Source organism: Acrocarpospora pleiomorpha (genome assembly GCF_009687885.1).
GTDB classification, from domain to species: Bacteria; Actinomycetota; Actinomycetes; order Streptosporangiales; family Streptosporangiaceae; genus Acrocarpospora; species Acrocarpospora pleiomorpha.
Genome location: NZ_BLAF01000006.1, coordinates 56564 through 113288, shown reverse-complemented (window position 1 = coordinate 113288; position 56725 = coordinate 56564). Strand labels below are relative to the sequence as shown.

At 65.8% G+C, this 56725-nt stretch carries 56 protein-coding genes, 1 tRNA gene and 1 pseudogene (1 of these 58 only partly in view); 23 read left to right on the top strand and 35 right to left on the bottom strand.

The genetic code is table 11. The annotated features are described in order from the left end of the window. From Aple_RS04770 to Aple_RS04760, 3 genes are all read right to left on the bottom strand, one after another. A protein-coding gene (locus tag Aple_RS04770) for a MurT ligase domain-containing protein (protein ID WP_155343227.1) crosses the window boundary here: on the bottom strand, window positions 1-298 show its beginning. 932 nt of this gene lie to the left of the window's left edge; only the first 298 of its 1230 coding nucleotides appear in the window; the start codon lies at window positions 296-298; its stop codon lies off the left edge, out of view. Window positions 299-353: 55 nt separating this feature from the next. Next, the gene (locus tag Aple_RS04765) at window positions 354-3398 is read right to left on the bottom strand and encodes an ATP-binding protein (RefSeq protein ID WP_155343226.1); all 3045 of its coding nucleotides are present in this window, start codon (window positions 3396-3398) and stop codon (window positions 354-356) included. 90 nt (window positions 3399-3488) lie between these two features. Next, window positions 3489-5402, bottom strand: a complete 1914-nt coding sequence (locus Aple_RS04760) for a hypothetical protein (RefSeq protein WP_155343225.1) — start codon at window positions 5400-5402, stop codon at window positions 3489-3491. Between the two features lie 146 nt (window positions 5403-5548). Here Aple_RS04760 and Aple_RS04755 point away from each other — a divergent pair, with 146 nt between their 5' ends. From Aple_RS04755 to Aple_RS04745, 3 genes are read left to right on the top strand one after another with little or no spacing between them, the layout of a single operon-like run. Continuing rightward, on the top strand, window positions 5549-6214 hold the full coding sequence (locus Aple_RS04755) for a hypothetical protein (RefSeq protein WP_155343224.1): 666 nt from the start codon (window positions 5549-5551) through the stop codon (window positions 6212-6214). Next, a complete protein-coding gene (locus Aple_RS04750; protein ID WP_155343223.1) occupies window positions 6214-6855 on the top strand; it encodes a DUF4352 domain-containing protein in 642 nt (213 codons plus the stop codon). Before Aple_RS04755 ends, Aple_RS04750 begins: the two co-directional genes overlap by 1 nt. 11 nt (window positions 6856-6866) lie before the next feature. Then, window positions 6867-7724, top strand: coding sequence for a hypothetical protein (locus tag Aple_RS04745; protein WP_155343222.1), 858 nt, complete (start codon window positions 6867-6869; stop codon window positions 7722-7724). Here the strand turns inward: Aple_RS04745 and Aple_RS04740 are convergent. Next, window positions 7666-8952 (bottom strand): hypothetical protein, encoded by a 1287-nt coding sequence (locus Aple_RS04740; protein ID WP_155343221.1) that lies wholly within the window; start codon window positions 8950-8952, stop codon window positions 7666-7668. The genes Aple_RS04745 and Aple_RS04740 overlap by 59 nt on opposite strands. A 90-nt stretch (window positions 8953-9042) precedes the next feature. Here Aple_RS04740 and Aple_RS04735 point away from each other — a divergent pair, with 90 nt between their 5' ends. After that, complete coding sequence (locus Aple_RS04735) at window positions 9043-9513, top strand: MarR family winged helix-turn-helix transcriptional regulator (protein WP_246264143.1); 471 nt, start codon at window positions 9043-9045, stop codon at window positions 9511-9513. A 30-nt stretch (window positions 9514-9543) separates the two neighbouring features. Here the strand turns inward: Aple_RS04735 and Aple_RS04730 are convergent, their stop codons facing one another. The 9 genes from Aple_RS04730 to Aple_RS04695 form a co-directional block, all read right to left on the bottom strand. Then, window positions 9544-9843 carry a DUF1416 domain-containing protein gene (locus Aple_RS04730; protein ID WP_155343220.1) on the bottom strand — a complete coding sequence of 100 codons (300 nt, stop codon included), beginning with the start codon at window positions 9841-9843 and terminating at the stop codon, window positions 9544-9546. Continuing rightward, window positions 9840-10679, bottom strand: a complete 840-nt coding sequence (locus tag Aple_RS04725) for a sulfurtransferase (RefSeq protein ID WP_155343219.1) — start codon at window positions 10677-10679, stop codon at window positions 9840-9842. The genes Aple_RS04730 and Aple_RS04725 overlap by 4 nt, the downstream gene beginning before the upstream one ends. Continuing rightward, a complete protein-coding gene (locus tag Aple_RS04720) occupies window positions 10676-11086 on the bottom strand; it encodes a DUF4395 domain-containing protein (RefSeq protein ID WP_155343218.1) in 411 nt (136 codons plus the stop codon). The genes Aple_RS04725 and Aple_RS04720 overlap by 4 nt, the downstream gene beginning before the upstream one ends. A 70-nt stretch (window positions 11087-11156) precedes the next feature. After that, the gene (locus Aple_RS56185) at window positions 11157-11234 is read right to left on the bottom strand and encodes a putative leader peptide (RefSeq protein WP_373869571.1); all 78 of its coding nucleotides are present in this window, start codon (window positions 11232-11234) and stop codon (window positions 11157-11159) included. A gap of 32 nt (window positions 11235-11266) precedes the next feature. Further along, window positions 11267-11710, bottom strand: a complete 444-nt coding sequence (locus Aple_RS04715; RefSeq protein ID WP_155343217.1) for a TlpA family protein disulfide reductase — start codon at window positions 11708-11710, stop codon at window positions 11267-11269. Window positions 11711-11782: 72 nt separating this feature from the next. Further along, a complete protein-coding gene (locus tag Aple_RS04710) occupies window positions 11783-12640 on the bottom strand; it encodes an anti-sigma factor family protein (RefSeq protein ID WP_155343216.1) in 858 nt (285 codons plus the stop codon). Further along, window positions 12637-13143, bottom strand: a complete 507-nt coding sequence (locus Aple_RS04705; RefSeq protein ID WP_246264142.1) for a sigma-70 family RNA polymerase sigma factor — start codon at window positions 13141-13143, stop codon at window positions 12637-12639. Before Aple_RS04705 ends, Aple_RS04710 begins: the two co-directional genes overlap by 4 nt. Before the next feature lie 31 nt (window positions 13144-13174). Next, window positions 13175-13858: an LmeA family phospholipid-binding protein gene (locus Aple_RS04700; RefSeq protein WP_170321284.1), complete on the bottom strand. Its 684-nt coding sequence runs from the start codon at window positions 13856-13858 to the stop codon at window positions 13175-13177. Window positions 13859-13891: 33 nt separating this feature from the next. Continuing rightward, window positions 13892-14140, bottom strand: coding sequence for a MoaD/ThiS family protein (locus Aple_RS04695; protein ID WP_155343213.1), 249 nt, complete (start codon window positions 14138-14140; stop codon window positions 13892-13894). Between the two features lie 289 nt (window positions 14141-14429). On the opposite strand from Aple_RS04695, the gene Aple_RS04690 reads away from it, so the two are divergent. Both Aple_RS04690 and Aple_RS04685 read left to right on the top strand, forming a co-directional pair. Continuing rightward, window positions 14430-15143, top strand: a complete 714-nt coding sequence (locus Aple_RS04690; protein ID WP_155343212.1) for a response regulator transcription factor — start codon at window positions 14430-14432, stop codon at window positions 15141-15143. Window positions 15144-15352: 209 nt separating this feature from the next. After that, on the top strand, window positions 15353-16156 hold the full coding sequence (locus Aple_RS04685; protein WP_155343211.1) for an inositol monophosphatase family protein: 804 nt from the start codon (window positions 15353-15355) through the stop codon (window positions 16154-16156). 140 nt (window positions 16157-16296) lie between these two features. On the opposite strand, the gene Aple_RS04680 is transcribed toward Aple_RS04685, so the two are convergent. Further along, entirely contained in the window at window positions 16297-18036 is a 1740-nt protein-coding gene (locus tag Aple_RS04680; RefSeq protein ID WP_155343210.1) for a bifunctional metallophosphatase/5'-nucleotidase, read from the bottom strand. A gap of 110 nt (window positions 18037-18146) precedes the next feature. Here Aple_RS04680 and mshD point away from each other — a divergent pair, with 110 nt between their 5' ends. Next, window positions 18147-19115 carry a mycothiol synthase gene (gene mshD, locus Aple_RS04675; protein WP_155343209.1) on the top strand — a complete coding sequence of 323 codons (969 nt, stop codon included), beginning with the start codon at window positions 18147-18149 and terminating at the stop codon, window positions 19113-19115. A 3-nt stretch (window positions 19116-19118) separates the two neighbouring features. On the opposite strand, the gene Aple_RS04670 is transcribed toward mshD, so the two are convergent. The 3 genes from Aple_RS04670 to dcd all read right to left on the bottom strand — a co-directional run bounded on the left by Aple_RS04670 (window position 19119) and on the right by dcd (window position 21497). Then, entirely contained in the window at window positions 19119-20117 is a 999-nt protein-coding gene (locus Aple_RS04670; RefSeq protein ID WP_155343208.1) for an inorganic phosphate transporter, read from the bottom strand. Beyond that, window positions 20118-20735 (bottom strand): DUF47 domain-containing protein, encoded by a 618-nt coding sequence (locus Aple_RS04665; protein ID WP_155343207.1) that lies wholly within the window; start codon window positions 20733-20735, stop codon window positions 20118-20120. A 186-nt stretch (window positions 20736-20921) separates the two neighbouring features. Further along, window positions 20922-21497, bottom strand: a complete 576-nt coding sequence (gene dcd / locus Aple_RS04660) for a dCTP deaminase (protein WP_155343206.1) — start codon at window positions 21495-21497, stop codon at window positions 20922-20924. 127 nt (window positions 21498-21624) lie between these two features. On the opposite strand from dcd, the gene Aple_RS04655 reads away from it, so the two are divergent. After that, a tRNA-Gly gene (locus Aple_RS04655) sits at window positions 21625-21695 on the top strand. Window positions 21696-21804: 109 nt separating this feature from the next. On the opposite strand, the gene Aple_RS04650 is transcribed toward Aple_RS04655, so the two are convergent. The 9 genes from Aple_RS04650 to Aple_RS04610 form a co-directional block, all read right to left on the bottom strand. Then, window positions 21805-22965 carry a tyrosine-type recombinase/integrase gene (locus tag Aple_RS04650; protein WP_155343205.1) on the bottom strand — a complete coding sequence of 387 codons (1161 nt, stop codon included), beginning with the start codon at window positions 22963-22965 and terminating at the stop codon, window positions 21805-21807. Next, complete coding sequence (locus Aple_RS04645; RefSeq protein ID WP_218038111.1) at window positions 22965-23186, bottom strand: excisionase family DNA-binding protein; 222 nt, start codon at window positions 23184-23186, stop codon at window positions 22965-22967. The genes Aple_RS04650 and Aple_RS04645 overlap by 1 nt, the downstream gene beginning before the upstream one ends. Then, window positions 23183-24661, bottom strand: a complete 1479-nt coding sequence (locus Aple_RS04640) for a replication initiator (protein ID WP_246264141.1) — start codon at window positions 24659-24661, stop codon at window positions 23183-23185. The genes Aple_RS04645 and Aple_RS04640 overlap by 4 nt, the downstream gene beginning before the upstream one ends. A 311-nt stretch (window positions 24662-24972) precedes the next feature. Beyond that, window positions 24973-25146, bottom strand: a complete 174-nt coding sequence (locus Aple_RS04635; protein ID WP_155343204.1) for a hypothetical protein — start codon at window positions 25144-25146, stop codon at window positions 24973-24975. 14 nt (window positions 25147-25160) lie between these two features. Then, window positions 25161-25766: a DUF2637 domain-containing protein gene (locus Aple_RS04630; RefSeq protein WP_155343203.1), complete on the bottom strand. Its 606-nt coding sequence runs from the start codon at window positions 25764-25766 to the stop codon at window positions 25161-25163. A gap of 88 nt (window positions 25767-25854) precedes the next feature. After that, window positions 25855-27237 (bottom strand): FtsK/SpoIIIE domain-containing protein, encoded by a 1383-nt coding sequence (locus Aple_RS04625; RefSeq protein ID WP_155343202.1) that lies wholly within the window; start codon window positions 27235-27237, stop codon window positions 25855-25857. A 95-nt stretch (window positions 27238-27332) separates the two neighbouring features. Beyond that, complete coding sequence (locus tag Aple_RS04620; protein WP_155343201.1) at window positions 27333-27665, bottom strand: SCO3933 family regulatory protein; 333 nt, start codon at window positions 27663-27665, stop codon at window positions 27333-27335. 165 nt (window positions 27666-27830) lie between these two features. Next, a complete protein-coding gene (locus Aple_RS04615; RefSeq protein WP_155343200.1) occupies window positions 27831-29033 on the bottom strand; it encodes a helix-turn-helix domain-containing protein in 1203 nt (400 codons plus the stop codon). After that, complete coding sequence (locus tag Aple_RS04610) at window positions 29030-29338, bottom strand: putative quinol monooxygenase (RefSeq protein ID WP_155343199.1); 309 nt, start codon at window positions 29336-29338, stop codon at window positions 29030-29032. The genes Aple_RS04615 and Aple_RS04610 overlap by 4 nt, the downstream gene beginning before the upstream one ends. 798 nt (window positions 29339-30136) lie before the next feature. On the opposite strand from Aple_RS04610, the gene Aple_RS04605 reads away from it, so the two are divergent. The 5 genes from Aple_RS04605 to Aple_RS04585 all read left to right on the top strand — a co-directional run bounded on the left by Aple_RS04605 (window position 30137) and on the right by Aple_RS04585 (window position 34932). Next, window positions 30137-31465 carry a helix-turn-helix domain-containing protein gene (locus Aple_RS04605; RefSeq protein WP_155343198.1) on the top strand — a complete coding sequence of 443 codons (1329 nt, stop codon included), beginning with the start codon at window positions 30137-30139 and terminating at the stop codon, window positions 31463-31465. Window positions 31466-31760: 295 nt separating this feature from the next. Then, complete coding sequence (locus tag Aple_RS04600) at window positions 31761-32330, top strand: GntR family transcriptional regulator (RefSeq protein WP_170321283.1); 570 nt, start codon at window positions 31761-31763, stop codon at window positions 32328-32330. A gap of 191 nt (window positions 32331-32521) precedes the next feature. Continuing rightward, entirely contained in the window at window positions 32522-33793 is a 1272-nt protein-coding gene (locus Aple_RS04595; RefSeq protein ID WP_155343196.1) for an ATP-binding protein, read from the top strand. A gap of 72 nt (window positions 33794-33865) precedes the next feature. Next, window positions 33866-34132: a DUF5919 domain-containing protein gene (locus Aple_RS04590; protein ID WP_155343195.1), complete on the top strand. Its 267-nt coding sequence runs from the start codon at window positions 33866-33868 to the stop codon at window positions 34130-34132. Beyond that, window positions 34129-34932 carry an inositol monophosphatase family protein gene (locus tag Aple_RS04585; RefSeq protein ID WP_155343194.1) on the top strand — a complete coding sequence of 268 codons (804 nt, stop codon included), beginning with the start codon at window positions 34129-34131 and terminating at the stop codon, window positions 34930-34932. Before Aple_RS04590 ends, Aple_RS04585 begins: the two co-directional genes overlap by 4 nt. 365 nt (window positions 34933-35297) lie before the next feature. On the opposite strand, the gene Aple_RS04580 is transcribed toward Aple_RS04585, so the two are convergent. From Aple_RS04580 to Aple_RS04565, 5 genes are all read right to left on the bottom strand, one after another. Further along, window positions 35298-37514: a hypothetical protein gene (locus Aple_RS04580; protein ID WP_155343193.1), complete on the bottom strand. Its 2217-nt coding sequence runs from the start codon at window positions 37512-37514 to the stop codon at window positions 35298-35300. A 17-nt stretch (window positions 37515-37531) separates the two neighbouring features. Next, window positions 37532-37834: an ABC-three component system middle component 2 gene (locus tag Aple_RS56180; RefSeq protein ID WP_373869570.1), complete on the bottom strand. Its 303-nt coding sequence runs from the start codon at window positions 37832-37834 to the stop codon at window positions 37532-37534. A gap of 255 nt (window positions 37835-38089) precedes the next feature. Beyond that, window positions 38090-39139 carry a serine/threonine protein kinase gene (locus Aple_RS04575; RefSeq protein ID WP_155343192.1) on the bottom strand — a complete coding sequence of 350 codons (1050 nt, stop codon included), beginning with the start codon at window positions 39137-39139 and terminating at the stop codon, window positions 38090-38092. A gap of 984 nt (window positions 39140-40123) precedes the next feature. Continuing rightward, window positions 40124-40714: a DUF6461 domain-containing protein gene (locus Aple_RS04570; protein WP_155343191.1), complete on the bottom strand. Its 591-nt coding sequence runs from the start codon at window positions 40712-40714 to the stop codon at window positions 40124-40126. 575 nt (window positions 40715-41289) lie between these two features. Beyond that, window positions 41290-41643 carry an ester cyclase gene (locus Aple_RS04565; protein WP_170321282.1) on the bottom strand — a complete coding sequence of 118 codons (354 nt, stop codon included), beginning with the start codon at window positions 41641-41643 and terminating at the stop codon, window positions 41290-41292. Between the two features lie 719 nt (window positions 41644-42362). Between Aple_RS04565 and Aple_RS04560 the strand changes: the two genes are divergently transcribed. Continuing rightward, complete coding sequence (locus Aple_RS04560; RefSeq protein ID WP_155343189.1) at window positions 42363-42923, top strand: hypothetical protein; 561 nt, start codon at window positions 42363-42365, stop codon at window positions 42921-42923. A gap of 639 nt (window positions 42924-43562) precedes the next feature. Continuing rightward, on the top strand, window positions 43563-44351 hold the full coding sequence (locus Aple_RS04555; RefSeq protein ID WP_155343188.1) for a site-specific integrase: 789 nt from the start codon (window positions 43563-43565) through the stop codon (window positions 44349-44351). A gap of 240 nt (window positions 44352-44591) precedes the next feature. On the opposite strand, the gene Aple_RS04550 is transcribed toward Aple_RS04555, so the two are convergent. Next, complete coding sequence (locus Aple_RS04550) at window positions 44592-44960, bottom strand: Dabb family protein (protein WP_170321281.1); 369 nt, start codon at window positions 44958-44960, stop codon at window positions 44592-44594. Window positions 44961-45169: 209 nt separating this feature from the next. On the opposite strand from Aple_RS04550, the gene Aple_RS04545 reads away from it, so the two are divergent. The 7 genes from Aple_RS04545 to Aple_RS04515 are packed head-to-tail and all read left to right on the top strand — an operon-like array spanning window position 45170 to window position 52954. After that, entirely contained in the window at window positions 45170-46147 is a 978-nt protein-coding gene (locus Aple_RS04545; protein WP_155343186.1) for an LLM class flavin-dependent oxidoreductase, read from the top strand. Between the two features lie 31 nt (window positions 46148-46178). Beyond that, window positions 46179-46952 carry an enoyl-CoA hydratase-related protein gene (locus Aple_RS04540; RefSeq protein WP_155343185.1) on the top strand — a complete coding sequence of 258 codons (774 nt, stop codon included), beginning with the start codon at window positions 46179-46181 and terminating at the stop codon, window positions 46950-46952. Then, complete coding sequence (locus Aple_RS04535; protein ID WP_218038110.1) at window positions 46949-48106, top strand: acyl-CoA dehydrogenase family protein; 1158 nt, start codon at window positions 46949-46951, stop codon at window positions 48104-48106. The genes Aple_RS04540 and Aple_RS04535 overlap by 4 nt, the downstream gene beginning before the upstream one ends. Then, entirely contained in the window at window positions 48099-49175 is a 1077-nt protein-coding gene (locus Aple_RS04530; protein WP_155343184.1) for an acyl-CoA dehydrogenase family protein, read from the top strand. Before Aple_RS04535 ends, Aple_RS04530 begins: the two co-directional genes overlap by 8 nt. A gap of 9 nt (window positions 49176-49184) precedes the next feature. Beyond that, window positions 49185-50771: an AMP-binding protein gene (locus tag Aple_RS04525; protein ID WP_155343183.1), complete on the top strand. Its 1587-nt coding sequence runs from the start codon at window positions 49185-49187 to the stop codon at window positions 50769-50771. 23 nt (window positions 50772-50794) lie between these two features. Then, the gene (locus Aple_RS04520) at window positions 50795-51667 is read left to right on the top strand and encodes an SMP-30/gluconolactonase/LRE family protein (RefSeq protein ID WP_155343182.1); all 873 of its coding nucleotides are present in this window, start codon (window positions 50795-50797) and stop codon (window positions 51665-51667) included. 60 nt (window positions 51668-51727) lie between these two features. Next, the gene (locus tag Aple_RS04515) at window positions 51728-52954 is read left to right on the top strand and encodes a TetR/AcrR family transcriptional regulator (protein WP_155343181.1); all 1227 of its coding nucleotides are present in this window, start codon (window positions 51728-51730) and stop codon (window positions 52952-52954) included. A gap of 4 nt (window positions 52955-52958) precedes the next feature. On the opposite strand, the gene Aple_RS04510 is transcribed toward Aple_RS04515, so the two are convergent. The 3 genes and pseudogenes from Aple_RS04510 to Aple_RS56175 all read right to left on the bottom strand — a co-directional run. Beyond that, window positions 52959-53102: a hypothetical protein gene (locus Aple_RS04510; protein WP_155343180.1), complete on the bottom strand. Its 144-nt coding sequence runs from the start codon at window positions 53100-53102 to the stop codon at window positions 52959-52961. A 546-nt stretch (window positions 53103-53648) separates the two neighbouring features. After that, window positions 53649-53855 (bottom strand): AbrB family transcriptional regulator, encoded by a 207-nt coding sequence (locus Aple_RS54245; protein ID WP_246264140.1) that lies wholly within the window; start codon window positions 53853-53855, stop codon window positions 53649-53651. An 895-nt stretch (window positions 53856-54750) separates the two neighbouring features. After that, window positions 54751-54957, bottom strand: a pseudogene (locus Aple_RS56175) (transposase); the annotation flags it as partial. Between the two features lie 533 nt (window positions 54958-55490). Here Aple_RS56175 and Aple_RS04495 point away from each other — a divergent pair. Next, complete coding sequence (locus tag Aple_RS04495; RefSeq protein WP_155343179.1) at window positions 55491-56240, top strand: hypothetical protein; 750 nt, start codon at window positions 55491-55493, stop codon at window positions 56238-56240. The last annotated feature ends 485 nt before the right edge of the window (window positions 56241-56725 follow it).

The window sequence follows — 56725 nt, the reverse complement described above, 5'->3', positions numbered from 1 at the left end:
ACGACAACGCGGACACGTGCCCGGCGGGCATGTTGGCCCCGAAGGCGTTGCTGGCCACGTCGCCCAGCTCGCGCAGGGCGGCCGTGATCAGCCGGGTGGTGGTGGTCTTCCCATTGGTGGCGCTGACCAGGGCCAGCCGCCGGTCGGCGGCCAGCTTCCGCAGCAGGTCGGGTTCGAGCAGCAGCCCCACCCGGCCCCCGATCACCGATCCGTCGCCGCGCCCGGTGGCCCGGGACAGGGTCGCGGCCGTCCGCCCGAGGGCACTGGCGAGCTGCGCCCGCAGCGGCAACTGGCTCACAGGGCCCTCTCCTCATCGCGCTGGCTCATGCCGAGATCCTAGCCGCGCCAGAAGGTCAAGAAACGGGTGCCTCGGCGAAGGACAGCTCGGCGGGGGTGTCCCCGTCGAACGGCAGCACGAACCGGCGCGGCCAGGACAGCACGGTCTCCAGCCAGCCCGCCCCCATCGTCTGGGCGACATGCCGGATCCGCTCCCGGGGCTCGACCCCGATGGCGACCGTGACGATGTCCTTCTGGATGCCCTCGTGCTCGTCGTCGCCGAGGATGACCCGCCAGGCCAGCGCCCGGTTCCGGTCCACCTCCATGGACAGCGGATGGTGCCGCAACGCCTTGGCCCGATGCCCGAGCAACTCGGTCCGCCCCGAGGTCTCCACCGCGCCGTTCACCCCCTGATGCGCGTACGGCCGACCCGACGCGTCCGTCCCGAACAGCGCGTACTCCATGGTCGGAGCCGGGCTGCGCAGGTTCGGCGCCGGATGCCCGAACGGGAACAGCCGGTCGACCTCGTGCAGCCACCGGATCTGCGGGATCACCCAGGCGGGCCCCGGCCGATCTCCGGCGGCCATCGGCGGCGTCTCGACCACCGCCCCGAGCAGCCCGGCGGCCACCTCGGCGGCCTTCTCGGTCAGCAACGTCGGATCGAACCAGGTGCGCAGCGACCACGCCCGCCGCGCCACGCTCCGCTCCACCAGCGTGGCCAGCAGGCACTCCCGCCGCCGCGGCGGCAGCTCCGCCCAGATGTCGGCGAGGATCCGCGGCACCCCCGGCAGCGACCGGTTGGCCACGAACGACAACACCACCGTGTCCGTCCAGATCCGCAGCCACGCCCATTCCGGCGCCCCGGCCAGCAGGTCGGCCTCACGCACCTCGAACAGCGTGCACGCCTTCCCCGTACGGCATTCGCGCCCGCACGCCGCCGACCGCCGCCCACAGATCGGCGGGGTGGGCCCGAGCAGCACCTGCTCCCGGTCCTCCCCCAGCGGCACCTGGACCCGCAGCGGCCGGTCCATCCCGTCGGCGAACACGGCGGCGAACCCCGGCTGCAGCGAGACGACCTGCCGGGACTGCTCCTCGCTCAGATTCATGGCCGCGCCCACCAGCTGCCGGTCGTCCTCGGCGGGCAGCCGGTGCATCACCTTCAGCGCGGTGTTCTTGACCACGTCGGAGACCAGCTTGGTGGGAATCTGCTCGGCCACGATGATGCCCTCGCCGTACGCGCGACTCTCGGCCAGCATGCCGGCCAGCAGTTCGACGGCGTGGGTGGAGGCGCGCTGGGCGCCCCGGTCGCGGAGCAGCCGGTGCGCCTCCTCGATCACGATCACGTGCTGCAGGCCGCTGGACTTCTCCTGCCTGGCCCGCATGCGCAGGTGCTCCACGATCCGGATGATCAGCGTGCCCATCAGGAACGCCTTGTCCTCGTCGTTGGCGACGTCCTCGATGGCCAGCACCACGTTGCGCTGGAGCAGGCCGCCGATGTCTGCCGGGTGGCCGCCCTCGAAGAACCGCCCGGCGGAGCCGACCCGCAGCGAGCGCAGCCGCAGGGTGATGAAGCCTTCCACGTCGGCCTGGACCTCGTTGCCGTACCCGATCTCCTGGATGACCTCCAGGGCGTGCTGCTGGAGCTGTTCCAGGGTCGGGATGGCGGGCTGCACGGCCGCGCCGGGGATGCCGCCGCCGGTGACGACGTCCCAGCCGTTGGCCTCGTAGACGCGCTGCAGGGCCAGCGACATGATCTGCGGGAACGGCTCCTCGGCGTCGAAGGCGGCCATGAACAGGGCGCGGACCATGTCGATGTGGGCCTGCACGGGATAGCCGGGCTCGGGGGCGAGGGGATTGACGCTGAAGGGCACGTTGTCCGGGGACGAGGGGTTGATCACGGTCAGCGGGGCGTACTGCTCGACGCGGCCGGCCATGGCGGAGTATTCGGATTTGGCGGGTTCGATGGCCAGCCAGGGGATTCCGGCCCTGGTGAGCTGTTCCAGGAGGTGCCGGACGGTCTGGGATTTGCCGGAGCCGGTCGCGCCGGTGACGAAGGCGTGGCGGTTCAGAGTGGCCAGGGGGACGCGGAAGGTGCCGACCGCGCGTTCCTGGCCGTCCATGATCGCGCCCAGGTCGATCATCTCGCCGGTGGTGCTGTCGGCTTCGCTGGTGACGTCGAAGAAGCCGGTGTCCAGGACCCGCACGCCGGGGACCTCCCGCCGGGGCAGCCCGGCCAGGGCGGCGAGCGCGCCCGCCGTGGCGGCGAAGGGCGCGGCGGCGCTGTCGGTGGGGTCGGCGAAGTTGACGTTGAGCGCTTCGCTGAAGCCGTAGACGGGCTCGACGGCGTTCGGCCGGGCGGGACCCGCCATGGCGCTGCGCAGCCGGTATGGATGGTGGCTCATCTCCACCGAACCCACCAGAACCGGGGCGATCTGCCGGAGCTCCTCCGGGCCTGCCGCACCCGCGAGGACCCGGACGTTCCACAGCCCGGCCTCGCGGAAGGCGTCCAGCTCCTGCATGCGGCGTTCGGCGCGCTCGGCGTCGTAGCGGGAACGTTCGGAGGCGTCGCCGTACTGGCGGAGCACGTTCAGCTGGGTGCGCAGGTGGGCGACCTCGGCGTCGAGCAGGTCGGTGGGCTCGGCCACGACCACCCAGCCGAACGGGCGGGACATCAGCGTGGTCAGGGTGGACTCGAACAGCGTCGGCTGCTTGGAGTCGTCGGGCTCCGGCTCACGGCGGCCGGCCAGCGGCGGTGCCTGGCGGCCAGGGCAGGGCGTCCAGACCAGGTCGGCGAGGTCGGCCAGCCAGTCGTCGCCGATCTCCACGCCGCGGGCGCCGCCGGGGAACAGCAGCGGCTGCGGCCCGGTGGGCACGACCTCGATCGTGGTGGCGGCCCGGCGCGGCGGGCGCGGCGGCGTCAGCGGCCCGGCGTTGGTGATCAGTTCCAGCGGCGCCCCGGAACCCCGGGACAGCCAGCCGATCACGAACGGCCGGTCCCGCTGCGCGGCGGAGAGAACCGCCGGCAGGACGTTGACGAAGTCCCACTCCGCCGACGACGTACGCGACGGTGCGGTGATCGCCTGAATTCGGTACCACGGCCCGCTCAGGGGGAACGGTTGCATGAGACCCCTCTCTCACAGGCTCTCAAGGTCCTTTGCTGATCATGGTCCCACGTCCATGTTGGCGAACCCGTTACCGTGGCTATAGACGATTCAGCGCCCCGGCTTACGCCAATCCAGCCGGGGAGGCGGTGGCCCAAGATTGGGCGGGGGTGCGTCCTCGTCCAGTGCCTCCACAGGCGGCAGCGTGGTGGTGGACGGCCGGATCGCCCGAACCTCCTGCAATGTGGTCTTGGGAAAAGTGAGGATCGCCGGGTTCGCGTCGGCGAGCCGGACCTCCCGTCCGTCGGCGGTCGCGTGCGTGACGATCACCGACGTCGTCGGCAGCTGCTGCAATTGATGGGGTTCGACCAGGAACTCCCTGGAACGATGCATGACCCCTTCCGTGACCGTTCCCGCATTACGCCCCCATTCAGTGGATTCGGTGATCCCGGCCCGCAGGTCCCCCCGGTCCTTCGGTTCCGATTCGGTACGACTAGCGCCCACGGTCGAGGTGTAGACCCCGCTACCCCCGTTCACCGCCGAACTCACCGACTCGGTGAGCTGGGCCAGCTCCAGCCGATGCTCGGTCCCCACATGCTCACTCGCCACCCGGGCGTCCTCGGCGTTGCCCAACCGCATGAACGCCACCGCCGCGTGCCCCCGCCCGAGCCGCTCCCTGACCGTCGCCGTGAGGCTGCGATAGGTCAGCACGAGCCCGGTCTGCGAGGTCTCGCAGGCGTCCATCAGCCGGTCGAGCACGTCGCCGCGGAGCTTGTCCGCCCCGGCCACGATGATCGTGTGATACCAGGGCCGCTCCGAGGCCGGGGACTGCCGCAGGATGTGGGTGAGCGCGGTCGCCACGTACGTGCCGAGCACCCGGTTGCCGAACACGCCCGCCTGCCGGTCCATGCTGACCACCCGGAGCCGGGCGGGCGGCAGCCGGACCGCCTCGGTGCCGAGCGTCTCCAGCTTGCGTAACTGGGACTCCAGCGCCCAGGCGCGCTCGATCACCACCCGGTCGGCCACGCCCCGGCCGAACAGAGTGCCGATACGTTCCAGCTGGGTGGCGGTGAGCAGCCCGAACTTGAGGTCGTCGCGCGGATCCCCGACCTGGGCCAGCGCCCGCAGCGCGGCCGTCACCTGGCTGATCGTGGCGGTATCGCCGAGGACTTCCAGGACACGTTCCAGGATGGCGTTGTCGAAGCCGATGTCGCGGCTGGTCTCCTCGCTGACGCTGACCACGTGCGCGAGCACATCCGCGAACGCCTCCGGCTTGAGCGTGGCGCCGAGGTCCAGCTTGGGCAGGTCGGAGGGGAGCACCCAGACGAGCGGGTCGTCGCCGCCGCGCTTGGCCAGCTCGATGAGGTCCTTGGCGATCGCGCCCTCGGACAGGTCCAGCACGGTCAGGTGGCCGCCGCTGTAGAGGCGGGTGGCGCCGATCAGGGTGATCAGCGCGGACCAGCCCGGGAGCGTTCCGCCGGCCACGTCGACCCGGTCGATCTCGTCGGGCACGGCCACCGCGTACCAGCTGAGCTGCTTGTCGAACAGGGTCTTGCGTTCGGTCCACTCGCGGTACTTCTCGGCGTGTTCCTGCTGGGCGGCGAGGTTCTCCCGGTCCTTGCGGGCCCGTTCCTTGTCGGTGCGGGCCTGGCGTTCCTGGACCCGGATCTGGACCGCGCGGTTGCCCTGGCGGATCGCGTACGAGCAGATCCCGGCGACGCCCCCGGCGGCGACCAGGCCCATCGCGACGAACGACCAGTCGAGCAGGCTGACCAGGCCGAGCAGGACGAAGACCACGGCGAGGCTGGTCATGAAGGTGCGGAAGAGCTTGACCGGGCGGTTGAGCAGATCCTCCTGGAGTTTCTCCTTGCGCACCCATTCCGGATCGATCTCCGGGAGTTCCAGGTCATCCCTGGCGGGCCGTTTGGGCGGCGGCCCGGGATCTGGGTGCAGCAGAGCGTACTGCCAGCCCAGGTAGATGCGATCCGCCTGAAGCTGGGCATGCTCCGGGTGCGCGTCGCCCACGAGCCCTCCATGTCCGCCCTGCGTCACAGCGTAGGAGCTGGATCGCCTATCAGGGCAGGGTTCTCGCTATTCGGACGGCTTTCCAGCCAAAGATAGGGACGAATGCGGCGGATGGTTCTGATGTGGGCGTACTACCATCCATTCTCATGACGTCATCCCCTCGTGGCGGCACCCGACGCCGACGCCCGGTCCTGGTCCCGGTCGCGGCCTTGATCTCGGTGTCCGGCCTGGGGGCGACGGCGGGCTTCGGCGGTTTAGCCGAGGTGCCCAAGGAGCGACCACCGGCGGTCGCGCAGGGCGCGGTGGTCGATCAGGAGCTGTTCCGGACCCAGTTTCTCAAGGCCGTCGATAAGACCGAAAACGGGGCCCGGTCCCTGGAACTCATCCTCAAGGTACGCAACATGGGCGAGCAGACCAAGAGCGTCGGCCTCGTCCCCGAGCCCGGCCCCAAGGTCAACAGGCACGGCGGCTTCGCCACCACCCTGCTCCGGGTCACCCCGCCGATCGAGGCCGACAACTCGCCTCAGGCCTACGTCCTCGGGTACGGCGTGCAGAGCGGCCAGCTACATCCCGGCATCACCCACACCGTGGTGGTCCGCTACGACCTCAAGCCGGGCGCCGCGCCGCCCGCGCAGATCACCATCGACGTGGGCGGCTTCGTGCTGGACACGGTCAGCCGCCGCGACCAGCGCGAGCTCTGGCAGATCAAGCCCAAGCGCGAGTTGCCGCAGGGCGCCGGTCAGGAGGGCGACCCGGTCGAGCCGGCCGTGATCGCCCAGGTGACCCTGCCGGTCCGCCCGGAGGAGGGCTGATGGTGACCACCGAGGTCCGGCCCGCCGCGGCCGTCGAATCCGCTCCCGCGAAGGCCCCCTTCCTGACCAGGACAGGCAGGTTCGTCCTCGGGGTCGCCCTAGCCGCGGCGGCCGTGTACGCGCAGAGCCTGGCCATGCCGTTCGAGCAGAAGGGATCGTTCCTGACCCGCCACGGGAGCGTCGGCCAGATCGTCTCCGCCGACCGTTTCAACGCCCGGGTGGACAAGGTGACCGCCGCCAAGTCGGTGGACACCAGCGACTCGACCGGCAAGACGGCCAAGGTGCAGACCAGCCACGTGTTCCTGGTCCTGGACGTGTCGGGCACCGTGGACAAGGAACCCCTGAAGCTGGGCTCGTTCGACGTCTGGCTGCACTCCGGTGACGGCAGGCGCTACCTGGCCACCGACAAGGTGGACCCGAGCTTGACCCTGGTCGGGAGATGGCTCCAGGCGGGCTGGTGGATCAGCGGGCCACTGGTCTTCGAGGTGCCGAAGGAGGCGCTGCCGGGGGCGAAGCTGGTGATCACGGCGCCGAGCAGCGCATTCGTGGAGGACTCGTTCGCGCCAGAGGCGGAGATCGATCTCGGAGACGCGGCCGCCGGGGTGCAGGAGTTTCATTCATTGGTCGGCGCGGGTTCGTGAGCGGAGGGGTGATGGACGGACGGGACTCCGGCGACGACACGCGGGGCTGGTTCGTGCCACCACCGACCCAGCCGTCGGACCTGGACATCACCTACGCGGGGGCGCTGCCGTCGCTGGCGCCGCCGTTACGCGGGCGGCGGATCCCTCCGCAGGACCGGCAGGTCTGGCCGCCACCCCCGCCGCCCCCGGAGGACGACGAAGGATACTCGACCCAGCCGTTCCCGATCATCGCGGCCGAGCGGCGTCCGCTGCCGCCGCAAACCCCGCCGACCCCCGCGCCCGAGCCCGCAGCGCCCCCGCGCCGGGGCAGGAGCGTGGCCTTGCGCAGTGCGGGCGCGCTCCTCGCGGTGCTGCTCGCCGTCGGCATTCCCACCTACGTCGGATACCGGGCATACGTCAATGGGCCCGGCGAAGCAGACATCGTCCATGTCGTGCAGCCCGGAGCCACCGGCGAGTTCCGCCACGTCGCCTGGCAGGCGAGCGTGGAACGTATCCCCGATCCGTCCGGCAAACCCGAGTTACCGGACAGGCAGTGGGTCCGGCTGGTCATCACCAGGACCGCTCAGGACGCCGAGGGTGCGATCCGGCACGGCACCCCCAAGGTGGAGCTGCGCGACGGCGCCGGGCGTTCCTGGCACACCGAGTCCCTGAGCGACGAGACTCCGCCCGACACGACCGAAAACCGGATCGGACAGCAGTACAGGATGGAACTGCTCGCGGTGGTCCCGCCGGACGTGGCCGACACCGTTGAGGTGCACCTGCGGCCGAGCAACTACCGGAGCGTTCCCGGGCAGTCGGTGGAGGACATGCTCAAGGAGTCGGAGCAGCGGGACGAGCCGGATCAGGACGTGCTGCGCTTCCTCCGTTGAGGCGATCCCGGGTGGCGGCCAGGTCGAAAGTGGCGGCGATCAGTGCCATCGAGACCAGGGTCACCAGCAAGTCCACCACGAAGGAGACCGGGACGTCGGTGACCATCCAGAGGTAGGGGCCGCCCGCCGTCAGGTAGGCGCCCGCCCTGGCCAGGAAGTCACCCCCGATGTGCAGTCCCCCGTACAGGAGGGCGAACAGGCCGAACAGCGGCGCGCCGCCGCGGATGGTCATCCGGAGCGAGTTCAGCAGCGGGATCCAGCGGGAGGTGAGACCGCCGGTCAACTTGCCCAGGGCCGCCCTGGTCAGGCTGTGGGTGCGTTCCACCCGGGCCGCCGCCGACTCCAGCCGGGTGCCCCTGATCGTGGTCTGGGTGTCCGCCGCGTACGCGCCGTACACCAGGATGCCGACGGTGAGCCAGGCCAGCGGGTACGCGAGCCCGCTCAGGATGAGCGGCCAGATGTCCGACCAGAAGGTCTCCCAGCCGGGGACGATCTTCCCGGCTTCCTCCGTCCAGCCGTTCCAGGTGGTGACGGCGGCGCGGCTGCCGATCCAGTCGGCCCGCAGCTTGACCACGGCGACGGTGGCGTTCAGGCCGTAGAAGACGAAGGCCAGCTCGCCGAAGGTGGCGAAGATCCCGGAGAAGCGCCCCTCGTTCGCCTCGTGCCGCCGCCCGAAGTACCACTTGACCAGGTACGCGACCACCATGGCGGCCAGCGAGACGCGCACGTCCAGCGCGGTCAGGCCTTCCCCGAGCGTGCTCTCCCGCCCGGCCAACCGGTCCGCGAACTCGCGGTCCGGCATCAGCCCGCGGTCGACGTTCTCGAAGTCGCGCAGGTCCTGGTCGACGAAACCCCAGGTCATGTAGAGGCCGGCGAAGACCAGCGCGGTCCGGTTGAGCGCGCCGAAGATCGACTCCTTGCCCTCCTCGGCGGCCCGGCGGGCCCAGGTCTCCAGCAGCGCCTCGCGCAGCGTGTAGAGCATGCCGACCACGGTGGCCAGCGACACCATGACCACCAGCGTGAACAGGAAGAGCACGCCGACCAGGCGGGCCTGGTACCAGGAACCGTAGGAGAGGTTGGCCGCCGCGAACAGCAGGCCCCAGCGCACCAGACGGCCGAGCGCGAACCACAACACCAGCCCGGGCAGGCAGCGCACCAGCAGCCGGAACGTGTGCACCGGCAGCGTGAACGCTGACGGCGCCCTCTCAATCACGGACGTTTCGGACATCCGCGTTATGGTAGCGAAGAGCCCTACCGGGTTGGTCAAATTTCGACAACCGGCCATCGGGGTGCTCTCGTCTCGCCTGTCGCTGATGCGATGATGCGCGGCAGGGCGTACGGATCGGGGGCCGGAGTGGGCACGGACGCGGGGCGTAGTCCCGGCTTTCTGCTGTGGCGGGCCACGCAGCGGTGGCAGCGGGAGATCAACGCGGCCCTGCAGGTGGTGGGGCTCTCGCACCTGCAGTTCGCGCTGCTGGTGGACCTGTGGTGGTTCGACCATCAGGGGCGCCGGCCGACCCCGCGCGAGCTGGCCGAGCACGCCACGGTGGACGACATGATGACCAGCCAGGTGATCCGCGTCCTGGAGGTCAAGGGGCTGCTGAGCAGGGAGATCGACCCCACCGAGGAGCGGCGGCGGGTGCTGGCCATCACCGACGAGGGGCGGCGGCTGGCCGAACGCGCGGCCGAGATCGTGGACGGTGTCGACCGGCAGGTGTTCCACGTGGCCGGGCCGGAGAACGCGCTGATCGACGTCCTGGACGAGCTCGCGAAAAGCCCGGCCCCCTGAGACAGGAAGCCGGGCTCTTAGGCGTGCGGATCAGACGGCGACGGCCAGCTGGGCGACCTCGCCGAGCTTGGCCTCCACCGCGATGTCCTTGGTGACCCCGCCGCCCGCGATGATGCGGACGGTCCAGTTGCCCGGGGCCGCGAAGAAGCGGAAGACGCCCTCGTCGGAGACGACGACTTCGCCGGTGAACTCACCGGAGTGGTCGAGCAGCCGCGCGTACGCGGTGCCGGCGCCGGAGACGACGCCCTGGATCACGGTCTGCGTGGCCAGATCGATGCCGGCCGGCAGAGCTGCGGTCTGCTCGGGCGCGGCGCAACCCTGAACGGTCATCGGGCTTCTCCCAGTTCCACGGGGACGCCCACCAGCGACCCGTACTCGGTCCACGAACCGTCGTAGTTCTTCACGTTGGCCTGGTCGAGCAGCTCGTGCAGCACGAACCAGGTGTGCGCGGAGCGCTCGCCGATGCGGCAGTAGGCGATGGTGTCCTTGCCGAAGTCGACGCCGGCCTCGCCGTACAGCGCCTTGAGCTCGTCGTCGGAGCGGAAGGTGCCGTCGTCGTTCGCGGCCTTGGACCACGGGATGTTGCGGGCGGTCGGGATGTGCCCGGCGCGCTGCGCCTGCTCCTGCGGGAGGTGCGCGGGAGCCAGCAGCCGGCCGGTGAACTCGTCGGGCGAGCGCACGTCGACCAGGTTCAGCTTGCCGATGGCGGCCACGGCCTCGTCGCGGAAGGCGCGGATGCTCAGGTCCTGCTCGGTGGCGGTGTAGCTGGTCGCCGCGCGCTCGGGCACGTCCTTGACCAGCTCGCGGGAGTCCAGCTCCCACTTCTTGCGGCCGCCGTCCAGGAGCTTGACGTCCTGGTGGCCGTAGAGCTTGAAGTACCAGTACGCGTAGGCCGCGAACCAGTTGTTGTTGCCACCGTAGAGGACCACGGTGTCGTCGTTGCCGATGCCGCGGGCCGAGAGGAGGGCCTCGAAGCCCGCCTTGTCGACGAAGTCACGGCGGACGGGGTCCTGGAGGTCCTGCTTCCAGTCGACCTTGACCGCGCCACGGATGTGGCCCTTGTCGTAGGCGCTGGCGTCCTCATCGACCTCGACCAGGACGATGTTCGGGGTGTCCAGGTTGGCTTCCACCCAGTCGGCGTCCACCAGGGCGGCGGAGCGGCTCATTGAATTCTCCCAGGTTGTAGACGGCGGATGATCAGGAAAACTTCGCAGCCCAGGCAGAAGCCGAAGGCGGCGTTCAGGAAGGCGGCCAGCAGTGCCGCTGCTGTCGCACCCAGGGCCAGAGGAGTGACTCCGGTCGCGAAACCGATCAGGCCCAACAACGCGAAGGCCATGCCCACGCCCTGCGCGAATCGGGGCGGCGCCGCGTCCTCCAGCTCGCCCGGCGGCCCCAGCCTGGGCCGGATGACGTGCTTGAAGAACAGCACGTATGGCCCGGCTCCAAAGGCACCCAGGGCGAAGACCACTCCCTGAGCGGCGAGCAACCAGGGGCTGCCCGTGATCAGGACGAGAGCGAGAACCAGAGTAGTGACGGCCGCGCCGAAGCGAGGGCCTCGGGGATCAACCTGCATCGTCGGATGCTCCTGACGGGGTTTCGCGACTGCGGCGTGGTGTCGGACGCCGCGGGAATCACCCTCAGGCCTAGCGACAGAGTGCGGTGGCGACGCGGCAGAAGTCCACCGCGCGCCGCTTCGTGAGCAGCTCTGTCGTGGGAGTCATGTGCACGACAGTACCTTTCGTCTCGCCATCTGTCACTTCCCGTCCGGGTGTTGAGACGTTGTGTCCACATTGGGAAGGACGGCGACGCCCAGGGCGGCGATGACGTCGGCTTTCCTGGGCAGCCCGGACGCTTTTTTCACGATATTTCCGGAGCTGTCGAGGATGAGGGTGGTGGGAGTGCGGAGCACGTCGAAGGTGCGCACCAGGTCCAGCCGGGATTCGGCGTCGATCTCGATGTGCCGCACGCCCGGGACCATCCCGGCGACCTCGCCGAGCACCCGCCGGGTGGCCCGGCACGGCGCGCAGAACGCGGTCGAGAACTGCACCAGCGTCGCCCGCTCCCCCAGCGGCTCACCGAAGTCCACGCGGGCCTCTTTCGTTCTCGCCGCACGCCACCGGCCGTCGCGGCGCCGCAGGACCAAGCCCAGCAGCGTCCCGGCGACCAGCGTCACGCCCAGCAGCACCAAACCGTTCATCCCAAGCGGCAACCAGGAACCCCCGGGAGGAATTCCCCGGGGGTTCCCTAACCACGAGGTGAGACACGGCTCTCACGACGCGGGAGTCTGCGGCATGCTCTCCTGCGGGATGGGCACGGTGACGATTTGCTCCCCGCTCCGGGTGAGCAGCTCGAACCGGTCGATCTGGTCGATCTGGTACTCCGAGGAGCCGGGTGGCAGATGCGCCTTCCCGCCCTTGTAGTCGGCCTTCTTCACCGTCCAGCTGGAGACCGGCGAGACGGTCCCCCGTCGATCGACGGCGACCAGGCGGCAGGCCGTGCCGATCGGCACGCCGGACAGCTCGATGTCCACCCGGGTGCCACCCGCCTCGGCGATGAGGCCAAGTGTCAGCCTGACCTTGCCCGCCTGGCCCTCAAACCGGATCGGGTCGTCCTGCGGCTCGCTGAGGATCTCCGGCGCGGATGAAGTCATCACCTCAGGCGGGATCGAGGCGGGCACTTCTGGCGCGAACGACGCGACGTCCGGCACGTCCTTTCTGGCGACGGGCCCGCGCTGATCCGCGGCCGCCGAACTGACGGCCTCCGGCGCCGCTCCCGCCGCGCTCGTCTCCGAGTTCGAGTTCGAGCTCAGCGTCGCCGACAGCACCGCACCGCCGACCGCGACCACCACGATCGAGGCGGCCAGCGAGAGCAGGAGCCGGGACCGCTTCTGCCGTTTCGCCGAGGCGGCGAGCAGCCGGTCGAGGACCGCCCGGGGCGGGCGCGCGGCCAGCGTGATGTCGCCCGCGCTGACCCGGCCGAGCATGGTGGGCAGGCCGGACAGCTCGGCCATCTCCTGGGCGCACTCCGGGCACACGTCCAGGTGCGCCTCAACGGCCGCCGCCTCCTCACGGTCGAGCGCGCCGAGCACGTACACACCGAGGGACAAGCGGACTTCCTCACAGGTCATGGCGCCAGCCCCCGTTCTTCCAGGGCCAGCTTGAGCGCGCGCAGCGCGTAGTACGTGCGTGATTTGACCGTTCCAGCCGGGATACCCAGGGACTCCGACGCTTCCTTCACGGACTGGCCTCCGTAGTACACGGCCAGTAACACCTCTCGATGTTCGGTACGGAGCGACGCGAGCGCCTCAGCAATCGCCCATGATTCGACGGCCCTGTCCAGTTCATCGTCGGCGGGTAACACGGCCAGGGCGTCGTCGCCGGTCTCCGGGGGGCGCGACTTGCGGGCCCGGTGCTGGTCCACCACCAGGTTGCGGGCGACCGTGAACAGCCACGCGCGGACCGGGCGGTCGGCCACCGGATTCCGCCAGGCCCGGAGGATCGTCTCCTGCACGATGTCCTCCGCCCTGCCTGGGTCGCCCGTCAGTCGCACCACGTAGCCGTAAAGTGGCCCGGCGTGGTCGTCGAACAGAGCCCGGACGAGCTCCTCGTCTGCGGTGCCGGCTGGACTCACATCTTGAAGACGTACCGGCCGGTCGCCTGGTTCAACTCCGGAGGGGAACATCGCTGGCCGTGCCCTGGAGCAGCAGGCCGGCCGCGGTGGGGCTGACCTTGGTGAGCTTGAGGTTGAGCGGGAGGTCCTTGACCGGGATGTTGAAGGAGACCAGGCGTTCCGCGTTGGGCACGGGCACACCACCCGCGATCTTGACGCTCTCCGGGGTGACGCGGATCGAGTCCTTGACGAGCTCGACCTTCATGTCGGCGGTGACGGGGACGGTCTGGCCGAGCACGGTGAGGTTGCCGGAGATCTGGACCGTGTTGTTGTTCCCGCCCTTGACCTTGATGCCGCGGGGGGCGCGGGCGTCCAGGGTTTTGTACGAGACGACGACCGAGCCGGTGACGCGCTCCGCGCGCAGGTCTACGGATTCGGCGTTCTGGATGAGGTCCATGAGGGGGGCCTGCACGCCGTACAGCGTGGCGTTGACGCTGGACAGGGAGACGCCCTCCTGGGTGATGTCGCCCATCTCGATGGTGACCTCCTCGTAGCGGCCGGCGATGGCCTGGGTGAGGAAGGGGATGCCGTTGACGGTGACCGTGGGGGTGGCGGACAGGTCGTAGGCCGCCTCGATCTGGCGGGCCACCTCGCGTTGCACCCCGACGACCGCGACCCGGTCGAGAACGACCAGCACGATGGCCAGCAGGAGGACCGACACCAATATCTTCCGCACCGTGATCCTCCGGGGGACGTGTTGTGATCCAGACTAGCCCCCGGCAAAGGGGGGCAGAACCTCCACGACAGCCCCTTCGGGCAGGTCCACTGTGTACGGATCCCGCGTCCCGGCCGGATTGCCATCAACCAGGAACGAACACCGCCCCACGACCTTAGCCAGATCCGGATTTTGTGTGATTTTGGTTACAAGTTCCCCCAAAGTTTCCGCGTCAAAACTTGCCTCGGCCACCCCGGCCGCTTCCTTCGCCGCGGCCCAGAAACGCACGGTTCCCGTTGCCATACGCCACTCCCGTCACAGAATCCGTCACCCGATGTGAGCAAAGGATTACGGTGATTCTCCACGTGAAGCGTTGTTCACACGGTGGACTCACATTGGACGCAAACATGCTGTGGGCTAATCTACGGACAACGGGACCTGGGCGATGTAGCCCCCCAGGTCCCTACGTGTTTTGTACGGCGATTCGCCAACCGGCGGTCTCCGTGAACGACGCGGATGGAGGAGGCGAGCCTGTGATCAAGCACAGCGCGGTGCTCAGCTGGCGCGCTCTGCCGTGTGCTGAGGAGGCCCCTTGAGTAACCTGCTTCTGTTGACCAACGCCCTGGAACCTTCGGCTGAAGTGCTTCCCGCGCTCGGATTGCTGCTCCACTCGGTCCGGGTCGCCCCCGCCGAGGGCTCGGCTCTCATCGACGCGCCGCCCGCCGACGCGATCCTGGTGGACGCCCGCCGCGAACTCGTCCAGGCCAAGAGCCTGTGCCGCCTGCTCAGGACGACCGGGGTCGACTGCCCCCTCATGGTCATCGTGACCGAGGGCGGCCTGGCGGCGATGACCGCCGAATGGGGCGCCGACGACGTCATCCTCGACAGCGCCGGCCCCGCCGAGGTCGAGGCCCGCCTGCGGATGGCCATCGGCCGTCTCTCCCTGGCCGCCGCCGAGGAGGTCCCCGACGAGATCCGCAGCGGCGACCTGGCTATCGACGAGGCCACCTACACCGCTCGCCTGCGCGGCCGCGCCCTGGACCTCACGTTCAAGGAGTTCGAGCTGCTCAAGTACCTCGCCCAGCACCCCGGCCGGGTGTTCACCCGGGCGCAGTTGCTGCAGGAGGTGTGGGGGTATGACTACTTCGGCGGCACTCGTACGGTGGACGTACACGTGCGCAGACTTCGCGCGAAGCTGGGCGCGGAGTACGAGGCGCTGATCGGGACCGTACGAAACGTGGGATACCGCTTCGTACCGGACCGAGGCGGCGAACACACCGAAATCCCCGAAGTAGCCCGCCGCTAGTAGTGACATAGCAGCCGATCCTCCGGGTTGGCGGACATACGACCACAGAAGAAGTCCCTGGAATCTCCTTGGTTTCCAGGGACTTCTTCGTCGCCGCCAGATCGCGTTTCCCTACAGTTGACGGATGGCGATCCTGCGTGACGTTACCGAACTGACCGCTACCGAAGCCGCCGCGTGGGTTGCTGGTGGACTACCTCTAGGCGGCGTACATGCTGATCACAGACGCGGAATTGGCCCGTACAGCAGCGGAAGCAGGAGCTGCTGTCGTGTACGCCAGGTATGGCGCACCGCTGGCGCGCTTTCAAAAATCCGCGAATGACTTCGCCACGGCCGCTGACATTGAAGCGGAGAACACCATCCTTGACGCCATCCGCGCCGCCCGGCCAGAGGATGCCGTGACGGGTGAGGAGAGCGGACTTACCGGCTCGGGCAGCGCGGAGCGCATGTGGCTGGTCGACCCTCTGTGCGGCACGCTGAACTACGCTGCTCGGAGCATGCTGGTCGCGGTGAACGTCGCGCTGCGCGTGGGCTCGGATGTCAGGGTGGCGGCCTCAGCCGACCCGTTCGCCGGAGAGTTGTTCTGGACAGACGGAAATCACGCGTACGTGCGCCGCGACGGCGTGGATGAGAAACTCACGCCGTCGCCCGACTCGCGGCTGGTGGATGTCAACCTCGACCCACCGTTCCCGAACGAGATGAGCTTCCGGGCGGTCCGCCTGCTTGCCGACCCAGGGTTCATTGAGCGTTTTGACCCGCGCGTCATCTCTAGCACCCTGGCGGTGGCCTGGGTGGCCGCCGGCCGGCGAGCCGCGTACGTCACCGACGGGCATCTGCGGGACAGTGTGCACTTCGCCAGCGGGATCGCGCTGTGCCAGGCCGCCGGATGCGTCGTGACCGGCATCCACGGCCAGCCCCTGCACACCGGCGCGGGCGGCCTCATCGCGGCAGCCGACCAGGAGACGCACGCGGCATTGCTGAAGCTCGTCGGCAACCAGTTCCCACCCGATCGGTAGCCCGCGCGTTCCTAGGGAGAACTATCGGGTGATCACGGCGACGGCGGGGTCGGGCGGAGCCCGAGGGGAAACAAAAGGGCTGGGAAAGGACCCGTTTCCGGTGCGGGCGCCTTTGGCCGTACCGGAAACGGGTTGGGGTTTTACGGGATTACGGTGATGTGGTTGGCCACCGGAGGCGTCACCGGCGAGTGGGCGCCCAGGTAGGCGGCGAACGCGTCGATGTCGAGCGGGCCGCTCCACAGGTCGGTGCCGTCGCGGAAGGCGAGGAAGGCGTCACCGCCGCCGACCAGGAAGTTGTTGGCCGCCACCCGGATGCTCTGGGTATCGGTCACCGGGACACCGTCGATCTTGATGTTGGAGACCCGCGAACCCCACGCGCCACTGGCGCTGTAGGTGTAGGTGAAGTTCGACGACGGCTGCAGGATCTTGGTGAACGCCTGGTTGTTCGGGCCGCCCACCCACTGCTGCTCCAGCAGCGTCTTCAGCTGGGCGCCGGTCAGCGTGACCACCTGCATGAGGTTGTTGAACGGCTGCACCGTGAACGCCTCGCCGTAGGTCACCACGCCGTCGCCCTCCCCGGCCGCGGAACCGGCGAAGGTGAGACCGGCCCGGATACCACCCGGGTTCATCAGCGCGATCTGCGCGTTGCCGCCGGTCTTGGTGGACTCAAGCTGGGCGTCCGCGATCAGGTTGCCGAGCGGGACCTCACCGGACGGAGAGGCCACGTTGGGCAGATCACCGGTGATGTTGCCGATCGGCTTGTTGGCCACCGTGGCAGTGCGCGACTTCCAGAGGTTGACGAAGTCGACGGTCGCCGGGTCGGGGGTGACCGTGCGGCGCACCACGTGGTTGTCCGCGGTCACCGAGGAGCGCACGATGTCGCCGGTGTTCTTGTCGATCTGGAAGTCGATCTGGGTCAGCACCCGGCCGAACGAGGAACCCTGCGTGTAGTAGCGCTGCTGGCCGTCGGGGGCGGTGGCCTTGCAGATGTAGGCCTGGTGCGAGTGGCCACTGATGATCAGGTCGATCTCGGAGTCGACGCCGCTCGCGATGCGCGAGCCGAGGCCGGGGACGATCGGGCAGGCGTCCGGGCTCTGGTTCGGGGTGACCTGGTCACCCTCGTGCACCAGGATCACCTGGGCCTTGATGCCCTTCTGGGTGAGCAGCTCCGAGGTCGCGTTCGCGGCGGCCACCTCCTCGGTGAACTCGAGGCCCGCGATGCCGGAGGCGGTCACGATCGACGGGGTGGTCTGGGTGACCAGGCCGATGAAGCCGACCTTCTCGCCGTTGATCCGCTCGACGTAGTACGGCGCCAGCGCGGGCTTGTTCTTCTTCTTCTCGATGACGTTGGCGGCGATGAACTCGAAGTCGGAGCCCTTCCACCGACCGGCGGGAGAACAGCCGTCGACCGGGTGGCACTTGCCCTTCATGATGCGCTCGAGCTCGTCAAACCCCTCGTCGAACTCGTGGTTACCGGCGCTGGAGGTGGCGAGTTCCAGGCTGTCCATGAACTGGATGGTCGGCTCGTCGTGGTAGGCGGCGGAGATGAGCGGGGTGGCTCCGATCAAGTCGCCCGCCGCGACCAGCACGGTGTCTCTGTTCCTGAACTGCTTGACGTAGGTGGCAAGGTAGGCGGCGCCGCCCACGCCGTCGACGACGGTCCCGGTCTCGTCGGCGATGCGGCCGCTCGAGCCGGTCGGGGGCTCCAGGTTGCCGTGCAGGTCGTTGATCGAAAGGATCCGGATCGGGATGAGCTCATCCTTGTCCTTGGCCTTGCTCTGGTTCGAGGCGCTGGCGCCCGCAGGGCTGAGCACGAGCGTTAACGCGCCCGCCGCGGCGATGCCGGCCACAGCGAGTCGTTTGAGAGAAGCAGGGGTCATGCTTACTGAGCGTAGAGAACCCATCTGGCCATCCAATGTCCCAAAGGTAACGATTCCCCAAGGGCACACCTGGCGGGATTTGCCAACTTCAGCCGCATAGAGTGCCGTTCATGAACGCGCATGTGGTGATCAGGGAACGGTTGAGCGACGACGAGGTAACTTCAGTGCTGGCTCTGGTCGAGGCGGCCACCGAAACCGACGGGGTTCGCCCGTTGAACGAGCACGTGATGCTCCACCTCCGCTACGGCGGCGACACCGGGGCGAAATCCTTTCTTCTGTACGCGGACGACACCCTGGCCGGATTCGCCCATCTCGACCCGACCGACCCCGTCGAAGGCCCCAGCGGCGAACTGGTGATCTCCCCGTCCCACCGGCGCCGTGGCTTCGGACATCGCCTGCTCGACGCCGTACTGACCGAGAGCATCCGGCTCGCGGCGGAACGGTCCCTTCCCGCCATTCCGGGCGGCGGACGGTTGCGCCTGTGGGCGCACGGCGACCACCCCGGCGCGTCCCGGCTCGCGGCCTCCGCCGGATTCACCCGGGTACGGTCGTTGTGGCAGATGCGCCGGTCATTGTACGCGCCGATGCCCTCGGCCGAGTTCCCCGAAGGCGTACAAGTGCGGGCTTTTGTTCCTGGGGACGACGAGGCGGCCTGGATCGCCCTCAACGCCCGCGCCTTCGCCCACCACCCCGAACAGGGTTCCTGGACGCTCAGCGACCTCGACCAGCGAGAAAAGGAACCCTGGTTCGACCCATCCGGATTTTTCCTAGTATTTCGGGATTCGAGGCTAGTCGGATTCCACTGGACGAAGATCCACGGGGCCGACGGCCACGGGCACGACGCCATCGGCGAGGTCTACGTGATCGGCGTAGACCCCGCGGAACAGGGCACCGGCCTCGGCAAGGCCCTCACCCTCACCGGCCTGACCCACCTCCGCGCCCACGGCCTCTCCCAAGTCATGCTTTATGTTGACGAGGACAACCAGGCCGCGATCCGCCTGTACGAATCACTCGGCTTCAGCCGCTGGGACACCGACGTGATGTACGCGGACTATTCCACGGCACCCTGGCGCGCCTGACGGCTACTCAACCGCCCAATGCAGGGCGAAGTAGCACACCGCCGCGACGAGCCCCGAGGCTGGAATCGTGAGAATCCACGCGGTCACGATGTTCCCCGCCACCCCCCACCGCACCGCGGACCGGCGCTTCGTCGCGCCCACCCCCATGATCGCGCTGGTGATCGTGTGCGTGGTCGAGATCGGCGCGCCGAACCCGATCGCCGCCGTGTAGAGCACGGTCGCGGCGGCCGACTCGGCCGCGAACCCCCGGGGCGGGTCCAGCGCGATGATCCGGCGGCCCAAGGTGCGCATGATGCGCCACCCACCGGCGTACGTCCCGAGCGAGATCGCCCCCGCGGCGGACAGGATCACCCATTGCGGGATCTCCTCGCCATTGGTGGCATACCCGCCCACGACCAGCGCCAGGAAGATGACGCCCATCGTCTTCTGCGCGTCCTGCAGCCCGTGCCCGAGCGCCATGGCGGCGGCCGACACGGTCTGCGCATATCGGAAGCCCTTGCCGGTCTTGTGCGGATTGCTCTTGCGGAAGATCCACAAAATCGCGATCATGATAATCCCGGCCAGCGTGAACCCCACCAGCGGCGACAGGATCATCGGGATGACGACCTTGTCCAGCACTCCGTCCCAGTGCACGCCGACGCTGGCCGCCAGCGCCGACCCGACCAAGCCGCCTATCAGCGCGTGACTGCTCGACGACGGTAACCCGAAATACCAGGTGATGAGGTTCCAGGTGATCGCCCCGACCAGCCCCGCGCCCACGATCACCAGCCCATGCGCGCCCTCGGGCGGATCGATGATCCCCTTGCCCACGGTCGACGCCACCTGCGTACCCAGATGCGCCCCGATGAAGTTCATCACCGCGGCCATCAGCAACGCCACCCGCGGCGTCAGCGCCCGCGTCGAAACCGACGTCGCGATGGCGTTCGCGGCGTCATGGAAACCGTTCGTATAATCGAACACCAGGGCGATGACCACGACCCCGATGACGAGTGCGAGCTCCACTTAGCTTTCCTTGACCGCGATCGACTCGACCGTGTTCGCGACACTTTCGAACGCGTCCGCCGCCGACTCCAGCTGATCGATGACCTCTTTCATCTTCAGCACGGTGAGCGCGTCGTACTCCCCGCCGAAGAGCTTGGCCAGCAACCGCCGGTAGACCTGGTCGGCCTGGTTCTCCAGCCGGTTGATCTCGATCCAGTATTCGTTCAGGTTCCTCATCGACCGCAGCCGCGGCATCGCCTCCGCGGTCAGCTCGGCGGCCCGCTCCAGCACCTCGACCTGTCGCACGACCTCCTTCGGGAGGTGATCGATCTTATACAGCACGATCAGGTCGGCCGCCGCCTCCATGAAGTCCATCACGTCATCGAGATTCGAGGCGAGCCGGTAGATGTCCTCACGATCGAACGGCGTGATGAAGCTCTCGTTAAGCCGGTTCATGATTGCGTGAGTGCGCTCGTCGCCCGCGTGCTCGCAGGCGCGCATCTTCTCAGCCAGGGCGTCCCTGTCCGAGCCGTCGCTGATGATCTCGACCAGCAGGCGGGATGCGGTGACGAGGTTGTTCGCCGAATCAGCGAACAAGTCGTAGTAGCTGTCCTCACGGGGTGTGAGACGCAGGCGCACGGTGGATCTCCAGATGTGCGGGGACGGTCCGCAGAGAAGAGTACGGGTAAGCAGGTGGAATGCGCACTTAAGGGTGCGCATGCCTAGATGTCACGAACTCTTCCCTTTGGGGTTGCCCGGTGGCCTTGCGCTGACACGTGAGGCGCATAGGACGAGGTAGCAGGCATCGTAGTGTTCATCTGATGTTCATATTTTGGTTCGGTGGAAGGCCAAAAAAGAGCGGCTGGGGGTGGGGCCGCGCTGGCCTTGGTACCTCGAACCGTACTTGGCGCTGCCGTACGGGAAGTCAGCGGGGGAGCTCAACCGGAACATGCACAACTGTCCGATCTTCATCCCCGGCCAGAGCTTGATCGGCAAGGTTGCGACGTTGGAGAGCTCGAGGGTGACATGCCCTTCGAAGCCGGGGTCGATGAAGCCCGCCGTCGAATGAGTCAGCAACCCCAGCCTGCCGAGGCTGCTCTTACCTTCCAGCCTGCTCGCGATGTCGTCCGGCAGACTGATCACCTCGTAGGTGCTCGCGAGGACGAACTCCCCCGGATGCAGGATGAACGGCTCATCACCTTCGGGTTCCACCTGCCGGGTCAGATCCGGCTGCTCCACCGCGGGGTCGATGTGCGGGTAGCGATGGTTCTCAAACACCCTGAAATACCGATCAAGCCGGACGTCCACACTCGACGGCTGGATCATCTCGGGGTCGTACGGATCCAGCTTGACCCGCCCCGACTCAATCTCACCACGAAGATCACGATCAGAAAGCAACACCGTGCGACTCTATCCGCCACCGCTCCCGCAAGCGGAAGTTCGGCCCCCTCATCCCCACCCTTGGACTGCAGCACTCCCCCGCCGAATCCGCTACAGTTAGATCGCGGCCGTCCCCAGGGACCACCACGCGGGTGTAGTTCAATGGCAGAACATCAGCTTCCCAAGCTGACAGCGCGGGTTCGATTCCCGTCACCCGCTCTCATCATGAAGGCCCAGGTCACCGGTGGTTTCGGGACCCGGGCCTTGATCTTTTTCTGAAGCCTTTTCGACTGTCGTGCCAGATCCGTGCCAGAACAGTTGATCTTGGCTAGTCGGCTGGAGCCATCACGCCCGCCTGGCCGTCGTCGTCATCGGGCTTCATGCTCTCCTTGACGATCTGCCCCAGAGCGTCGGCGATCTTCCGGTCACGATCCTTGGATCCGTGCAGGTAGATGATCGCTGCCTTGGTACTCGCATGGCCCATCCGATCCATCAGTTCCTTGAGCGTGGCACCGGTAAGAGCGGCCAGCGAGTTGCCCGTGTGCCGGAGATCATGAATATGGATGTCCGGCAGGTTCGCCTTCTTGAGCGCACGAGCCCAGACCTTGGAGAAGTTACTCCGGCGAAGCTGAGCGCCCTTCTCCCCCACGAACACCAGCCCATCGGGTTCGGTTTCGCTGAACCGCCGAAGGTGCCACTCCAGGTCGCTGATGATGACCTCTGGCAGGTTGACCGTACGAAGGCCAGCGTCCGACTTGGGACGCCCCGTGACCAGTTCCCCAGACTTCATTTCGGAGACCGAAGCCACGACCCGGACCGTCCGGGCCTCCAGGTCGAGATGACAGCGCCGAAGAGCCGCGAGCTCACCCCAGCGCATGCTGGCGAAGGTGGCCAGCAGCACCAGCGCACGAAAGCGTGGGGGTACAGCCGCAGCGAGCGTGAAGACCTCACTGACCGTGAGAACCGGCCGTTCCGCAGGACGTTCGACACCCGCCTTTGCGATCTTGCACGGGTTCTTCTTGATTAGTTCGTCGTCAACGGCCGTGTTCAAGATTCCACGCAAGAGCCGATAGGACTTGGCGACCGTCGAGGCTCCCGGACCGTCCTCCGTAAGCTTGGTGTGCCAGATGCGGATACTCCGCGAAGTGATCTTCGTCAGCTCCTTTTCTCCGAAAATGGGGTTAATGTGAAGTCGTAGGAGCCCTTCGTAGAGCTGGGCCGTTTTCGGGCGTAGCGTCCTCTCTTCCATCCAGGAGGCCGCGTACTCGCAAAAGGGGATCTCCCCTGCATCGGGGTCCACCCAGTCCCGTCCGACGATTTCCGTCTCCATCTTGGACAGCCAGATCTCCGCGTCGGTCTTGCTCGTGAAGGTGTGCGGAGCGTTGTACTCGCGCCCGTCAGGCCCCTGATAGCGCGCCTGGAAACGGCCGGAGGGTAGCTTGCGGACGGCCCCGAATCGACGTCGAGATCCCTTGTTGTTGCCGCCCATCAGGCAATCCTTCCCTTGCGGATTGGTGCGACCACCCCGGCTTGAATGAACTCCTCCAACGCTGACCCAGGTATGCGCACGTTGCGCCCGATACGGACGAAGGTGATCCGGCGCTCTTCGATCAATCGGCGCGGGAAACGCGCGGAGGTGTTCAGCCGTTCGGCCGCTTGAGCGACCGTCAGCAGACGATCAGTGGCCGAAGGAATTGGCCTCTTGCTCACTTGGCGGCCTCCGTCCGTGAATCGGCGAGAGCTGGTAGCGCATCGATGCTCGTTGGTGGGACAGGGTCATCAGCGCCGCCGTTGATCAGGGCAGCCAACGCGGATTCGCCAGGGGTGTAGCCCTGACCGGCGAACTTCCAGTGCGCGAGAACGAGCGTGGTGTCCGGGTCGAAGGCCCGCCCCCGGTCGATTTGAAGGCGTTGGCGGTAGTCGACGCGGGCTTGACGGAGGGCGCCCAGGGTCGTGGAGTAGGCGCGGGATCGGGTCGAGAAGTGGCCTCGGAAGCCGAGCATGTGAGCCCAGTCGCGGAGCCGGAGGTGGGCCAGGTCCGGCCGGTTGCGGGTGCTGCCGAGCTGCCACGCCGTACGTATCAGCCGGACAGTGTGGTCCGGGATGCCCATCTTGTGGAGCCGGGGCATCTCGTGTGTCTTGATGGCCCGGTCGAGGGTGCCCGACGTCTCAGCCGACTTTGTGGCGTATTTGGCCACATATCCGGCCACGGCGCGTTCGGTGAGCATGGTCTTGTGGTTGAGCACGCCGGGGCTGATCGGGGCGACGTCGACTTGCCGGCCCCAGGCGAGTGAGCCGTACTCGGGCGCGTCAATACGCACGGCGGCGACCGCCGACCTGATGGCATCGCTCAGCAACTCGACCGTGGCCCAGGCAGGCGGGGCGGCGAGTGGTGCGCCGCTGGTCCGGCCATCGAGGCGAATAACGGCGTGGAAGTGGACGACTCCGCGCGCCTGGTATTCGGCGACCTTGGCGAAGGACAGCCGGATGCGGTTACCGAACTCCTTGCGGGTGAGTCCGGCGGCTGCGGCCATGTGCCGCCGGAGGTAGATGGTGAAGCGTCGCCACAGGTCGCCCGCATGGGCGTTCCACAGGACATGCCCGGTGTAGTCATATGTCTCGGGGTCCAGCGGCTGGCCGATGTTGAGGTCTCCGTTCTTATGCCAGGTGAAGCAGGATGGGCCGGTTCGGCGGGGGTGGCAGACGATGGTCTTGCCGTCCTTGCCGGGGCCTCGGTGGACCGGCCCGAAGGAGGGCGCGGTGAAGGTGGCCAGCACACGCGGATGCGTCCGCACACTGTCGGGGACGCCCTTGTCTCCGCCGAGCAGGCCAGAGCGGATCAGGTGGAAGGTGTCGCGCCGGTAGATCTCGGCGCAGGCCGGGCAGCGGGAGGCGCGGCGGTTGCCGCACCGGATCAGCAACTGCCCGTGCGGTTCGGCCCTGGTGCTGTAGCGGGCGAGGACCTCACCAGTGGCGGCGTCGATGGTGGTGCTGTGACCGGTGAGCCGCAGCGGTTCGCGGCAGCCGCCCAGCTGGTGGACTTGGTCGAGCCAGCGGGTCAGGTCGCGGCCGGAGCGCCGGGCCAGGTCGCGGATGACCGGGCCGAGAAGGTCCCCAACCGGGACCGGGAATTCAGCGGTGTTGGTCATCGGCCCGCCGTTCCCGTGCCGCAGCAGAGTGGGCACTGGACGAGAGCGAGCGCGCTGGGTTGGGTGTCGCGGATAACAACGGCGGCGAAGCCGTCGCATTCGGGGCAGGGATAGCCGTAGTCAGGTGTGGACATGGTTGTTCTCCAGGTGAGCGATATGGGATGCGGCTCGGGCGAGGCGGGGAGCTGGCAGGCGTGAGACCGCCTCGCACGGGCTGAGTTGATGGGGTTAAGCGGTGTGGCCGGTGCCGTCGCAGTCGGGGCAGCGGGCTGATTCGCCTTGTTCGTCGTTGACCAGGCCGGTTCCGCCGCAGGTACAGCACCGGTAGCGGATGATCACGGGTGGGTTCACCTCCCCTCGGGCGTGTGGCCGGTGCCGTCGCAGTCGAAGCAGAATGCCCAGGTGTCCAGGTGGGTGGCGTTCTTGCCGCGACCGACGATCAGAAAGGCTTCGGTCTGCCCATCACCGGCGCAGGTCGGGCAGACCGGCCGTGATGGTGGAGCCTTCTTGGTTCGTGGCATGACGTTCTCCTTGATCAGACGTGGAGTTGCGCGAGGAGATCGGCAGCGAGATCAGGCGCGACGCGTAGGCGTTTGCTGAGGACCTCGCGGGTGATCGGCGTGCCATGGGTGGCCGCGTGCTCGTTGGCCACGTGCCGGGCGAACGCGATGAGCGGGTCATCGCTTCTGGACGTCGGCTGGTCGGCGGGTTTGGCCGGAGCCGGTTCGGCGGCCGGTTCCCCAGATGTGGGTACGGGCGTGTGGCCGGCGCGGCGTTCCAGCATCGAGACGGCGACGAGGAAGGCCACGGCCGGTGTGGCGGCGGTGATCCAGCCCCATGGGGAGGGTTCGGCTTGGGCGAGGTTGGCGGCCAGGGTCAAGACGATCCCGCCCGCCAGGACCAGAGCGGGCCAGGAGAGCGGCCCGCGGCGGGCCCGGCCGGTGCGTTTGTCGCGTTGGAGTTCGCGGGCGGCCATTACGCACATCAGGTCGATGCACACCGCGACGGCCCAGGCTTGCCAGCCGTCTTGGCCGTGGTCGGCGGCCAGGGAGCTGATGTGGGTGAAGGAGCCGACGGCGGCGATCAGGGCCAGGACGAGTACCGGGCCGGAGTCCAGCGGCCGGAGGCGTTCACGGCGCATCAGGTTCCCCCTTTCGAGGGTCGATGGACATGACGGGGTAGGGGCGTGACGTGATCTTGGGCTCACGCCCGCCCCGGGACTTGGGGGGTCAGGACACGTCGGGCTCGAACTGCTCGAACTCGGCGTCGGTGACCGGTTCGACGCTGACGGTCGTTACCTGATCCCAGGTGGCTCGCAGGTGCGCATTCGCGGTCGCGGCGGCCTCGGCCTGCGCTTCCGGGATGTACGCCGAGCGCGCCCGGTACCAGCGGCCGTCGGAGGCGGCGAAGATGGCGACGCCGGGCATGTCGGCCGGGATCAGCCGGGCCGCTTGGAGGGCGGCGGGGTCCATGTCGCCGAGGGTCATGTTCGCGGTTTCCGGGTCGTTGACGCGGTGGCAGATCCGGCCTGAGAGCTGGGCGCGTAGGGCGGTGACGCCGGGGCCGAGGTCGGAGCCGACTCGTTGCCCGCACACCAGCAGGTACAGCCCGAACGCGCGGCCGAGTTGCGCGAGCCGGATCAGCTGCACGGCGGTGGCGGAGATCTCCTCCTTCTCGGACTTGTCGGCCATCAGGAACAGCTCGGCCACCTCGTCGACCAGCAGCACCACCGGCATCGGGCGGGCGTTGTCCGGGAGCTTCCAGATGTCGCGGACGTGGTGGGCCCGGCACAACGCCATCCGGAGTTTGATCTCGGCGATGAGCTTGTTCAGCACCGCCACGCAGTGACCGCGTTCGGTGGCCAACTCGGTCAGCCGCGCCGCATACGGGGTCAGCTCAACGCCGCCCTTGAGATCGAACCCGATCAACGCGACCGGCTGTGCCGCGAGGCCGGTGATGAGCGCGTTGAGGAGGGTGGATTTGCCGGACTGGGTCGCGCCGGTGATGAGCCAGTGCGGGATGGTGGTGAAGTCGATGACCCAGGGCGCGGCCGTCTCCAGCTGACCCACCTGGACCCGCAGCAGCCCGTCATCCTTGACAGGCGTGGTGATGCGGGTGAGCGGGTCACGGACGGTGGCCTGCAATCTGAGGCGGCCGGGTTTCCAGTCCAGGACTCGGACGGAGTGGACCCGCCAGGCGTGGGACAGGTTGACGAGCTTGGCGGCGTAGTGGTCCGGGGTCTGGCCGTCGTCGAGCCGGACCGCCACCCGAAAGCCCGTCGCCAGCGGACGGATCAGGCCGAGCCGGGGCGGGGTGTCCACGGTGACGCGGCGCAGCTTGCGCGTAGGCGGGATGACATGCGTCGTGGTGATCAGCGCCGGGCCGAGAACGGGGACTCCGTCGAGGGTGAGCCGCCAGCGGCGCCGCTTGCGGGCCAGGCCGCAGCCCGCTGACACGTTGGTCCAGGTGAGGTAGACCGCCAGCGCCTTGTAGGGGAAGCCGACAGCAAGCCAGAACGAGACCGGGTGAAGCCGGTTCCATACGGCCAGGGCAGCGGTGAATGCGGTGAGAATGCCCAGGTAAGGGGCGAGCGTGAGAAGCAGGTGAGTCATACTGGTGTCTCTCTTCGTGAGCGAAGGGAAGGCCCCGGAAGCGGCGGAGCTGGCAGGCGATGAGGCCGCTCCCGGGGCGCAGCGGTTCGGGTGGGTCAGGCGGCGGCGCGTGCCTGGGCCGGGACGATCGCCTCGGCGCGAAAGCCGAGTCCTGCGCGGCCGTTCATCTGCCAGTAGAAGGCCGCCAGCCCGACAGGGCGGACCTGAACTCCTTCCGGGATGGTCGGGAAGTTCTCGGATGGGAAGGTGACGACGATCACCGGGTTGCGGCGGTCGTCGTTCGGCTTGGGAAGCAGCGGGATCGTGTAGAGGTCTCGGCCTTCGGCGTCTTTCTTGACCTCGCCGGTGGCGCGGTCGACGATCTTCGGTTCGGGCTCACCGGCGACGATGAAGGCCAGGGCGGACAGGTCTACGGGGATGTTGCGCATGCTGAAGACACCTCTTGTCGTGGTTGTGAGCAATGCTCTGGGAATGCGAAAAGCGTCTGTGCTGGCGCTGGTGTCCTGGCTGGTGAGGACCTCAGCGCCAATACAGACGCTACATCGCACTGGGAGTATTAGCTAGTACTCAAAGTACTAGTCCACGTACTTTTACTACGCGCCCACCCTCTCGGCGAACTCCCGAAGCTCAGAGGAGGGCGGATCTTGCATGGTCAGCAGATCCGCCACCAACTGGCGGACCATGCGATGGTTACGGATTTGCTCGGGAGTGATCGCCTCGGCCTCCAGGAGCGTGGCGGTGGCCTCGGCCACCTGGCGTCGCTGCGCGTGCGCGCGGGCAAGGTCGATGTTCAACCGGGCGCGTCGCTCACTCGACAGCGACGAGGTGTCCACCGCGGACCCGACGCGCAGGGCGAGCCCGGCATCCCCGACTTCGACGGCGACGGCCACTTCGTACAGCGCGACGTTCGCCGGGCCGAACTCGGTGTTGTAGTCGTTACGCCCATCGCCCAGTCGCGCGGCCACCTCACGCGCCCGCGCCAGGTGCTCATAGGCGGCGTCGGCCTGGTTGAGCCGGGAGGTGATCACGGCGCGCTGCAACGTGAGGCCGCCCCACAGCGACATCGCTTCCGGCTTGCCCTGATCGGCCAGGAACCACAACGCTTCCGCGGCTGTCCGGGCCGTCTCCTCCGCCTGGTCGAAATGTCGCGCGCCCAGGAAGACGAACCCGAGCCGGAACGCCCCCGCCGCCATCAGCAGCGGGTCGCTGGCCCGCTCCGCCGCGACGATCGCCCGGTCGGCGGCGATCCACGCGGCCTCGGGTTCGCCCAGCTTGGCGAGCGCTGCCGAACATGCCTGATAGAGAGTCGCCAGCAACTCGAACAGCTCGGGTCGCTGTTCCTCCGGCGCGGATCTGACAGCCCCCTCCAATGCGGGGACCAAGCCGCGGAGCAGGTCGGCCAGCTCCACGTACTGACTCTCGTGCGTGAGATGCCAGGCCCGTTCGACGCGCGGCCGGATCTCCGTCGTTGTCGGGACGGGCGCGGCATGCAGCATCGCGCGCAACGAGTGCGCCCCCGACAGCACGAGGCGCAGTCCCGCCGCGCCGGGAACCTCCTCGGTGGTGGCCGCGACCACCGGTGCCTCCGCGGCCAGCTCCGACAGCGGCAGTTCCAGCACGGTCGCGACGTTCTCCAGCACTGACATGCGGTCGACCTTGCGAACCCCGCGCTCAACCTGGGAGACCCAGGCCACCGACCGATCGATGAGTTGCGCCAGCTCCGCTTGCGAGAGGCCCCGCCGTTTCCGTTCCTGAGCGATTCGCCGGCCTAGCGCCCGTTGGTATTCCTCGCTCATGGGGTTGTGCCCTTGCCGGTGTGAAGTTCCAGCCAGTCGACCTCAACCGAGGACAGCAGGTCGTCCCGGGCGGCCAGGAACCGTCGGGTGTGCTCCTGTTCCTCGTGGGCGTCGAAGGCGGCGCGGTCGGCGTACAGCTCGTAGAAGATCCGCTGTAGCGGCTGGCCATCCACGCGGTGTGAGGCGTACACCAGCGTTCCCGGTTCGTGCTGGCGGATCCCCTCGATGGTCTCGCTGACCAGCTGATCGAACGCGTCCGCGCTCGCGTCGTCCTTACAGGTGAAACGGACGACTAGTCCGAACATGATCGTCCCTCCTCGCTCGCCGCGCTGACAGGGCTGCCACCCATCAAGAGATCAGTACTTGTTGTACGGCACAAGTACCCGAAGTGGCTTGTACCAGAAATAGTATAGCCATACTTTAAGTATCGATGGAGATCGCATCCATGACCGCTTGCGTGTTCGTGAGGAGGCCGGACATGAACACTCTCTTCGGCATCCCTGCGCTGAGGCGCATCAGGTCCCTGTGGTGCCTGTCCACTAGCGCGGTGGTTACAAACTCCTTTACGGGTTCAAGCCGCCGCCCTGCGGGCGACGGCGGCGCGACGCGGCCAGTCGCGGCCGGGCATGCGGCCTCTTCGGGCCGGTCCCGGCCGCGCCGCCGCTCACCGCACCCAACCAGGACGACGACCAGATCGCGTCAGGACATAGGCCAGGCCGAACGACAACGCCGAGCGGAGCGCGGCGGGGAGCCGAGCGAGCGGCCTGCCAACCGGTCAGGGCTTTTGGTGCCTCCGGCGGGGGATTCCGGCCCCGAGGTGATCCCGGCTGCAAGAGGCGCGGACCGTAGGGGGTGGCGGGGGCTGATCACCCCGCCCGCCGTCGCCCCAGGCAAGCCCAGCAGACCGGCTCCTGCGGCTCAAGCCCGGCCCGTGCACGTAGGGCAACCAGCGCGCGAGGAAGGTCACCGGGGCACAGGTACACGCGAGGCCGGGCTTGCGCCTGCGTCCCCGGCCCGCTGCCCCTCCGGGGTGGGACGACGGCGCACGAGGCGATCAGGGCTCAACCGTGCGGGCCGCGGCGAGACACCCGGCTCAGACAAAGGTGATCAACAACAAGCCGTTTTCGTTGGAAATGAAGATTTCAACAGCCGCCAACATTCGGGAACTGAGAATGCCGAAACCCTCCCAGCAGGTGCAACCAGCCGAATCGCCGTGGCATCTTCTCGGCGCGGCCATCCGCCATTGGCGCGAAGACGTTCACGGCCTCAGCCTGAGAGCGACAGCCAAACGGATCTACTCCGACGCTGCGGACCTGTCGAGAGTGGAACGGGGCCAGGTACGGCCACAGCCCGGAACCGTTCAACGTCTCGACGAGGCGTTGAACGCGAAAGGCCACCTGACGGCACTCTTTGCTGCCGCCTCCGATCTCGACCGGTTGCGTACCCTGGAAGGGAATTCATCGCTGACCGAGGAGAACGCCACGGAACGCCGACGCGTGTTACAGCTGGCCACCAGCCTTGCCCTGGGGGCCGTTGGCGGGGCTGAACCCATCCGGCAAGTGTTCGACCGAGACGGCGGCCGCAGCGCCGAAGAATGGGAGATCAGCTGCACCGATCACCTTCACGCGCTGCGGACCCTCCCTCCAACTCAGGTAGTCGCCGATCTCGTCGTCGACCTGGTGGCCCTGCGCCAGCAAATGCAGATCGCGGCCCCTGCCGATCTCACCGAATTGCAGCGCACCACAGCGGCGCTTTCCGCCATCCACGCCAACGCGCTCACCCGCCTCTCGGATCACGGAGCCGCCATCCGGTGGTGGAGAACCGCCAAGCAAGCCGCCGACGCATCCGGCGACCGCTCGATGAGCCTCCTGGTCCGCAGCGAAGAAGCCGGCCACGGCCTGTACAACCAGCGCAGCCCAGAGGCCGTCCTCAGCCTGATCCACTCAGCCCAGCACCTCGCAGGGAGCCCGAGCGTGGACTTGATGACCACCGAGGCCAAAGCACTCAGCATGCTGGGCCGTCACGGAGAAGCGCTCCGCGTGATCGGCCAGGCGATGGCCCGGGCCGGAACGATGAAGGGGGACTCACTCGGGTTCTGGAGCCCCGATCAGCTCCGCTTCGCGGCCTCATGGGTCTACTCCGCCGCAGGCGAGGAGAGCCAGGCCAGCGAGCCGGGAACAACCGTTCTGGCTTCAACACGCGACTACGTCTATCGCGCGAATATCATGCTGCACCGGGCGCTGAGCACAGTCGTCAACGGCGGGACCACCGAAGGCGCACAGCAGGCCGCACCGGTCATCGCCGACGTGCCCCCGGCTTACCGCAGCGGTCACATCCTGGCAACCGGGCGCATGGTCCTGCGAGCCGTCCCCTTGAGCCAACATGACCAGGCCCGTGTGGGAGAACTCAGGGACCTACTGACACTCGGCTGACCGGCCTGAAACCAGCCTCATGTCCGCTCCTCTATGTGGCTGATGTGGGCCACGCGCTTCCCCACATCAATTCCTTAGATTCGCCGCCAGTTCTCTCCAATATGAGATGAGAACTCGATGAAACCTGAGCACAGGTGATCATCAAAGCGAATCTCTGGATTTCGAGGGTGAGGGCTGGCCTATGTCACGGATTAGCGGCGCCGGAGGGTCGCCGACTCCCCTGCGGAAAACCGGCGACCCAAGATCGACCGGCCCAGGAAGAGCGAAGTTCCTTTCACGGGAACCCGTACAGCCCGTGGACGAGACCAGGGCTCGCTATCAGGAAATCGCTAAGACGCTGGCCAGGCAGATCAAGAGCGGAGACTTCGCACCCGGCGCGCCCTTCCTGTACCAATGGGAATTAATGCGGAACTACAGCATCGACAGCAGCACAGCCGCGCTGGTTTGCATGGAGCTCAAGAAGCAGGGTCTCATCCGCCATTGGAATGGCCGCGCCTATGTTGTCAACCTCCACGCGAAGGCCAGGGACGCCGCCCCTATCGTCGCCGCCATCATCGAGAAGATCCAGTCTGGGGCGATCGGCCCGCACCAGCGGGTTCCCAGCCTGACAACAGTGCAGAAGGAGTACAGCACAACGATCTGGACCGCCCGCAGGGCAATAAACGCCCTGATCGAAAGCGGCTGGGCATACCGGATTCCCTACCGAGGCACATTTTCCGTGCCCGAGCACCTGTGGCCGGCCAAGAGCACGTATGGGATCTCCCCCGGAAAGCCGGATCTCTCTGACTGCCACGGCATAGCCGACCTCGAAAATCGGCTTGCGGCGCATCTGGGCTTCCCCGAGGCAAACGAAAGACGCTCGTAGAAGCCGCACCTAAGGCTCGGCTTCGCTCCTCTCTTCGCCTGCTGCTCTCCGGGTGGACAACGGCATACGAGGTGATCAGCGACCGACCGTGCGAACGCTCTGCGTGACCTCCACAGCCCCGCCCCGGATTCCGCACGAATGCATGGCTCGAAACCAAGACCCGACACGCATCAACAATCAGGAGCCCGAACATGTTGAGCACCCCCGATCAAACCCACACCACCGAAACACCAGCCACCGAACCACCCCTGCTGACCTTGCCCTCTACAAGCACGATGCTGGGCACCATCGAACTCCCCGGCAACCTCAGCGCGGCTTCCAACGCTCGCACTTTCGTTCACAGCCTGCTCACCGGGTGGGCCGATGACCGACTCGAAGACGCGCTCCTGCTGGTTACCGAACTCGCCTCCAACGCCTCCCTCCACTCCGACTCCGGCCGCGACCCGAACGGCACGATAACGCTCCAGGTCACCAACACCGACGGATTCATCCACATCCAAGTGACCGACCAAGGGTCAGCACGCAGCGTCCCCTACCTGGTCCCCGACCCCGAACAACGATGCAGCGGATTCGGGCTACAGCTGGTGGACTCCATCGCCTCCGAATGGGGACACGATTACCAATACGAAGGCAAACGCGCGGTGTGGTTCAATCTGGCCCCGCCACCCCAAGACGGCGAGAGTGCAGGCGGTCAGAGTCTGACCTGGACCGAGCTGATGTGCCAGCGCGCAGGCGAACAGCTCGATCTCTACGTGGACGCCGGACTCATCAGCCTGCCTCCCGGCATGCGCCCTACCCCTCCCGCCAAGCAAAGAAGGCCACATCGGAGCGAGCAGGCAGCACAACGGGAACAGATCGCGGAGAGCCTGGCGAACCGGATCACCAGCGGTGAACTCGCCCAAGGAACGCCGATCCCCACCATTCACACCCTGATGAACGAGCACGAGATCTCACTACGGTCGGCGTCGCGGATTCAGCATTCGCTGCGGGATCGGGGCCTGGTCCGCCTGATTCCTGGCCACGGCTACGTGGCTGGCCCTCCTGGCCCGCCACCCGAACCCCTGCGTCCTCCGGTGCGGGAACAGGTCGTCCACGTCGCCGCCGTGCTGGTAAGGAAGATCCGCCGCGGAGACATCGCCCCGCACGCACGCGTCGCCACATTCCCGGAACTGGCACGGGAGCACGGCCTATCCAAGCACGCGGCCTGGGACGCGCTATGCCTGGTCCGCTCCCGAGGCTACGCCTATGACACCAAGCACAAAGGCACCAGAGCCACCACCTTCGACCAGTGGTTCCCCGAGGACACATCCTTGGAACGACGCGACCCACCCCCCAACCACGTGCTCGAGCCCCGCCACCGAAAGCCGCGACTGGCACTTGTTCCCAAGGATCCGAGAGTTGGGTCGCGCGAATGGGTGGACAACAACGGCGAGCAGGACCACCGTATCGAAGTCGGCTCCTAGCAGCTCCATGAGTTTCCTCCACGAGCGCCCGCTGATCCCACGGTCGACGGCACCTTGCAGACGCTCACCGCCTTGAACATCAGCATGCTCACCCGCCTGAAGGCGCGACTCGATCCCACCACCGCGGAACGCCTGGAACTGCGTGTCTATGACGAGACGATCCGCTTCAATATCCTTCTCGTGGACGGAACGACCTGCGTCGTACAGCCCTACCTGCCCGCAGCCCGAAGAGTCGACTCCCCCACCCTGGTCATCACCAACGACGCCACCGAAGCCGGGCTCTTCCCCGTCTTCGCCCAGGTCTTCACCTCACTGTGGGAGCGGAGCACACCCGTATGACCATCGACGCCCGCGAGCTACTGCCCCTGGCAGAGCAGGCCGTCAGCATCGCCCGGGAATTCCTCACCGAACTTCCCCGAACCGTCACCGCCAAGGGCGACCGCGACATGGTCACCGAAGTCGACTACGCCATCGAACAAGCCGTCCGCGACTTCCTCGCCGGCGAGACACCAGAGATCGGCTTCCTCGGAGAAGAGGAGGGAATCACCGGCAACCGCAACGGCCTCATGTGGGCACTGGACCCCATCGACGGCACCGCCAACTTCACCCACGGCATCCCACTCTTCGCCATTTCCCTCGGCCTCATCGACAACAACCGGGCCATCCTGGGCGTGATCGACCTCCCCTTCCTGGGATCGCTCTACAGCGCAGCAGACGGAGCAGGAGCCACCTGCGACGGCAAACCCATCCACACCAGCGCAACCGACACCCTCAACGCCGCCATCGTGTCCATCGGCGACTACGCCGTCGGACCCAACGCGGAACACAAGAACCGACTCCGCATCCCGCTCAACCACCAGCTGGCGACCCGCGTCCAACGCGTCCGCATGTACGGCTCCGCCGCCATCGACCTCGCCTGGGTCGCCCAAGGCAAATCCGACGCCTGCATCATGCTCTCCAACAACCCATGGGACACCGCCGCCGGCATCACCATCGCCCGCGAAGCCGGAGCCCACATCCTCGGCATCGACGGCACCCCACACTCCATGACCGCCACCGCCACCATCGCAACCACACCCAAAATCGCCACTGAACTACTCGCGATGATCAACCAGACCCGCACCGAACTGGGCGCGTAAATCTGCCGAATTGGGCTTTAGCGATCAAGCGGCGGCGCGGCGTGCCGCCGTACCCGGCCTCTACCGCACGCCGACCGGGCGTGCGGCGTGCACGCCGGTCCCGGCCGGCGCGGTCCGGGCCGTCCACCGACCTGCGCCCCCGCCGAACCTGTAACGAACACGGGCGTGGGCAGTGCGCCGCCAGAACATCTTGGCTCCGGTCGGACGGATCCCTCGCTCTCGCAGCATCTAAAGTTTATGTGCGCCGCGCGCTGCCCCCGCAAATGCATCTCCAATGAGGTGCTCGGCGCTTTTGAGCCGATGAATCCCGGCCGCACTACAACAAATATTAGATCGAATCGATGGCCTACCGTAAGCGAACCCCCCTATATATTGGTCGCATCATCAATGAGTCCATATGGGGGATTACTCGGATTTCCAGAGAACTCACGAATAACATGCCGGACCGCCAGCGCCGGCGGAACGTTGTCCACTATTATGATTTGCGCACCCGCACCATCCTGGAAGAGCCAATCGATGATATGACGATATATGCCATTTACGATTGCCCCAGCCGAAATCCCCATGAATTCATCCGTAGAGTCACCTCTACTCTCCGGAGCAAGATTCTTCTGAGGACTATCAATCATTAGGAACCCAGGATGACGACCTTGGTATTCGTACGCAAGCTCGAATAGAGTCAGTTCCCAGGCCAGGGCAAGAAGAGTCATAGCGCCCGACGAGCCGACGCGATCATACCTAAGACCTCGGACATGAGGTATTAGCCACCGATCAAAGTAAGCATTGGATAGCTTTGGGAATCCAAAATCGAGCAATATGGAATTGAACCTGGCCGAGAAGCTCTCGAGAACGGCGTCGCGAGCTCTTCTATTCCCTTCGATCTCACGTATGCGTTGCGTTATTTCTGATATCCGACCAACAAGTCGAGCAATCTGATCTGATTTGGCTTCCACCGAGACCAGCATTCGCTGCTGTTGCGCAAGTTCCGCGCGTGCACTTTCAGCGTCGCTAATGGCTCTTGCAATAGTATCCCGCTGTGCCAGCAGGGGTGTTACCGCATCACGAGTCACTGAATCGAACTGCTGCTGTATAGCGGCGGCAGCAGCGTCCGCTGCAACAGAATCGCGACGAGATTGATCGACCTCGTACTGCAACTTATCGATGTATTCCTTAAGTTCCTTTAGGCGCCTCTGCGTACTCTTGAGCTCCCGTGAAATATCGATGGAGTGGTCGTTGGCTTGCTGTTCTTCTTCTCCTGCTACAAGACTGGATTCAATCGATATGGGAATCATGGTATTTTGCGAGCTGACTGGTTCGCCACCACTGAGTTCCTCAAGAATGTCGTGGCCAGTGGAGGGATTCGTCAAAGCTGGCCTCGTCGAATCCCTTACCTCAGGTAAGGCCGCGTGGCATAGAGAGCAACGCCCCTCGGCAATAGTCGGGCTCGATTTGAGTTCGTTAAAGCAGGCGGGACAGACGGAGATGCTAAGTGGGTCGAATATGCGTCTAGCCTCGGCTAGCAATGCAAGCTTCTTTAGGTCCTCTGAATATTGAGCCTTTAGAGGCTTCAACCGCCGGAGAAGAGTCTCTCGATCCCGAAGCTTCGACCCAGCTTCGCGAGCCTCTTGAGCTTTCCGAAGGTACTCATTTCGAAGTTCTGCCGCAAAAGAGGTCCGCTGAGTAGCCTGTTCATCGAGCACATTCATCTGCTGGCGAGCCAGCCTTAGCGACCGTTCGACTTCATCTTCCTTCGTTTGCAGTTCGATCGGATCGGACACGCCCTGTTCGCGAAGAAAGGTACGGAGAGCTTTTATTCCGGTTCGTTCCGTGGCAAGCTCAGTTCGAAGCTCAGCAACCTGGCTTGCGAGAGCAGCTCCCGTCTCGTCATGGACATCAAAAATGATGTCCACAACTTGTCGCAGTTTAATAGCAATATGCGGCTGATGCTCTCGTATCAGATTTCCATTATCAAGCCTCGAGTTTGAAAGATACCAGAGCTCTGATAGGTCTCGAAAGCTGAGCGTCTGAGTTGGTGAATCCGGTTTTGTTGGCGCCTGCCTAAGCTTGAGCCCATCCAAGCCGCACAGCTGAAGAAAGAATTTGGACAGGCTATCCTCAGCTCCGGAATCTGTAGAAAGCCGTCGCGGCATTCCGGTGTAGTTGTCCAAGGATCCCCGATATACGTTGGCCCACCTCGATGACCCCTCGATGGTCCGCTCGATGACATAGCTGACTTCCTCTATCGCCCAGCGAGCCGCATCCGTACTAACACTAGCGGAGGCCCCTCCCACATCATGGGTGGTTGGGGCAGGGTCTCCTTGAAATGGCTCAAAGGCCGAGATCTCTAGCTGTGCCGATCGGACGCTTTGTAAAATCTCGATGTGCTCCGGGTGCCTATTAGCACCCAGGCAAAAGTCAATAAATTCCAATACTGTGGTTTTTCCAGTGCTAATTTCTCCTGCCAATATAGCTAACTGCCGAAGCGTGCCCGATTCATCCTTAAAGCTTATCTCATAATCTTTTCTGTACCCGCGAAGCCTGAGGGCGGAGATCCGGAATCCAGAGTCTCTCGTAGTTACCATAGTTATTCGCTCCTCGGCTATATGTTGTAGAGGTCTAGTAGCGACGGGTCTGCCTTAAGCCATCTACGACAACTGTCCCTGAGCTTAGTGTCCGAAAGGATGCGTATTCTACTACCTATAACCGCCGCACTTTCGCGATATGAATGCGCGTAGATACTATTGAAGTTGCCCGCAAGAACTCGGCCTCTTTCGGATATCAAATATATGATTCGCCCTTGCTGTGTCTGTACATGCGCCAAGGAGTACGAGACGAGAAAAGCCAGATCATGTCTAATCCGCGATGCTCGTGTCACGAAGCGTTGACCGGGAGATGCGTACATCAGTGGTCTTACAGAGAAGCCGGCCAAAATCAAGCGCTTATAGGCAGCGTCATCAGGCTCTACAACTAGAAATGGGTTCGCTGAAAAGAAATCCAGCACGCCAAGCCTGTCTAGGTCCAATGCCCAGTCGCTGCGATCAGATACCTCAAGCAGTAGAAGCAACTGCGCTAGGCGAAAGACCATGTCATCTTCGACGCGGAAATCGGTACTTCTGAGTAATTTTTCGTGGTTGTCGTCCGACCTATGATGAGCCATCTAGATGGCCTCCTCTGCCGAAAGAGCTGATCCATCTTTATCCTCATCCAGCCCGCCATCTGATATGGCTTCGCTGGCGTCCAAAGCAGGGCCTGAGAAGTGCAAGTTAGCGATCTCCTTATAATTTCGAACCCAACCAGCACGTCCATCATTAACCCTCTGGTGGACTACGCCGTAAGCGTGAATTAGGCCACATTTCAAGAACGAAGGCATCGAAGGATGGTAATCTCGAACAGCGTCCATAACTCGCTCATAGAGTCCAGGAAGGAGCCGTCCAGAGTTTGACTGAACCGCTGTGTTGAAGCGCTGAGCCCATAGCGATGCCAGAACGGCTCTTGAATCATTTAACGCCGCAACTTCGTCGGGAATCGCCTTGTCATTTACTTCATGAGTGAAGATTTCGGCGTTGAAGAATTCTTCCTTGGCTTCGTCGCATGCGATGAGCCCTGCCTCGTGCATTTGTTTTACAAATAGCGCGCCTTCATATTGATCCAGGTCTTCCAATCGAACCGTAGGCCTGTTCACAGAATCGGCGATTGCTGCTGTGGGATTGAAGTAGTACTCTCGAATTACAGCGCCTTCGTCAGTTAGCAGCATCTGGCGTAGGCGAATTTCATTCCAGAGGTCTATCGCTACACCGGTTTCCTTTTCTTTTCTCTTCTTCCAGCCCTGCCACCATTTTTCATTTGGACCGTCGAAGTTACAGGGCATACAGAGCGCCCAGGTCAGGAGTTCATACCCTTCATCCTTCGCTGCTTTACAAGCACTCTCAAATGCCTCTCGTACCTGCGATTGCTGAGACTTGTCGAACCCGTCGATGAAGAATTTGGATTGCCATACTGACACGGCACCCTCAACCAAACTTCCGACATAGGCATCTATTCCCCAATCGCCAGGGTTTGCCTCAATAGTTGAGACATCTGGATACTTGATACCAACCACGTCTTGAACTAACTTCTCAAACGTTGCCCGTCCACCATCTTTGGAACCAGCCCGTACATGTAGCACATTGAAGTCAATTAGACCTGACGTCAGGAGTGCTACTTGCATCGTGTAAGGCCCTCTATTCTAGAGTCCTGCTGTGTAGGTCCAGCTGGCCGACATCAGTTCAAGCTTTTCACATGGTTTACCCATATGCACGCATCAATTTGGCGATCATGATAGGTAGACGAATGCACCCAAAGCGGGCATTCCTGTAGCTGGAATCAGGTAGTACGCATATGGGGTGTGAGATCTTTTATGCGTTTGATACAAGGAGTCGTTCGACCAGGCCACGCGGTTGGCACACTTTTAGTAACAAGACGGTTACGCGGGTGAGTGGCCAGATCCAAGCGGTGACCTCGTCTTCGCCGATGCTTGGTTGAAGCAATCTCGGGGACCCCGCTACGGCACTCACGATCGCTTTGCTGGGGTTGGTCACCGCGAATGGCCAGGGGCGATCGAAGATCCAGAGATGATCGTAGCCAGCACCGCCCCTACGATCGCCTGAGTCCGGTCGACCGCCGTATGTGGCTGGGGGCGATCGGCGGGCTGGGACTTCGTTTCTCAGCCCCAGCCCATCGGACACGACGCAGGCGGCAACCCCTTATGTGTCCGGCACCCAGTGGTGGACCCGTCATCGTGCCATTAACATGCCATTAGCCAAGGTGACGAAGGGTCAACTACGGTCACTTACGAGCGGCGCAACTCCCAGGTCAGAGCATCCACGGGCCGCGATCCATGCAATTCCCAAGCTGACAGCGCGGGTTCGATTCCCGTCGCCCGCTCCACATGCGAAAGCCCAGGCCATCCGATGGATTCGGATCCTGATCCGATGGATTCGGATCCTGGGCTTTGGTCTTGTAAGGGCTATGATCTCTGCGCTATTGGCCACGTGGATCACCCAGGGAGTCAGACCCCGCGTGGATCATGCATCGTCTTCGTGATCGAGATCGTGGCCGATCAAGTTGCGGACGCTTGGCCGCTATGAACATCAGCATGCTCACACGTCTGAAAGCGCGACTCGACCCCACCACCGCGGACGCCTGAGTACGCTCACGTGGTGTTCGGTGGCTTGGAGATGACTCCGGATAGGTAGGCGGCCCCCTCCAGGATCTGGGGGGTGAGCTTGATCCCGGTGAGTCTCTCGATCAGGACGAGCCCTGGCCCCCGGTAGAGCTCCCACCTGTGCTCCCCACAGTCGCGATCGAGCTGCTCCATGGTCTCCACTAGTTCGTCGGGAACCTCGGAGAAGCCGTCCTGGGCCCAGAAAGCGAACCGGGTCTCCCCGTCCTCCACCCAGCGGAACTCCTCCAGGCCCTTGATGTCGAGATGATAGAGAGAGACCAGGCGGGTGTCCGCCGACAGCGGCACGATGAATTCGTCGTTGGCGCCAAGCCAACTGTTGTACTGCACGACGAACGCCCAGTCACCGACGCTCGTCACCGCGACAAACTCGGTCTTGTAGTCGTAGCGGGCGCCAGCGTCCATCAACTCATCGAGCGTCATCCAGGAGAAGTCTTCCGCTCGGCCACCCATCCGGGCTACGAGCTGCTCGGGTGTGAACCCCCGGACGAAGATGAAGCTGAAAGCCTCCGCGAAGCCGGAGTCGGCGAACCAGGCGTAGCCGCCGGGGGGCGTGATCATGCAGCGATCATGGCAGAGCCCACCGACACAACCTGCCGAGCAATCGGTCTCTCTTGACCGATCGCTGATCGGGGACAGGTGCCGATAAGGAAAGGGTCATGTCCATGATCACGTGCCAGATCCGTGCCAGAACAGGCGGGGAACCACGGTCACTCACAGGACTCACGGTCACTCGACCCACCCTGACCTGCACCCTCGTTTCCCCAGCTCAGGATGCCAGGGCCAGCAGATGATTCCCAAGCTGACAGCGCGGGTTCGATTCCCGTCACCCGCTCCAACCTAGAAGGCCCAGGTCACGGATGTTTCCGGTCCCGGGCCCTGATTGTTTCTGGAGCCTTTTCGATCTTCCGTGCGATTAACGTGCAATTAGGCGATCGGGACCAGGACCACGGCTGTGCCCTCGTCGTCCTCGTCATCGCCACCGCTGATGTGCCGGTGTCAATCCCCTATGACTCCGAACGGTCCGGCCTCGACCATGAACCTCTAGTCAATACTCGGGACTCCTGAGCCCTCTCCACAGGCTGGCGAAGTGTTCGGGATCGGGCCTTTCACGCTGTAAATGTGTTTGATCTTGATTATTTGCTCGTGTCGCGGTAGGTCCGCATCTCGGCCATTTGGCCGTCTTTCATGCCGATGAGCCAGACCAGGCGCGTGGTTGAGTGTTGTGCGGTCTGGCTGACGGCACCGACGACGGCGATGAGGTCGTCGTTGCCGAGGAGGGCGTCCACCTGGAATCGTAGGTCCGGCTGGGCTGCACGGATCTGCTCGACGGCCTGCTGCACGGCGTGGGGTCCGCTCACCTCGGGGTGAGCGTGGTCGATCCAGTCGGGATGGAGGATCTGGGTGGCGATCGAGACGTCGCCGGTGTTCCACATCTCGAAATAACGCGCGGCGATCTGCTGGGGTGGAAGGGCGTCATCGCTGCTCATCAGCATCTCCTTCGGTGTTGGGAAGACGTCAGGCTACGGCGGGTTGGGCGTCGTGCTCGGGTCGCTCGATAAGCTTTCCGCCTGCGAAGGTAGCCCCGGCGCGGACCAGGGCGACCAGGTAGGGTACGTTGATCGCGCGCCAGCGCTTCTCAAGCTACCTCCACGTCCATCTGCTTGACGCGCGCAACAGGAGTCTCGTCTCTGGTCATGGGCGGGAAGCATAGACTCCGCCACCGACAAGATCGGCTATCAGAGGCAGCGCTACCGGCTGCCGCTGAGCGCCAACATCAGCGAGTTTCCCGTGCCAGATGCGTGCCAGAACAGGCGGGAACCGCGGTCGCTCACGGGGACTCACGGTCACTCGACCACCCTAACCTGCACCCCTGTTTTCCCAGCTCAGGGCAGCAAGGTCAGTAGATGATTCCCAAGCTGACAGCGCGGGTTCGATTCCCGTCACCCGCTCTCATTGCAAAGGCCCAGGTCACCGATAGTTTCGGGACCCGGGCCTTGATTTTTACAGCGTATCTCCAGCCAGTGCAGCAGCTTTGGTCGGCGCAGGTGCGGCGCTAGACGCGGGCGACAGATGTGGACGGCGCCAAAGGTACGCGCGGTGAAGATGGCGAACACGGCCAGGCGGCCACCGATTCGGGCACGCTCTCAGCGTGGTCAAGGTCGAGTGGGGGTGGCCTGACCCTGATCGACCCGATCTAGAGTGTCGTATGGCCGAAGAGCGATGGTTCCATTTCGATGATGAAGATCAGCCCGATGACGTGCAGGTCGCCTTCACCGAAGCGTTGAGGGAGCATGCAGCATGGTCTCTGATAGCTGACGATGTCGAGGTACTGCTCCCGAACTATTACGCGTTCGGGTACCGCCCCCAGCCGGGCGAAACATCGTTCGGCAAGCTTCTGGTGTACGCGTATCTGCCTGCCCCTGGATTGGGGCTCAGCCTTTTGACGGTAGGCGCTTACCTCGATGGGTCCAAGATTCGCGGCGACGAGCTCCATAACCAGCTGCTGACCTTCCCCGAAGAGCCCACATCACTCGCCTTCACGGGGTCTGGTAGCCCTGCGGAGCTGGCAGCGATCACGGGCGATTGGTTCGGGACCATCTGGAGGCGTCCGGTCGTTCGCTACGAGTGGCTCCGGTCTCGACGGGTCTACGCGCATAGATTTCTTTTCGCGGACACAGGCCAAGGTCTGGTCGAAGGCAGAACCCGTACCGCCACCCTGGGAGCGCCTGATCGCATTGTTCACGTCCGAGGCAAAGCAACCACATGAGGCTGAGCGATCAACCAAGTTCCAGGTGGTCGACACATCATGAAGCCTCTGATGAACGATCTCGACCTGCTTGCAGTCGAAGTCCAGCAGCACCAGCCCATCCGGGAACCACTCATCCTCGTCCAAGTCCCAGACCACCTGCATGCGCGACAGTCGCCGACCCACAGGCCCAGCCGACCTACTTCCCTGCGCCGCCATGGCCACCCGACAGACCGGTCATCTACTCTGGCCTGTAGCGGGGCACCCGAAGTCGAACACCTGACGATTCTCCTGCTCGACCGCGCCAGGAGACGCGAGCACAAGCTCAGGTTAGCGACGGCCGGGCCCGATCTCGTGCCAGATGCGTGCCAGAACGGACGGAGAACCACGGTCACTCGCGGGGACTCACGGTCACCGGACCTTCTCTGACCTGCACCTTCTTTTCCCAGCTCAGAGCACCAAGATCAGCAGATGATTCCCAAGCTGACAGCGCGGGTTCGATTCCCGTCACCCGCTCTACTCTATTCGCGGCCTGACCAGGCGATCCCTTGATCACCAGTCAGGCTTGTGATCTCTGTGGACTCACCGTGGGCTCACGGACCCGCGAACGATCTTCCCGATTCCCTTTGGCATGACCTCTGACCAGCTGAAACTGGTTTGGTGGCACGCATCGAGACCCGCATCCGCAAGGACGGGAAGACCAAGACCTACCGAGTCAGTTGGAGACTCGGCGGCAGCCGAACGGGCGCCTGGCAGTCCGAGACCTTCGAGCGGAAAGCACCGGCCGTCACCTTCAAACTCGCCGTGGAAGCGTGCGACCACCAATGGCCGGACAACTGGATCCGCGGCTCCGGCTGGGCTCCAGCCAACGAGCCGACGCCTCCCGCCAAGCAGGACCCCCTCCTCTTCGCCGAGTACGCGCAGCGGTTCGTGGCCGCCCTGTCCGGAATCGAAGAACGCACCCGCCACGACTACCAGCGCGACCTGAAGAACCACATCCTGCCCGCGTTCGGCGTCCTAGACCTCCGCGACGAAACCGAGAATTTCGACCGGGCCATAGTCTCCGCCTGGGTCAACACCCTCCACCTCGGCATCCCCAACCCCGACCACCCCCGCCAATGGCTACGCCGCCCCCTGGCCCCAAAGACCATCCAGAACCTGCACGGCCTGCTCTACGCCATCCTGCGAAACGCCGTGGAGACCGTCCCGCTCATCCGCACCTCCAACCCTGCCGCCCGCACCCGCCTGCCCCGCCTCGACGACGGCGAAGGCGACGAGGAAATGGTCTTCCTCACCGAACAGGAATTCCTCCTGCTACGCGCCGGCGCCAAACCCGACGTCCGCGACATGCTCGGCGTGGCGTTCACCCAGGTATCGGGAGTGAAGCTGGGGACGCGCGGTCAGTACGCATCGAGGGCGAGCATCGGCTCCGCGCTGCTCGGCAGCTGAGCATGTCACTCCCTTGTGGTGCGTGCCAGCAGCGGTGCCGACCTCCCCCTCCAGTCGCTTGATGTACTGCGAGAGTGGCGGCTGCGCCATGTATGTGCAATCGCTCCGCCGCACGTCGGAGCCGAGCTCCTCGGCGACGCGACGAACGCGCGCAAGTGCCGGAGTTCCATCTCGGAAGTCTCCCCCGGCACCGTTGACTTCGACGGCCGCCCCTGTGCGGCTACCTCTGAGCCAGTCGGGTCAGGCATCCGGCACCTTCACCCTGAACTGCACGCTCTGCATGGACTCGACCGGCTCGCGGGGCAGCGCAAGATGCGCAGGATGGACGAGGTAGGCGTTGAAGTCCTCGAGGGTCTCGAACTCCGTGACGATGGCGTAGTCGGCGTTCGCCGGACGTTCGCCGAGGTCGCGCCCCTGCCTTGTGCGGATCGGGAAGTCGAGTCGGCCGGGCAGGGCGGCGACCGCCTGCGCGAACGTCTCGATATCGGCCGCGCTCGCCGAGTCCCTGAATTTGAGCGTCACACAGTGGATCAGCATCGCGACCTCCTCATGCGGCAGCTCTGCCGCAATCCGCCACTTGCGTTCAAGTATGTGATCGATGATAGACATGACGCGCCGCCGATCGGTAGACCTCCCCGCGAACTCGTCAGCATTTGCAACGTTGATCTCTAGCAATCGCCTTACCGGTGGCCGACAAGTCCATCGATCCCAAGCCGGATATTTGTGATTGACCATTGACATAATTCGGCCGACGACCCTAGCTTGTGCTGTGTCGCGCCGGTCCGGGAGCCGTGCCGACCACAACGAGGAGAGGCCTGATGATGAAGCTGGGTTGCGCCTTCGCAACGTCGCTGGAGACCCCAGAGCACATCCGCATCGCCGAAGCCCTCGGCTACGAGCGAGCGCTCTGCTACGACTCCCCCGCGCTCTATCCCGACGTGTGGATGGTGCTGAACCGCGCGGCGGAGCTGACAGAACGGATCGTGCTCGGCCCCGGGGTGCTGATCCCGAGCCTGCGGCATCCGATGGTCACGGCGTCGGCGATCACGACGCTGGTGCACACCGCCGGCGAGCAGCGGGTGTTCGTCGGTGTCGGCAGCGGATTCACCGGCAGGTTGGCCATGGGTCGCCCGCCGGTTCCGTGGGCGCAGGTCGAGCACTACGCCCGCACCGTGCAGGCCCTCCTCCGCGGTGACCAGGTCGAGTGGGAGGGGGCGATCATGCAGCTGATCCACCCCGACGAGCGCTTCGGCCCCGCCCTTCCGATCACAGTGCCGTGGGGCGTGGCAGGCGAAGGCCCCAAGGGCACCAAGGTCGCGCGCGGTCTCGGCGCCGAGCTCATCCGGCTCGCGGTCCCCGAGCCGGGGTTCGAACCGCAGTCGATTGTGTTCGCAGGCACCGTGCTCGACGACGGCGAGCACCCAGGATCGGAACGCGTGGTCGACGCGGCAGGCCACGCCGCAGGCCTGTACCTGCACTGGGCGGTGGAGCACGGCGTCATCGACGAGCTGCTGGGTGAAAGCGGCCACGTGTGGGCCGCCGCCTACGACCACATTCCCGAGAACGTCCGCCACATCGCGCTGCACGACCGCCACGTCGTCGGCGTCAACGACGTCGACCGGCCCTTTATCACCTCCGAGGTGATGACCGCCACGGGCGTGGCGCTCACGCAGAAGGAGTGGCGTACCAGGCTGGACGCCCTCAAGGAAGGCGGCTTCGGCTACGTGCACTACCAGCCGGCCGGCCCCGCCATTCCCCGCGAGCTCGAGGCGTTCGCGGCCGCCTACGCCAGCTGATCGGACCAGAAGGGAAGGATCGCCGACGGCGATGGAAGACCTGACGTTTATCGAGTGGCAGGTTGACGGGCCGGTGGCCACGGTGTGGCTGAACCGGCCGCCGGTCAACGCGACAGATCAGCAGCTCTACAGCGAGGTCCGGCAGTTCTTCGGCCACGTGACCGACTACCTGCCCGACGCGAGGGTGGTTGTGCTGGCCGGCCGGGGCAAGCATTTCTGCGCGGGCAACGACCTCGGTGAGTTCCAGACCATGGACCCCGACAACGCCCCAACGCGGCTGAAGCTCGCCCGCGAGGCGTTCTGGGCCATCTACGACTCACCGCTGCCGGTCATCGCCGCGGTGCACGGCGTCGCGGTCGGGTCCGGGCTGGCCATCGCGGCGTCGTGCGATCTGGTCGTGGCCGCCGAGGGCGCACGGTTCGCCACGCCCGAGGTCAACGTAGGGGTGCTGGGCGGGGCGAAGCACCTGTCCCGGCTGGTGCCGCAGGGTGTGGTGCGGTTGATGCACTACACCGGCGACCTCTACCCGGCCGAGAAGCTGCTGCCCTACGGCGGGATCGTGGAGATCGTCCCGGAGGAGCAGCTGCTCGACTCGGCGCACGCGCTGGCGCGCTCGATCGCCCGGCACAGCCCGGTGACGCTCGAGCTCGCCAAGCGCAGCCTCAACGGCATCGAGTACATGGAGCTCAAGCCCGGCTACGAGTTCGAGCAGAGCCTGACCCGGGAGCTGTCGGGGTACGCGGACTCGAAAGAGGCGGTCAACGCGTTCCTCGAGCGCCGCGCACCCGTCTACACGGGGCGGTGACCGTGCCGATGGAATCGCTCGACGCGTTCCGCGCGCGGGCCAGGACTTGGCTCGCCGCCACCGACATCCCGGCGGTGCCGCTCGATCTCGACGGCCGCTTCGCGACCCTGCGGCAGTGGCAGAGGACGCTCTTCGAGGCGGGCTGGGTCGGCATCGCCTGGTCGAAGGAGGCCGGCGGCCAGGAGCTGAGCCACCTCCACCACCTGGTGTTCGTCGAGGAGCTCGTGCGGGCGGGCGCGCCTCAGCCCATCGGGATGATCGGACTGGAGGTCGTCGGTCCGTCGATCGACCGATACGGCAGCGACTGGCAGCGGCGCGAGCTGCTGCCGCGGCTCCTGTCCGGCGACGACATCTGGTGCCAGGGGTTCTCGGAGCCGAACGCCGGCTCCGACCTGGCGTCGCTACGGACCCGGGCGGTGGCCGACGGCGACGAGTTCGTCGTCTCCGGCCAGAAGATCTGGACGAGTTGGGCGCACCTGTCGCAGCGGTGTGCCCTGCTGGTACGCACCGACACCTCGGTGCGCAAGCAGGCCGGCATCAGCTACCTGCTCGTCGACATGACGAGCCCGGGCATCACCACCCGGCCGATCACGCAGATGACCGGCGACCGGGAGTTCTGCGAGGTCTTCTTCGACGACGTCCGGGTGCCCCGCCGCAACCTGCTGGGTGAGGTCAACGGGGGCTGGGCGATCGCCACCCACACGCTGGGCAGCGAACGCGCCGGCGCCACGCTGCGCCGCCGCGTGGAATGCGAGGTGGCGTTGGACGAGGCAGTCGAGCAGCTGCGGGCGAAGGCGGGGCCGTCGAGCGACAGCCGGGCTGCGGCCGCCGTGGGTCACGCGCACATCGCAATGCGGGTCCTCGACGCCCAGACCCGGCAGACCACCGCCCGCCTGGTAGCCGGCACGGGCCCCACCCCGATGGACTCGGTCGACAAGCTGCTGCTCACCGACGCCGAACAGACCGTCTTCGCCGAGATCGCCGGCCTGCTCGGACCGTTGCGCGCGGTGCCGGGTGCACGGCCGCGGGGGCTCGCGGCGCAGCGGTGGACCCACGAGCATCTCTACTCCCGCGCGGCCTCCATCTACGGCGGCTCGTCGCAGATCCAACGCACAATCATCGCCGAGCGACTGCTGGGGCTGCCCCGTGTCTGACGACGAGGAGTACGGCAGCGCCGTCGACGAATACCTCAGCCGCGCCTACGACGGCGACCGGCGCCGCGCGGTCCTCACCACGGGAGGCTGGAACGCGGGTCTGGCCGCCGAGCTGGCCGGGCTCGGCTGGCACGGCCTCGCGGTGCCCGAGCAGCACGGCGGCCTCGGCGCGCCGCTGCCAGCGCTGGGGCCAGTCTTCATGGCGCTTGGGCGGCACCTGGTCGTCGGGCCGACGCTGGAGAACACCCTGCTCCCCGCGGTGCTACACGAGCACTGGGAGAGCGCACCTGCACTCGCGGCGGCCGTCGAGACGGGGGTGCCAGTCGCCCTCGTCGACCCCGGCGTCACCGACGACTGGGCCGCCGACATCGGTTCGGTGACGCTGCGCGAGCAGCGGCTCTCCGGCACGGTCGAAGCCGTCCGCTTCGCCGGGCAGGCGAGCCTGCTCGTAGTCGTCGCCGCGACGGACGACGGCGAGGTCGTGTGCCTCGTCGACCCGGCCGCGGCCGGCGTCCGCGTCGAGGACGTCGACAGCTCCGACCCGGCCACCGCGTTCGCGCGCGTCACGCTCGGCGACGTCCGCGCCAGCGTCACGACCCCCGCCGACAGCGGAGAGCTCGTAGCCGGCATCCGTTCGTGGGCGCGGCTGCTCATCGCCTGCGAGCTCAGCGGCCTGGCCGGGCACGCCGTCGACCGCACCGTCACCCACATCGGGCAGCGGGAGCAGTTCGGGCGTCCGATCGGAAGCTTCCAGGCGATCAAGCACATCGCCGCCGACATGTATGCGCAGGCCACGAGCCTGCGCAACCTGTGCACCGCGGCGCTCTCCGACGCGGTCGAGGCCTCGGCGGCCGAGCTGGAGGTCCTGGCGTGGACCGCGAAGGCGCACGCCGCGGACGTCGCCGTGCGCGTCTGCGAGGACGCGGTCCAGTTGCACGGCGGCATGGGCTTCACGACGGAGACCGACGTCAGCGCGTACTACCTGCGCACGCTGGCCCTGCGGAGCTGGTATGGCGACGCGACCGAGCTCCGGCGGCGCATCGGCGCAGCCGTCCTGAACCGAGTCTGAGAGGCAGACGTGAGAGCGACGAGGCTCGACGATGAGCAGATCCGGCGGAACAGGGAGGCCGGTTTCTGGGCGGGGAACCTGGTCGACGGCTACCTGTCCACCGCGACCGCCCGGACACCGGACGCCGTCGCGGTCGTGGACCGGTCGGGGTCGCGCACTTACCGCGAGCTCGACGCCGACGTCAACCGCCTTGCCTCCGCGCTGCGGGGGCGCGGGGTCGGCCGCGGCGACGTGGTGTCATGGATGCTCCCGAACTGGGCCGAGGCGATCATCGTCCACCTGGCGACGATCCGGCTCGGGGCCGTGAGCAACCCGATCATCCCGATCTACCGCCACCAGGAGACGTCGTTCATCCTGCGGCAGGCCGCATCGAAGGTCGTCGTCGTCCCGCACGAGTTCCGCGGCTTTGACTACCCGTCGATGATCGACGACATCCGCGGTGAGCTCCCCGCGCTGGAGACCGTCGTCGTGGTGGACGGGCCGGCCGGCGCCGGCCACGTCGGTTTCGCCGATCTGCTCGACGACGGCAGCAGCGAGCCGGGCGACCACGGCGGGCGCACCGCCGACGATGTCGTGCTGCTGCTCTACACCTCGGGCACGACCTCGGCGCCCAAGGGCGCGCTGCACAGCCACAACACCCTCGACTACGAGAACCGCAGCATCATCGAGTTCTTCGGGCTCACCACGTCCAGCACCGTCTTCATGCCCTCGCCCGTCGGGCACATCATCGGGGTGCTCTACGGCATGCAGCTGCCGTTCATGCTCGGCACGTCGGTGGTGCTGCTCGACATCTGGAAGCCGGAGCGGGCCCTGGAGCTCATCCAGCAACACCGCTGCAGCTTCACGGTGGCCGCGACCCCGTTCCTGCACGGCATCGTGCACCATCCGCGGATATCGGAGTTCGACACGAGCTCGATGCGCATCTTCGCCTGCGGTGGCGCCGATGTCCCACCGGAGCTGATCAGGGCGGCGACCGCGGCGCTGGGCTGCACGGTCAGCCGCGGCTACGGCTCCACCGAGTACCCCACGGCGACGGCCTCCAACTCGGCCGACGCCGTGGCCAAGCGCGCGCAGACCGACGGGCGCACCATCGGCGCCGCGCGAGTACGGGTGGCAGCCGACGGCGAGCTGCAGGTCCGCGGGCCGGAGATGTTCCTCGGCTACCTCGACAGCTCGCTCAACGCCGACGCGTTCACCGACGACGGCTGGCTGCACACCGGCGACCTCGCCCGCATCGACGACGACGGCTATGTCGAGATCGTCGGCAGGCAGAAGGACATCATCATCCGCGGCGGGGAGAACATCAGCGCCAAGGAGATCGAGGACCAGCTGTTCGAGCACCCCGCGATCGCCGACGCCGCCGTCGTCTCCACACCCGACCCCGTGCTCGGCGAGCTCGTGTGCGCGGTCATCGTCCCCGAACCCGGCGCGTCGATCACGCTGCCCGAGGTAATCGAGTGGCTCACCGTCCGGCGGATGGCCCGCCAGAAGCTCCCCGAACGTCTCCTGCTGCTCGACGAGATGCCGCGCAACGCGAGCGGCAAGGTCCAGAAGTTCCGGCTCCGCGAACTGACCCACGCGACCGCCGTCCACTGACCCCCACCGATCGGAGTTCGACGATGAAGCTGCACTCCCTCACCGAGTTCGCCTCGGGCCACCAGTTCTTGGAGGGCCTGCGCTGGCACGACGGCGCGCTCTGGGCCAGCGACTTCTTCAGCAAGAAGGTACTGACCTTCGCCGCCGACGGGACGGCGACGACGGTCGCGGAGATCCCCGGCTCGCCGTCGGGCCTCGGGTTCCTCGCCGACGGATCGACGCTCGTGGTCTCGCAGGCCGACGCGACGGTCACGCACATCGCCCCGGACGGCGCGCTCAGCACCTACGCCGACTTCAGCTCGATCGCCGGCGGCCTCGGCAACGACCTGCTCGTCACCGCCGACGGGCACGGCTACGCGGGCAACTTCGGGTTCGCCATCGGCGCCGAGGACCCGAAGCCGACGGCGCTGGCCCACATCGACCCCGACGGCACGGTCCACCGCGTCGAGGGCGACGTGCTCTTCCCCAACGGCATGGCCGTCACCGGGGACGGGACGCTGCTCGTGGCCGAGACGTTCCGCCATCGCATCACCGCCTACGACATCGGGCCCGACGGGCGGCCCGCGAACCAGCGGACCTGGGCACAGCTCGCGGAGTCATTCAACCCCGACGGCATCGCGCTCGACAGCGACGGCGGCGTCTGGTTCGGCAACGCCCTCACCATGGGCGAGGACAGCGGCTTCTATCGGGTCGTCGAGGACGGCGAGATCACCGACAAGGTGCCGGTCACCGGAGCCCAGGCCACCGCGTGCGCGTTCGGCGGTGACGACCTCGGCACGCTCTACATGAGCTGCAACATCACCACGGTCGAGGAGTTCGTCCGGGGCCAGTCGAAGGCGGTCGTTGCGGCCGCCGTCGTCGGACGCAACGGATCGCCGGGTTCGTCGGGCGTGTGAACGCCCCCGGGCTTCCGGTGGATACGATGGCCGGGTAGGCGGAGAGGAGGCGAACGGCCGGTGGATACTGTCGCCGCGGAGTCATCGCCTACCCGGAAGTCCCGTCCAAGCAACCGGCGGGCCGAGATCGCCCGGCACGCCGGTGAGCTCTTCAGCGTCCGCGGATTCCACGCCGTCCGCATGGACGACATCGCGGAGGCGAGCGGCATCACCGCCCGGGCGCTATACCGCCACTACGAGAACAAGCAGGCCCTGCTCGCGCACGTCGTGCGGGAGAACCAGCAGCACGTCATCGACGTCCTCACCGCCCTCGCCGAGCAACCGGTCGGCTCTCGCCAGTCCGACGCTGACCTCACGGCCGTCACCAACGCCGCGCTCGACAGTCGCAGGTTGTCGCCGCTGTGGCAGCGCGACGCACGCCACCTCACCACGGACGACTACCGGCTGGTCAGGCGGCAGACCCGGTGGATCGCCGCGACACTCGGCGAGCTGTTCCTCAAGCACGACCGCGCCGACCTCAGCTCCACCGTCGTCGACATCCGTAGCTGGGTCCTCGTCAGCATCATCTCCGGGCACGGCCTCTACGACAGCCCGCTGCCTCGCGCGCGCCTGGCCGGCGAACTCATCGCGGCGGCCCGGCGGGTCATCGACGGCCCACCCGCGGACGTACCCGTGCCGGACCCGTCCGCGGCCGAACAGGTCGACCGGACGCCAGCCGCGCGCCGCGAGCAGCTCATCTGGGCCGCGGCACGGGCCTTCCGCGACAAGGGGTTCGGCGGGGTCGGCAACGACGACGTCGGCGGCCAGCTCGGGATCGTCGGCCCGGCGCTCTACCGCTACTTCGACAACAAGGCCGATCTCCTCGTGGCCGCCGTGAACCGCCTCCACGAGTGGCGCGCGCTGGAGATGACCCGCGCGATGCGAACCCCGTGCCCCGACGAGCAGGTGTTGCCGTCGATCGTGCGGGGCTACGTCCGCGTCGCGATCGAAGCGAGCGAGCTGCTCGCCGTCTGGCTCACCGAACGGCCCTACCTGCCGGACGCCGCGCGGGAGCGGTTCGATCGGATCGAGGCCGACTACGTCTCCGAGTGGCAGCGCTGGCTGTCGGTCGCGCGGCCCGATCTGCCGGACACGGTCGCGACGTCGCTGGTCAAGACCACCAAGACGGTCATCGACGACTGCGCCCGCATCCAGCGCCTGCAGCGCTTCCCGATCTTCCCCGCCGAGCTCACCGCCGCCGCGCTGGCGACGCTCGGACTCCCGGCCGGGAGTCCGAGCACGGGGTAGCCGTTCAGCCCCGGGCTGGCGGTCGACCCGCAACCACCTCGCGAACCGCGTCGAAGATCGGCTCCGGCTCGGTGCGCCGAAGCCAGTCGGGAGCCACGTCCGCGAGCCGGACGAGCCCGGCGCGATCGATCACCACCGACGCCGTCATCGGGAACTCCCAGCTCCCGTTCAAGCCCAGCGATACGGTCCGCCGGTACCAGTTGCCGGGTCCGGTGATGGAACGCGGATGTGCTGATAGGTTCCGCCGAGTGAACGCCAGCTAACGCCGGTTGATCGTGGTGCTGATAGGGATGGTCGATGAGACCGATCGCCTCACCTGCCGCAACAATTCTGGGCCAAGGGACAGTTCCTGAACACGGAAGCGACTTCGCGCATAAGTGACAACCTTATGGGCCGGGTGGGGGCGTGAATATCGAATGAGTTCCGATCCGCCGCCACACTACGTGGGGTTCGCCAGGGATCTGTTCCTCTCCGTAGCTGAAAGTGGCCCGCCCGTCACCGTCCCAAGTCATCTCGAAGACGCCGGGATGGGCGGTGACGCCTTTCACCCGCAGCCCTGGACGGAAGGGACGCTCTGGAGCGGCCAGATCAGGAACGAACGCCTCCATCACGACCTTGCGGAACAGAGCCAGTCGCGGCTCGGGAAGTTTCTTCCAGTCTCGCTCGAATCGCGGCGTGGTCTCGAAGGTCGGCATCAGTCGTCCGCCGCCCCCAGCTTGTCCAGGTGAGCGAACATATCCTCCGCGGACTCGTGCTTGCTCCCTCGCCCAAGCCTGATGTCCTCGTCCGCCTCCCGCTCCCCCGCCAGCCACTCCGGAGCGAAGAACCAGGCCTGGTCAGTGGGAATGGAGATGTAACCCCGCACAGTGATGGTGCCATCGTCCAGGACCGCGAACTCCACTTCGTCGCCCTCACCGATGTGGTGCCTGGCGGACCTCCTCTGGCAAGGTGAGCTGCGACTTCGCGCGAACCTTTGCGCGAGCCTTCAACCGCGGCTCCGGCTGTACCTTGCCTGTGAGCGTCGCCATGATCCGCCCCCATCACACATTCAGATTCTCCGACAATCCGACTCTACCCGCTCAGGTAATCACCTACGCATATGCTCGGACCCTCCGTCTTGATCCCAAGACGACCAGATGGGCAGGCCAGGCCTGCTACGCACTGACAGCACGGATCCAGTCAACCTCGTCCCGGCGGGCGGTCGTGACGCGCACCTTGTGCCGAACCTTGGACGCCACAGTCAGGACGATTGATCGCGTGCCAGATCCGTGCCAGAACAGGCGGGGCACCAAGGTCATTCACGGGGACACACGGGCAGTCGACCCGCGCTGACCTGCGTCCCTGTTTTCCCAGCTCAGGACGGCAAGATCAGTATCCGATTCCCAAGCTGACAGCGCGGGTTCGATTCCCGTCACCCGCTCCACGTGTGTACGCCCAGGTCAACCAATGGATTCGGGACCTGTGATTTGATCTTGTTAGGTTGCTTGCTCTCTGCGTGCCATCAACATGGCATTGGCCTTGTGGATCAGTCGGGGGGAACCAGCATCCCGGGCGGATCGTCCTCGTCAACCTCGCGAAGCTGATCGTGGCCGATGGTACTTGTCGATCGCCGCTGTGATGACCTTGTCCGCACGTCGTACGGCATGCTGATAGGGTCATCGCAACACGGACGTTGTCATGCCTCATCCGAGCTATGAGGTTCTTGAGACCGGCACCGTGATCGCGTTGCGCAGTGACGACCAGGCAGCGGACATTGACGGTCCGGGCCGGTGATGCCGAGTTGCCCGACGAGATCCGTCCACCCGCCGGGTTGAGACCCCGAGCAGGTACTGTCGGCGCCCACGCTGATCAGCGCCTGCTCCGCGCGGCGGCGGCATTCCAGCAGCCGGTCCTGGGAAATACGAGATCTGCCGCAGCTTCGGGATCGCCAGCTCGATCATTCCCGCCCGGGTGTCCCACTCGCGGGTGCGCTCTTCGCCGCACTGCCCGTAGCCGGCTCTGCAGGCAGTCAGGTGATAAAGCCAGCCCGCTGCCGCCGCTATAGACGCTGGCCGGCGCGGACAGGACTCATGCTCGATGGGTGCCGGAGACCCACCCAGGCGGGCTACCCCTGGATGAGCCTCCGACGTCTATCAAAAGGAACTACCCTGTGATCGTCCTGCAGGCGACGGGCAGTACTGAGACGACCATCGCGAGAGTTAGAAGCAGGACGCAGAGGCGGACGGTGTAGCTCGTGCTTCGAATCGTGATCTGCACCGTCCGCCCAGTCTGCCTGACCGCCTCAAACCGCCAGTCAGGTACGTATCTGGACACGCCATCCTCCTTTCGTTGTGATGATTGGGTGTGGTCGGTAGCACCCTATGTGCAGCACCGCGGAGAAGCGGATCCGCCAAAGCCTCCATCCAGGCGCAGGGTTGTGTGTTTGTCGGCCTACGGTAGAAACTTGCCATCCCAATTACATTATTCTTCCACCCGACTCGGTCATTGTGTCGAGAAACGACATGTCGAGTTCTCGACATGGGGATACGATTTCAAGATGTCCAACGCAGATGTTCATCATGGCAATGCCGAGTCCAACCTGGATCTGCTTCGAGCAAGGGTTCAGAGCGCAAGGAACTATAACGATCTCTCCACAGATCTAGCCGAGGCAATTCGTGGGGCCCGATCCGTGTCGATAGACAGCATGGTCCTAGGCGGCGAACGAGGTAGCGCTATTTTGCGCATATATTCAATAGCGACAGAAACGGAGGTTAGACCCGGTGAGAAGATGGCCGTCACCCGGTCTTGGTACATGAATGGCGAGACAAAGGATCTCACGGTTGAGGAGTTCCTTCAGAAAGAAATAAAGAAGACAAGGCGACTATGGGAAGTCGGCACTCGTGGATCCGCGAGAAAGTCATGGTTCTACGAAGAGTCCGATCGAGCGTTAGCTGCTTACATGCAGGTGCTCAGGTCATACTTGGGACGAAAGCTGAACGTGGATTTGAACGAACGGCACCTGACAGCCGAGGACGTGTTCAAACATGTGTTCGCCGACGTCTTCGAACTACAGGGGATAGTAATACCGAGCGATCCAAGAGACAACTTCACTGACCCTAAAGCCGTCAACATCGGAAATCTCGCTGCTGCCGCCGTCGAGGCACGTTTGGCAGATTCCTCAACGAAAATCCGGAAGCGAATTGCCGTAGATATGTATCGCAACGGCGAGACCAACATTCGTAGAATATCAAAGCTCACAGGGCTCGCTCGTGACACGATCTACAAGGAGCTCGAATCGGAAAATTAGAATGCGAACTCAATTCGGGCGAGCCGAGAGACTTTGGCCACCTGCACAGATTTCCGATAAAAGGCCCAGCTAATGGAACCGTCGCCTGGGGCTAGAGTCGCAGCTCTCGCCGGACATCTCAATGGAACGTAAAAAGGGCTACTAACGTCGACCACGCGCTAAGCGTAGTTGCGACGACACTCCACGATCCAGATGCAGCGATCGTGCCGATGATCCCAAAAGGTCATTCGCCACTGAGATGATCTGCCGCAACCCTTCCAGAGCCTCGGTGTTGAGACTTCCTGTTCTCTAGCCGCTCAGTAATACGCTCCAGCCGTGCAACAGGAGTTCGAAAGCCTCTATAAGCCAGGCATCGATAAGTTCATCAGAAATTTGGGGAGATACGAGCTATATGTTCCATGGTCCTCATGACACTGAGGATCTCGGAGCAGAATCCATCGCCTACTGAAACTCGCCGCTGCGGAACAGCAGTAGAAGTTGACGGA

Excerpts from the sequence above, each read along its gene's own strand:
- Aple_RS04765 (WP_155343226.1), bottom strand. The coding sequence starts at position 3,398 with ATGCAACCGTTCCCCCTGAGCGGGCCGTGGTACCGAATTCAGGCGATC.
- Aple_RS04755 (WP_155343224.1), top strand. The coding sequence starts at position 5,549 with ATGACGTCATCCCCTCGTGGCGGCACCCGACGCCGACGCCCGGTCCTG.
- Aple_RS04750 (WP_155343223.1), top strand. The coding sequence starts at position 6,214 with ATGGTGACCACCGAGGTCCGGCCCGCCGCGGCCGTCGAATCCGCTCCC.
- Aple_RS04745 (WP_155343222.1), top strand. The coding sequence starts at position 6,867 with ATGGACGGACGGGACTCCGGCGACGACACGCGGGGCTGGTTCGTGCCA.
- Aple_RS04740 (WP_155343221.1), bottom strand. The coding sequence starts at position 8,952 with ATGTCCGAAACGTCCGTGATTGAGAGGGCGCCGTCAGCGTTCACGCTG.
- Aple_RS04735 (WP_246264143.1), top strand. The coding sequence starts at position 9,043 with ATGATGCGCGGCAGGGCGTACGGATCGGGGGCCGGAGTGGGCACGGAC.
- Aple_RS04730 (WP_155343220.1), bottom strand. The coding sequence starts at position 9,843 with ATGACCGTTCAGGGTTGCGCCGCGCCCGAGCAGACCGCAGCTCTGCCG.
- Aple_RS04725 (WP_155343219.1), bottom strand. The coding sequence starts at position 10,679 with ATGAGCCGCTCCGCCGCCCTGGTGGACGCCGACTGGGTGGAAGCCAAC.
- Aple_RS04720 (WP_155343218.1), bottom strand. The coding sequence starts at position 11,086 with ATGCAGGTTGATCCCCGAGGCCCTCGCTTCGGCGCGGCCGTCACTACT.
- Aple_RS56185 (WP_373869571.1), bottom strand. The coding sequence starts at position 11,234 with ATGACTCCCACGACAGAGCTGCTCACGAAGCGGCGCGCGGTGGACTTC.
- Aple_RS04715 (WP_155343217.1), bottom strand. The coding sequence starts at position 11,710 with ATGAACGGTTTGGTGCTGCTGGGCGTGACGCTGGTCGCCGGGACGCTG.
- Aple_RS04710 (WP_155343216.1), bottom strand. The coding sequence starts at position 12,640 with ATGACCTGTGAGGAAGTCCGCTTGTCCCTCGGTGTGTACGTGCTCGGC.
- Aple_RS04695 (WP_155343213.1), bottom strand. The coding sequence starts at position 14,140 with ATGGCAACGGGAACCGTGCGTTTCTGGGCCGCGGCGAAGGAAGCGGCC.
- Aple_RS04685 (WP_155343211.1), top strand. The coding sequence starts at position 15,353 with ATGCTGATCACAGACGCGGAATTGGCCCGTACAGCAGCGGAAGCAGGA.
- Aple_RS04680 (WP_155343210.1), bottom strand. The coding sequence starts at position 18,036 with ATGACCCCTGCTTCTCTCAAACGACTCGCTGTGGCCGGCATCGCCGCG.
- mshD (WP_155343209.1), top strand. The coding sequence starts at position 18,147 with ATGAACGCGCATGTGGTGATCAGGGAACGGTTGAGCGACGACGAGGTA.
- Aple_RS04650 (WP_155343205.1), bottom strand. The coding sequence starts at position 22,965 with ATGGGCGGCAACAACAAGGGATCTCGACGTCGATTCGGGGCCGTCCGC.
- Aple_RS04635 (WP_155343204.1), bottom strand. The coding sequence starts at position 25,146 with ATGCCACGAACCAAGAAGGCTCCACCATCACGGCCGGTCTGCCCGACC.
- Aple_RS04630 (WP_155343203.1), bottom strand. The coding sequence starts at position 25,766 with ATGCGCCGTGAACGCCTCCGGCCGCTGGACTCCGGCCCGGTACTCGTC.
- Aple_RS04625 (WP_155343202.1), bottom strand. The coding sequence starts at position 27,237 with ATGACTCACCTGCTTCTCACGCTCGCCCCTTACCTGGGCATTCTCACC.
- Aple_RS04620 (WP_155343201.1), bottom strand. The coding sequence starts at position 27,665 with ATGCGCAACATCCCCGTAGACCTGTCCGCCCTGGCCTTCATCGTCGCC.
- Aple_RS04615 (WP_155343200.1), bottom strand. The coding sequence starts at position 29,033 with ATGAGCGAGGAATACCAACGGGCGCTAGGCCGGCGAATCGCTCAGGAA.
- Aple_RS04610 (WP_155343199.1), bottom strand. The coding sequence starts at position 29,338 with ATGTTCGGACTAGTCGTCCGTTTCACCTGTAAGGACGACGCGAGCGCG.
- Aple_RS04595 (WP_155343196.1), top strand. The coding sequence starts at position 32,522 with ATGTTGAGCACCCCCGATCAAACCCACACCACCGAAACACCAGCCACC.
- Aple_RS04585 (WP_155343194.1), top strand. The coding sequence starts at position 34,129 with ATGACCATCGACGCCCGCGAGCTACTGCCCCTGGCAGAGCAGGCCGTC.
- Aple_RS04580 (WP_155343193.1), bottom strand. The coding sequence starts at position 37,514 with ATGGTAACTACGAGAGACTCTGGATTCCGGATCTCCGCCCTCAGGCTT.
- Aple_RS56180 (WP_373869570.1), bottom strand. The coding sequence starts at position 37,834 with ATGTACGCATCTCCCGGTCAACGCTTCGTGACACGAGCATCGCGGATT.
- Aple_RS04575 (WP_155343192.1), bottom strand. The coding sequence starts at position 39,139 with ATGCAAGTAGCACTCCTGACGTCAGGTCTAATTGACTTCAATGTGCTA.
- Aple_RS04570 (WP_155343191.1), bottom strand. The coding sequence starts at position 40,714 with ATGATCACGCCCCCCGGCGGCTACGCCTGGTTCGCCGACTCCGGCTTC.
- Aple_RS04565 (WP_170321282.1), bottom strand. The coding sequence starts at position 41,643 with ATGAGCAGCGATGACGCCCTTCCACCCCAGCAGATCGCCGCGCGTTAT.
- Aple_RS04560 (WP_155343189.1), top strand. The coding sequence starts at position 42,363 with ATGGCCGAAGAGCGATGGTTCCATTTCGATGATGAAGATCAGCCCGAT.
- Aple_RS04550 (WP_170321281.1), bottom strand. The coding sequence starts at position 44,960 with ATGTCTATCATCGATCACATACTTGAACGCAAGTGGCGGATTGCGGCA.
- Aple_RS04545 (WP_155343186.1), top strand. The coding sequence starts at position 45,170 with ATGATGAAGCTGGGTTGCGCCTTCGCAACGTCGCTGGAGACCCCAGAG.
- Aple_RS04540 (WP_155343185.1), top strand. The coding sequence starts at position 46,179 with ATGGAAGACCTGACGTTTATCGAGTGGCAGGTTGACGGGCCGGTGGCC.
- Aple_RS04520 (WP_155343182.1), top strand. The coding sequence starts at position 50,795 with ATGAAGCTGCACTCCCTCACCGAGTTCGCCTCGGGCCACCAGTTCTTG.
- Aple_RS04510 (WP_155343180.1), bottom strand. The coding sequence starts at position 53,102 with ATGACGGCGTCGGTGGTGATCGATCGCGCCGGGCTCGTCCGGCTCGCG.
- Aple_RS04495 (WP_155343179.1), top strand. The coding sequence starts at position 55,491 with ATGTCCAACGCAGATGTTCATCATGGCAATGCCGAGTCCAACCTGGAT.